The sequence below is a fragment of the Mycobacterium sherrisii genome, from assembly GCF_002102355.1.
GTDB lineage: Bacteria > Actinomycetota > Actinomycetes > Mycobacteriales > Mycobacteriaceae > Mycobacterium > Mycobacterium sherrisii.
In genome coordinates, this window is sequence record NZ_LQPT01000101.1 from 115,343 (window position 1) to 173,013 (window position 57,671).

The 57,671-nt window shown below is 66.7% G+C and carries 47 protein-coding genes and 3 pseudogenes (2 of these 50 running past the window's edge); 19 read left to right on the plus strand and 31 right to left on the minus strand.

Going from position 1 to position 57,671, the window contains the following annotated elements:
- The 7 genes from AWC25_RS21195 to AWC25_RS21225 all read left to right on the plus strand — a co-directional run.
- A protein-coding gene (locus AWC25_RS21195; protein WP_084229149.1) for a condensation domain-containing protein crosses the window boundary here: on the plus strand, window positions 1-366 show its final stretch. 1,056 nt of this gene lie to the left of the window's left edge; the window shows 366 of its 1,422 coding nt (coding positions 1,057-1,422); its start codon lies beyond the left edge, outside the window; the stop codon is at window positions 364-366.
- A gap of 142 nt (window positions 367-508) precedes the next feature.
- Window positions 509-3,532, plus strand: a complete 3,024-nt coding sequence (locus AWC25_RS21200) for an MMPL/RND family transporter (RefSeq protein ID WP_069398967.1) — start codon at window positions 509-511, stop codon at window positions 3,530-3,532.
- A gap of 57 nt (window positions 3,533-3,589) precedes the next feature.
- Window positions 3,590-4,708, plus strand: a complete 1,119-nt coding sequence (pe, locus tag AWC25_RS21205; protein ID WP_069398968.1) for an acyltransferase PE — start codon at window positions 3,590-3,592, stop codon at window positions 4,706-4,708.
- 9 nt (window positions 4,709-4,717) lie between these two features.
- The gene (locus tag AWC25_RS21210; protein ID WP_084229150.1) at window positions 4,718-6,457 is read left to right on the plus strand and encodes an AMP-binding protein; all 1,740 of its coding nucleotides are present in this window, start codon (window positions 4,718-4,720) and stop codon (window positions 6,455-6,457) included.
- Between the two features lie 77 nt (window positions 6,458-6,534).
- The gene (locus AWC25_RS21215) at window positions 6,535-7,593 is read left to right on the plus strand and encodes an NAD(P)H-dependent amine dehydrogenase family protein (RefSeq protein WP_085167521.1); all 1,059 of its coding nucleotides are present in this window, start codon (window positions 6,535-6,537) and stop codon (window positions 7,591-7,593) included.
- Between the two features lie 200 nt (window positions 7,594-7,793).
- Window positions 7,794-8,222, plus strand: coding sequence for an MmpS family transport accessory protein (locus tag AWC25_RS21220; protein WP_084229156.1), 429 nt, complete (start codon window positions 7,794-7,796; stop codon window positions 8,220-8,222).
- A complete protein-coding gene (locus AWC25_RS21225) occupies window positions 8,219-11,128 on the plus strand; it encodes an MMPL/RND family transporter (RefSeq protein ID WP_069398971.1) in 2,910 nt (969 codons plus the stop codon). Before AWC25_RS21220 ends, AWC25_RS21225 begins: the two co-directional genes overlap by 4 nt.
- Here AWC25_RS21225 and AWC25_RS21230 read toward each other — a convergent pair.
- The 10 genes and pseudogenes from AWC25_RS21230 to AWC25_RS21275 all read right to left on the minus strand — a co-directional run bounded on the left by AWC25_RS21230 (window position 11,125) and on the right by AWC25_RS21275 (window position 22,062).
- The gene (locus tag AWC25_RS21230) at window positions 11,125-11,958 is read right to left on the minus strand and encodes a DegV family protein (protein ID WP_069398972.1); all 834 of its coding nucleotides are present in this window, start codon (window positions 11,956-11,958) and stop codon (window positions 11,125-11,127) included. The two genes, AWC25_RS21225 and AWC25_RS21230, sit on opposite strands and share 4 nt — an antisense overlap.
- A gap of 229 nt (window positions 11,959-12,187) precedes the next feature.
- Window positions 12,188-12,916 (minus strand): annotated as a pseudogene (gene octT / locus AWC25_RS21235) (diglucosylglycerate octanoyltransferase); the annotation flags it as partial.
- A 5-nt stretch (window positions 12,917-12,921) separates the two neighbouring features.
- Window positions 12,922-13,581, minus strand: coding sequence for a glucosyl-3-phosphoglycerate phosphatase (gene gpgP / locus AWC25_RS21240; protein ID WP_069398973.1), 660 nt, complete (start codon window positions 13,579-13,581; stop codon window positions 12,922-12,924).
- On the minus strand, window positions 13,578-13,961 hold the full coding sequence (gene rsfS, locus AWC25_RS21245; protein ID WP_069398974.1) for a ribosome silencing factor: 384 nt from the start codon (window positions 13,959-13,961) through the stop codon (window positions 13,578-13,580). The genes gpgP and rsfS overlap by 4 nt, the downstream gene beginning before the upstream one ends.
- Window positions 13,958-14,626, minus strand: a complete 669-nt coding sequence (gene nadD, locus AWC25_RS21250) for a nicotinate-nucleotide adenylyltransferase (RefSeq protein ID WP_084229151.1) — start codon at window positions 14,624-14,626, stop codon at window positions 13,958-13,960. The genes rsfS and nadD overlap by 4 nt, the downstream gene beginning before the upstream one ends.
- 144 nt (window positions 14,627-14,770) lie before the next feature.
- Window positions 14,771-16,225 carry a vWA domain-containing protein gene (locus tag AWC25_RS21255; protein ID WP_069398976.1) on the minus strand — a complete coding sequence of 485 codons (1,455 nt, stop codon included), beginning with the start codon at window positions 16,223-16,225 and terminating at the stop codon, window positions 14,771-14,773.
- On the minus strand, window positions 16,225-17,100 hold the full coding sequence (locus tag AWC25_RS21260) for an AAA family ATPase (RefSeq protein ID WP_069398977.1): 876 nt from the start codon (window positions 17,098-17,100) through the stop codon (window positions 16,225-16,227). The genes AWC25_RS21255 and AWC25_RS21260 overlap by 1 nt, the downstream gene beginning before the upstream one ends.
- 30 nt (window positions 17,101-17,130) lie before the next feature.
- Window positions 17,131-18,390, minus strand: coding sequence for a glutamate-5-semialdehyde dehydrogenase (locus tag AWC25_RS21265; RefSeq protein WP_085167555.1), 1,260 nt, complete (start codon window positions 18,388-18,390; stop codon window positions 17,131-17,133).
- 58 nt (window positions 18,391-18,448) lie between these two features.
- Complete coding sequence (locus tag AWC25_RS21270) at window positions 18,449-19,852, minus strand: mechanosensitive ion channel family protein (protein WP_085167523.1); 1,404 nt, start codon at window positions 19,850-19,852, stop codon at window positions 18,449-18,451.
- Window positions 19,852-22,062 carry an adenylate/guanylate cyclase domain-containing protein gene (locus tag AWC25_RS21275; protein ID WP_372513446.1) on the minus strand — a complete coding sequence of 737 codons (2,211 nt, stop codon included), beginning with the start codon at window positions 22,060-22,062 and terminating at the stop codon, window positions 19,852-19,854. Before AWC25_RS21275 ends, AWC25_RS21270 begins: the two co-directional genes overlap by 1 nt.
- A gap of 125 nt (window positions 22,063-22,187) precedes the next feature.
- On the opposite strand from AWC25_RS21275, the gene AWC25_RS21280 reads away from it, so the two are divergent.
- Both AWC25_RS21280 and AWC25_RS21285 read left to right on the plus strand, forming a co-directional pair.
- Window positions 22,188-23,066 (plus strand): ribokinase, encoded by an 879-nt coding sequence (locus tag AWC25_RS21280; RefSeq protein WP_085167525.1) that lies wholly within the window; start codon window positions 22,188-22,190, stop codon window positions 23,064-23,066.
- The gene (locus AWC25_RS21285) at window positions 23,066-23,674 is read left to right on the plus strand and encodes a methyltransferase family protein (RefSeq protein WP_069398981.1); all 609 of its coding nucleotides are present in this window, start codon (window positions 23,066-23,068) and stop codon (window positions 23,672-23,674) included. Before AWC25_RS21280 ends, AWC25_RS21285 begins: the two co-directional genes overlap by 1 nt.
- On the opposite strand, the gene AWC25_RS21290 is transcribed toward AWC25_RS21285, so the two are convergent.
- Window positions 23,671-24,480: a GntR family transcriptional regulator gene (locus tag AWC25_RS21290; RefSeq protein WP_142278987.1), complete on the minus strand. Its 810-nt coding sequence runs from the start codon at window positions 24,478-24,480 to the stop codon at window positions 23,671-23,673. The two genes, AWC25_RS21285 and AWC25_RS21290, sit on opposite strands and share 4 nt — an antisense overlap.
- Window positions 24,481-24,609: 129 nt before the next feature.
- Here AWC25_RS21290 and AWC25_RS21295 point away from each other — a divergent pair, with 129 nt between their 5' ends.
- The 4 genes and pseudogenes from AWC25_RS21295 to AWC25_RS21310 all read left to right on the plus strand — a co-directional run bounded on the left by AWC25_RS21295 (window position 24,610) and on the right by AWC25_RS21310 (window position 27,882).
- Window positions 24,610-25,512 (plus strand): isocitrate lyase/PEP mutase family protein, encoded by a 903-nt coding sequence (locus AWC25_RS21295; protein WP_085167529.1) that lies wholly within the window; start codon window positions 24,610-24,612, stop codon window positions 25,510-25,512.
- Window positions 25,503-26,750, plus strand: coding sequence for a 3-isopropylmalate dehydratase large subunit (locus AWC25_RS21300; RefSeq protein WP_085167531.1), 1,248 nt, complete (start codon window positions 25,503-25,505; stop codon window positions 26,748-26,750). Before AWC25_RS21295 ends, AWC25_RS21300 begins: the two co-directional genes overlap by 10 nt.
- Window positions 26,747-27,308, plus strand: a pseudogene (locus AWC25_RS21305) (LeuD/DmdB family oxidoreductase small subunit). Before AWC25_RS21300 ends, AWC25_RS21305 begins: the two are co-directional and overlap by 4 nt.
- Window positions 27,309-27,468: 160 nt before the next feature.
- On the plus strand, window positions 27,469-27,882 hold the full coding sequence (locus tag AWC25_RS21310; protein ID WP_084229152.1) for a hypothetical protein: 414 nt from the start codon (window positions 27,469-27,471) through the stop codon (window positions 27,880-27,882).
- A gap of 26 nt (window positions 27,883-27,908) precedes the next feature.
- Here AWC25_RS21310 and AWC25_RS21315 read toward each other — a convergent pair whose 3' ends face one another.
- Window positions 27,909-29,951 (minus strand): NAD(+) synthase, encoded by a 2,043-nt coding sequence (locus tag AWC25_RS21315; RefSeq protein ID WP_085167533.1) that lies wholly within the window; start codon window positions 29,949-29,951, stop codon window positions 27,909-27,911.
- Between the two features lie 58 nt (window positions 29,952-30,009).
- Here AWC25_RS21315 and AWC25_RS21320 point away from each other — a divergent pair, with 58 nt between their 5' ends.
- Window positions 30,010-30,549: a cysteine hydrolase family protein gene (locus AWC25_RS21320; RefSeq protein WP_085167535.1), complete on the plus strand. Its 540-nt coding sequence runs from the start codon at window positions 30,010-30,012 to the stop codon at window positions 30,547-30,549.
- Window positions 30,550-30,906: 357 nt separating this feature from the next.
- Here AWC25_RS21320 and AWC25_RS21325 read toward each other — a convergent pair whose 3' ends face one another.
- Complete coding sequence (locus tag AWC25_RS21325) at window positions 30,907-31,275, minus strand: hypothetical protein (protein ID WP_069398987.1); 369 nt, start codon at window positions 31,273-31,275, stop codon at window positions 30,907-30,909.
- A gap of 33 nt (window positions 31,276-31,308) precedes the next feature.
- Entirely contained in the window at window positions 31,309-31,785 is a 477-nt protein-coding gene (locus tag AWC25_RS21330) for a DUF1772 domain-containing protein (protein WP_085167536.1), read from the minus strand.
- Between the two features lie 107 nt (window positions 31,786-31,892).
- Between AWC25_RS21330 and AWC25_RS21335 the strand changes: the two genes are divergently transcribed.
- The 3 genes from AWC25_RS21335 (at window position 31,893) to AWC25_RS21350 (ending at window position 34,358) form a co-directional block, all read left to right on the plus strand.
- A complete protein-coding gene (locus tag AWC25_RS21335; RefSeq protein WP_085167538.1) occupies window positions 31,893-32,483 on the plus strand; it encodes a TetR/AcrR family transcriptional regulator in 591 nt (196 codons plus the stop codon).
- 72 nt (window positions 32,484-32,555) lie between these two features.
- A complete protein-coding gene (locus AWC25_RS21340) occupies window positions 32,556-33,053 on the plus strand; it encodes a CHAP domain-containing protein (protein ID WP_085167540.1) in 498 nt (165 codons plus the stop codon).
- A 447-nt stretch (window positions 33,054-33,500) separates the two neighbouring features.
- Entirely contained in the window at window positions 33,501-34,358 is an 858-nt protein-coding gene (locus AWC25_RS21350) for an SIR2 family NAD-dependent protein deacylase (RefSeq protein ID WP_069398992.1), read from the plus strand.
- On the opposite strand, the gene AWC25_RS21355 is transcribed toward AWC25_RS21350, so the two are convergent.
- Window positions 34,355-35,623 (minus strand): cytochrome P450, encoded by a 1,269-nt coding sequence (locus tag AWC25_RS21355; protein ID WP_069398993.1) that lies wholly within the window; start codon window positions 35,621-35,623, stop codon window positions 34,355-34,357. The two genes, AWC25_RS21350 and AWC25_RS21355, sit on opposite strands and share 4 nt — an antisense overlap.
- Window positions 35,624-35,715: 92 nt before the next feature.
- Here AWC25_RS21355 and AWC25_RS21360 point away from each other — a divergent pair, with 92 nt between their 5' ends.
- Window positions 35,716-36,360 carry a TetR/AcrR family transcriptional regulator gene (locus AWC25_RS21360; RefSeq protein ID WP_069398994.1) on the plus strand — a complete coding sequence of 215 codons (645 nt, stop codon included), beginning with the start codon at window positions 35,716-35,718 and terminating at the stop codon, window positions 36,358-36,360.
- Between the two features lie 3 nt (window positions 36,361-36,363).
- Here AWC25_RS21360 and proB read toward each other — a convergent pair whose 3' ends face one another.
- From proB to clpX, 16 genes and pseudogenes are all read right to left on the minus strand, one after another.
- Window positions 36,364-37,467 carry a glutamate 5-kinase gene (gene proB, locus AWC25_RS21365; protein ID WP_085167541.1) on the minus strand — a complete coding sequence of 368 codons (1,104 nt, stop codon included), beginning with the start codon at window positions 37,465-37,467 and terminating at the stop codon, window positions 36,364-36,366.
- A gap of 47 nt (window positions 37,468-37,514) precedes the next feature.
- Window positions 37,515-38,969, minus strand: a complete 1,455-nt coding sequence (gene obgE / locus AWC25_RS21370; protein WP_085167543.1) for a GTPase ObgE — start codon at window positions 38,967-38,969, stop codon at window positions 37,515-37,517.
- A 42-nt stretch (window positions 38,970-39,011) separates the two neighbouring features.
- Complete coding sequence (gene rpmA / locus AWC25_RS21375; protein ID WP_069398997.1) at window positions 39,012-39,278, minus strand: 50S ribosomal protein L27; 267 nt, start codon at window positions 39,276-39,278, stop codon at window positions 39,012-39,014.
- A gap of 15 nt (window positions 39,279-39,293) precedes the next feature.
- Window positions 39,294-39,605, minus strand: coding sequence for a 50S ribosomal protein L21 (rplU, locus tag AWC25_RS21380; protein WP_069398998.1), 312 nt, complete (start codon window positions 39,603-39,605; stop codon window positions 39,294-39,296).
- Window positions 39,606-39,871: 266 nt separating this feature from the next.
- Window positions 39,872-42,676 carry a ribonuclease E gene (gene rne, locus AWC25_RS21385; protein WP_069398999.1) on the minus strand — a complete coding sequence of 935 codons (2,805 nt, stop codon included), beginning with the start codon at window positions 42,674-42,676 and terminating at the stop codon, window positions 39,872-39,874.
- A 319-nt stretch (window positions 42,677-42,995) separates the two neighbouring features.
- Window positions 42,996-43,406, minus strand: a complete 411-nt coding sequence (gene ndk, locus AWC25_RS21390) for a nucleoside-diphosphate kinase (RefSeq protein WP_069399000.1) — start codon at window positions 43,404-43,406, stop codon at window positions 42,996-42,998.
- Window positions 43,407-43,435: 29 nt separating this feature from the next.
- Complete coding sequence (locus AWC25_RS21395; RefSeq protein ID WP_084229158.1) at window positions 43,436-43,759, minus strand: DUF4233 domain-containing protein; 324 nt, start codon at window positions 43,757-43,759, stop codon at window positions 43,436-43,438.
- A gap of 56 nt (window positions 43,760-43,815) precedes the next feature.
- Window positions 43,816-45,264: a bifunctional tetrahydrofolate synthase/dihydrofolate synthase gene (gene folC / locus AWC25_RS21400; protein WP_085167545.1), complete on the minus strand. Its 1,449-nt coding sequence runs from the start codon at window positions 45,262-45,264 to the stop codon at window positions 43,816-43,818.
- The gene (locus AWC25_RS21405; protein WP_069399003.1) at window positions 45,261-47,918 is read right to left on the minus strand and encodes a valine--tRNA ligase; all 2,658 of its coding nucleotides are present in this window, start codon (window positions 47,916-47,918) and stop codon (window positions 45,261-45,263) included. Before AWC25_RS21405 ends, folC begins: the two co-directional genes overlap by 4 nt.
- 85 nt (window positions 47,919-48,003) lie before the next feature.
- On the minus strand, window positions 48,004-48,609 hold the full coding sequence (locus AWC25_RS21410; protein ID WP_069399004.1) for a LysM peptidoglycan-binding domain-containing protein: 606 nt from the start codon (window positions 48,607-48,609) through the stop codon (window positions 48,004-48,006).
- Window positions 48,610-48,714: 105 nt separating this feature from the next.
- Window positions 48,715-49,971, minus strand: coding sequence for a saccharopine dehydrogenase family protein (locus tag AWC25_RS21415; protein WP_085167547.1), 1,257 nt, complete (start codon window positions 49,969-49,971; stop codon window positions 48,715-48,717).
- Window positions 49,972-50,122: 151 nt separating this feature from the next.
- Window positions 50,123-50,371 (minus strand): annotated as a pseudogene (locus AWC25_RS21420) (transglycosylase family protein); the annotation flags it as partial.
- A gap of 1,174 nt (window positions 50,372-51,545) precedes the next feature.
- The gene (gene mobA, locus AWC25_RS21425; RefSeq protein WP_069399007.1) at window positions 51,546-52,139 is read right to left on the minus strand and encodes a molybdenum cofactor guanylyltransferase; all 594 of its coding nucleotides are present in this window, start codon (window positions 52,137-52,139) and stop codon (window positions 51,546-51,548) included.
- 12 nt (window positions 52,140-52,151) lie between these two features.
- Window positions 52,152-53,255 carry a 2-oxoacid:ferredoxin oxidoreductase subunit beta gene (locus AWC25_RS21430; RefSeq protein ID WP_069399008.1) on the minus strand — a complete coding sequence of 368 codons (1,104 nt, stop codon included), beginning with the start codon at window positions 53,253-53,255 and terminating at the stop codon, window positions 52,152-52,154.
- Entirely contained in the window at window positions 53,252-55,204 is a 1,953-nt protein-coding gene (locus AWC25_RS21435) for a 2-oxoacid:acceptor oxidoreductase subunit alpha (RefSeq protein WP_142278977.1), read from the minus strand. The genes AWC25_RS21430 and AWC25_RS21435 overlap by 4 nt, the downstream gene beginning before the upstream one ends.
- 368 nt (window positions 55,205-55,572) lie before the next feature.
- Window positions 55,573-56,853 (minus strand): ATP-dependent Clp protease ATP-binding subunit ClpX, encoded by a 1,281-nt coding sequence (gene clpX / locus AWC25_RS21440; protein ID WP_044507095.1) that lies wholly within the window; start codon window positions 56,851-56,853, stop codon window positions 55,573-55,575.
- A 274-nt stretch (window positions 56,854-57,127) separates the two neighbouring features.
- Here clpX and mmuM point away from each other — a divergent pair, with 274 nt between their 5' ends.
- Window positions 57,128-57,671: the 5' portion of a homocysteine S-methyltransferase gene (gene mmuM, locus AWC25_RS21445; protein WP_142278978.1), read on the plus strand. Its footprint extends 362 nt past the window's final position; 544 of the gene's 906 nt are visible here — the first part of the coding sequence; it begins with the start codon at window positions 57,128-57,130; its stop codon lies beyond the right edge, outside the window.

Sequence of the window (57,671 nt, forward strand, 5' to 3'; positions counted from 1 at the left end):
TCCTTCGATTCCGGTCTGGACATGGCGAAGGTGCCGTACTACCGCGTCCTGGAGTTGGCGCCGTGGTTGAACTGGCCGCGGCCGAACTTTCCGGTGTCGAACTTCCTGCACGGCGGCGCCGCTCCGCTCAACGCCATCCTCGCCGCGGCGGACCTGGGGCTGGCGAACAACATCGGCATCTATCCCGACGGCCGGTATTCCTATCAGCTGACCATTTACGTCTTCCGCTACGAGGAGGGCACGGTCATGGCGATCATGCATCCCGACAATCCGGTCGCCCGCAAGTCTGTGAATCGCTACATGTCCGCTATGAAGTCCGTGTGTGGCCGGGTCGCCGGTAGCGGGCATTGGGGCCGCGTTGCGTAGCGTGGAGCCACCCGATGGCTAGAGATTTTTCGAGGCGCGCGCATTCTCGTCGGGCACACGACGGTTCTGCGCGCCGTGACTTTGCGCCGGCGAGCGTCGCCGGCGGGCGCAGCCGACTGCGCCGACCGGGGGCGAGGACGGTATGCAACGGCTAGCCGATGTTGTGGTGCGGTGGCCCTGGCTGGTGATCGGGATCTGGGTCGCGATCGCGATCGCGCTGCCCCTGACGCTGCCGTCGCTGGGTGAAATGTCCCAAAAGCATCCGCTCGCAATCCTGCCCAGCGATGCGCCGTCCAGCGTCACCGCGCGCAAGATGACCGAGGCGTTCCACGAGGCGGGCTCGGAAGACCTGCTGCTGGTGGTCCTCACCGACGACAAGGGCCTCGGCCCGGCCGACGAGGCCGCATACCGCAAGCTGGTGGACGCGCTGCGACACGACACTCGCGACGTGATGATGGTCCAGGACTTCGTCACCACGCCGCCGCTGCGCTCGGTGGTGACCAGCAAGGATCACAAGGCCTGGGTGCTGCCGGTCGGGGTCGCGGGCGAACTGGGCACGCCCCAGTCCTACGCCGCGTTCAACCGGGTCGCCGAGCTCGTCAAGCACACCCTGGCGCAGGCACCACCCGGCAGCCACCTGACCGCCAACATCACCGGTCCGGCGGCGACCGTGGCCGACCTGACGGTCGCGGGTGATCAGGACCGGCTTCCGATCGAGCTGGCGATCGCCGTGCTGGTGCTCCTCGTCCTGCTGGTGATCTACCGCAGCGCGGTCACGATGCTGCTGCCGTTGGTGACGATTGGGATATCGCTGGTGATCGCGCAGGCGGTGGTCGCGGGCTATTCGGCAGTGACGGACTCGGGTGTCTCGAATCAGTCGATCGTGTTTCTCAGCGCCATCATGGCCGGCGCCGGAACCGACTATGCGGTGTTTCTGATCAGTCGCTATCACGACTACCTGCGATCGGGCGCGAGTTCGGACCAGGCGATCAAGAAGGCGATGCTGTCGATCGGCAAGGTGATCGGCGCGTCCGCCGCCACCGTTGGAATCACCTTCCTGCTCATCAGTTTCGCCCAGATGGGCGTGTTCAAGACGGTCGGCGCGTCGTCGGCGATCGGGGTGGGCGTGGCGTTCTTCGCCGCGGTGACATTGTTGCCGGCCATCGTGGTGCTGGCCGGGCCGCGCGGCTGGGTCAAGCCGCGGCGGGAACTGACCGCTCGGTTCTGGCGGCGGTCGGGCATCCGCATCGTGCGCCGCCCCAAGGCCAACCTGCTGGCCAGCGTGCTGGTGTTGATCGTCCTGGCCAGCTGCGCCGGGTTGGTGCGCTACAACTACGACGACCGCAAGGCGCTGCGGGCGTCCGCGCCCAGCTCCGTCGGATATGCAGCGCTGGATCAACACTTTCCGGTCAACCAGTCCATCCCGGAGTACATCCTGATCCAGTCGCCGCATGACCTGCGGACGCCGAAGGCCCTCGCCGATTTGGAACAGCTGGCCGACCGGGTCAGCCAGTTGCCGAATGTTGCTGCGGTCAGCGGTATTACGCGTCCCACCGGGAGTGTGCCCGAACAGTTCCGGGCCACCTATCAGGCGGGCGCCATCGGCACCCTGCTGGCCGGCGGCTCCACCATGATCAACGATCACACCGGCGACCTGAACCGGCTGGTGGCGGGGGCCGGCACGCTGGCCAACAGCCTCGGCGATGTCCGTGGCCAGGTCAGCCAGCTCGCCGCCAGCGTGCAGGAACTCGAGAACGCCTTCTCCTCGGCGAAAAACCAGTACAGCGGCGACGCGTTGGTGCGGGAGGTCGACATCGCCGCCCAGCTCGTCGACCACGTCAACTCGTTGAGCAACGCGATGGGCTGGAACTTCACGGCGGCCAAGAACATGTTCGGCTGGATCGGACCGGTATTGTCGGCCTTGCAAAATAACCCGGTGTGCGATGCCGACCCGTCGTGCAGCAGCACCCGCGGGACGTTCGAGCAGCTGGTGGGCAGTCGCGATCAAGCCGACCTGGACGCGATCAACGAGTTGGCTCACCAACTGCAGGACTATCCGGACAAGCATGCACTCAGGGCGTCCACGGACCGGCTGCGTGCCGCGCTGCGCAAGCTCACCGGCGTGCTGCACACGATGGGGATGGACAAACCCGGTGGTGTGCAAGCGAATCTGAACAGCCTGCAGGACGGCGCCAACCGGTTCGCCGGTGGCAGTCGTCAACTGGCCGACGCGGTGGCCCAACTCGTCGACCAAGTCAAACAGCTCGGCGCCGGGCTCAGCGAGTCAGCGGCGTTCCTGTTGTCCCTGAAACGTGATGCGGCGCAACCGGCAATGGCCGGGTTCAACATCCCGCCCCAGCTGTTGCAGCTCGAGGAGTTCCAAAAGGCGGCGAAGGTGTTCATTTCGCCGGACGGGCATTCGGTGCGGTATTTGGTTCAGACCAAACTGAACCCGTTCAGCACCGAGGCCATGGACCAGGTCAACGCGATCACCGCGGCCGCTCGGGGAGCCCAACCGAACACCGCCTTGGCCGACGCCACGGTGTCGATGTCCGGGTATACCGTGGCCCTGAAGGACACCCGCGACTACTACCAGCACGACATCCGGTTCATCATCGCGGTGACCCTACTGGTCGTCCTGCTGACCTTGATCGCGTTGCTGCGTGCCCTGGTGGCGCCACTGTATCTGGTTGCTTCCGTGGTGGTTTCGTACCTGTCGGCGGTCGGGGTCGGCGTGTTGTTCTTTCAGTACCTGCTGGGCCAACAATTACATTGGAGCGTGCCCCCGCTCGCGTTCGTGGTGCTCGTCGCGGTGGGCGCCGACTACAACATGCTGCTCGTGTCGCGAATGCGGGAGGAGTCGCCACACAGCATGCGGTACAGCATTATTCGCACGCTGAGTTCGACCGGGGGTGTGATCACTGCCGCAGGACTGATCTTCGCTGCCTCGATGTGCGGTCTGTTGTTCTCCAGCATCGGTACCGTTGTGCAGGGGGGGTTCGTGATCGGCGTGGGCATCTTGCTGGACACCTTCTTGGTCCGCACCATCACCGTTCCCGCGATCGCCGCGCTGGTCGGAAAGGCGAACTGGTGGCCATCGACCAGGTTTACCCGCCCGCACGTGCGGCGCTCATCGACCGGACGCGCCGAACCACAACTCAATTAGCACTTAGTGATGACCTGTGTGAGACTACGAGACGAATCCGAGCGGTCAGGATTAGAAATGCAGAAGCTACTCGCAACAGCCACGGCGCTGGTAATTGTCGGCGCTGCAGGGTGTTTCGGCGTTGGCGCCGCGACCGCTGACGACACGCCCATCGGCGGGCCACCGACTCCCGGCGCGCCGGGCGACCAGACCGCATTCGCCCTGGGCGGAGCCCACGTTCTGGGTATCCCCTACGACGAGTACATCCGCCGCGAGGGCGCCGACTGGTTCCCGGGCCAAAAGCGCCAGATCGTCCCGTATCCCGCTGGCCAGGTCCAGGGCCACGTGCTGGAGAGGCTCTTCCCGGGGATCGGCAAGATCGGCGAGGAGTTGCTACCCGGGTTAGGTCTGGACGGCCCCAGCGTCGGCGAGTCGGTCGACATCGGCATCAATAACCTCGACGCCGCAATCCGCGCCGGTGGCCCCGGCACCGGGATCGGCCTGTCGGAGGGCGGATTCGTGGTCGACGGCGAGCAGGCCAGGTTGGCCAACGATCCCACCGCTCCCCCGCCGAACACGCTGAACTTCGCCACTTTTGGCGATCCGATCGGTCGGCACGCCTTCGGGCAGAGTTTTCTGTCCGCCATGTTCCCGCCCGGCAGCGTCGTGCCCGCGCTCGACTACACGATGCCGGCGCCGTACGAGAGCCAGTACGACACAAACAGATTCGTGGCCGCTTATGACTCGATTGCCGATTTCCCCGACCGGCCGGACAACTTGTTCGCGCTCGCGAACACGCTGTTAGGTCTCGCCACCGGCCACACCGCGGTGGCCTTCACCAATCCGAGCATGGTCCCGCCGCAGAACATCAGGACGACCATCAACTCCCGGGGCGCGAAGGACACCACCATCATGGTCCCGGAGAAGCATCTTCCGCTGGTAATGCCGCTGGCCTACATCGGGATCCCGGAGGACACGCTGAACAAGCTGGACGCCATCCTGATACCGCGGGTGAACGCGGGTTACTCGCGCAACGACGACCCGGCGACCGCCCCCGTTCAGGTCGACCCGGTGCATGGATTCGATCCGGCGGAAGTCACCGCGCCGGCCAACCAGGCGACGTTCGGCGGTGGCGCCGACCCCCTGTCCCAGATCCTCAGCGGCGCCACCTCGGTGCTGTCCCACGGCACGGGTTAACGGGCGCTGATGTCGGGATCATCGATTCTGTCCATGCTGCACGGGCGTGCCAGCCTGCGCCCGCACGACGTGGCGTACACATTCACCAGTTACGAAGATGACTGGGCGGGGGTGCGGGAAAGCCTCACCTGGGCGCAAGTGGCCCGCCGAACCCTGAACGTCGCACGCGATCTCGATCCGCACGGGTCGGTCGGCGACCGCGCCGTAATCCTGGCCCCGCAGGGTCTGGACTACATCGCGGCCTTCCTGGGATCCATGCAGGCCGGCCTGATCGCCGTGCCGCTGCCGCTGCCGCATCGCGGTTCGAGTGACGAGCGGGTGGGCTCGGTCCTGGCCGACGCGTCGCCGACGGTCATCCTCACCACTTCGGCGGTCGCCGACGATGTCGCCGAATACGTCGACCGGTCGCGGATGGAGGACGTGCCCAAGATCGTCGAGATCGATTCGATGAATCTGGACGCCGACTGCGGCACCACCATGCCGACCGACGACCTGCCCGGCCTGGCCTATCTGCAGTACAGCTCGGGGTCCACCCGCACTCCGACCGGTGTGATGGTCTCGCACCGAAACCTGGAAGTGAACTTTCAGCAGTTGATGCGCAGCTTCTTCGTCGATGGGCGAACCGCCGTCCCCGCGGAGGCGGTGATCGTGTCGTGGCTGCCCTTCTACCACGACATGGGCCTGGTGCTGGGCGTGTGCGCACCGATCCTCAGCGGCCATCGCGCGGAGCTGATGAGTCCGGTCGGCTTCCTGGAGCGGCCGGCGCGCTGGGTGCGGGCGCTGGCCGAGGCCCCGCACACCTGGTCGTCGGCGCCGAATTTCGCTTTCGACTTGGCCGCCCGCAAGACCAGCGACAAGGACCTGGCCGGACTCGATCTCGGCGAGGTGCTGGGCATCATCAGCGGCGCCGAGCGGGTCGAACCGGCTACCTTGCACCGCTTCGTCGACCGGTTCGCGCACTTCAATTTCCGCGACCACATGATGCGTCCCTCCTATGGCCTGGCGGAGGCGACGGTCTTCGTGGCCACCGGGACATGGAGCGAAGCCTCGCCGGCCGGATACTTCGATGCCGCAGCACTTGGGGCCGGCCGCGTCCAGCCCTGCGCCGCCGGCAACGGCACGGCGCTGGTCAAATACCGGGTGCCACACTCCCCGACGGTGCGCATCGTCGACAGCGAAACGTGTCGCGAATGCCCGCCCGACGCGGTCGGCGAGATCTGGGTGCACGGTGACAACGTCGCCGACGGATATTGGCGTAAGCCCGCGGCCGAACAGCAATGTTTCGCCGCCACGCTGGTCGATCCGGCACCGGGAACGCCGGCCGGTCCGTGGCTGAAGACCGGGGATCTGGGTTTCGTCTACCGCGACGAGCTGTTCGTGGTCGGGCGCATCAAGGATCTGCTGATCATCCGCGGGCGCAATTTCTATCCCGAGGACATCGAGGCGACCGTGCAGGCGGTCACCGGCGGCCGCGTCGCGGCGATCTCGGTCCCGGTGCACGGCACCGAGGCGCTGGTCACCGTGATTGAGCTCAAGGAGCGCGGCGAGTCCGCCGCCGAGGCGATGCAGCGGTACGCCTCGATCAAAACCGATGTGACCGCCGCGGTTTCCAACGTGCACGGGGTGACCATGGGCGATGTGGTGCTGGTTGCGGCCGGCTCGATTCCGACCACCACGAGCGGCAAGATCCGGCGTGCCGCCTGCGTCGAGCAGTACGGCCGGGACGAGTTCGCGCGGCTCGACGCCTGAGCCGGCCGGGGGCGTGGCTGCCGCGGTCGGCGACGTTCGCATAATGGTTCCACCCCTTCGGCGGCAAAGGAGCCACGATGAGCAAAACCAGCACCGACCGTCCGTTACGCGTCATCCAGTGGACTACGGGAAACATCGGACGGCGGTCGCTGCACGCGATCATCGGCCGGGCCGATATGGAGCTGGTCGGGGTGTACGCGCACGGCCCGGAGAAGGTCGGGGTCGACGCCGCGGACCTGGCCGGGTGGCCGGAGCCGACCGGGGTGCGGGCCACCAGCGACATTGACGCGCTGCTCGCCCTGGACGCCGATGCGTGTTGCTACAACCCGTTGTGGCCGAACATCGACGAACTGGTGCGGCTGCTGGAAGCGGGAGTCAACGTGTGCACCAGCGCGGCCTGGATCACCGGCGGCAAGCAGACGCCCCAAGACCGCAAGCGCGTGCAAGAAGCCTGCCAACGCGGCAATTCGACGATCTTCGGCAGCGGCGCGCACCCGGGGATGACCAACATGGTCGGTATGGTGCTGTCGGCCTCCTGCGAGCGCGTCGACGAAATCCGGATCACCGAGTCGGTGGACTGCTCGACCTATGAATCTGCGGAAACCCAGACGGCGATGGGCTTTTCGCAAGACCCGCAGACGCCGGGGCTGGCGGAGTCCGTGCGACGGGAAAGCGAGGTATTCGCCGAATCGGCGGCGATGATGGCCGACGCGATCGGCGCCGAGCTGGACAGGATGACCTTCGACGTCACGTTCACCCCCGCCACCGGCGACTCCGATCTGGGCTTCATGAAGATCCCGGCCGGGACGGTCGGGGGTGTGTACGGCTTCCATCGCGGTTGGGTGGGCGACCGCAACGTCGTCAGCGTCGGATTCAACTGGACCATGGGCAACCACGTGGTCCCGCCCAAGCCGCTCGAGCACGGCCATGTCATCCAGGTGTTCGGCATGCCCAACATGCGAACCGTCCTGCACTGTTTGCCGCCGCAGGATTGGACCGAGCCCGGATTCATGGGGCTGGGAATGATCTACACCGCCATGCCGGTTACCAATGCCGTCCCGGCGGTGGTGGCCGCCGAACCCGGCATCGTCACGCTGGCCGACTTACCGCCCGTGACGGGCCGGCTGGGCCGGTAACGGTATGGGCTCGACCACATTGGCCGCCCCCCCGAGGAACGGTTGCGTGCTCTAAGGTTTAGAGTACTTAGCCGAGCAAAGGTTCCGTCGACAACTAGGGTTGTCGACGGCGGTGGTGAGCTTTCCCTGGCAGGACGGCGGGCCCCGGAAGCGGTCATCGGAAGGCGGTCAAGGTGCGGGCTTCCACGAACTCGGACGCCATAACCCGGGCGCTCAAGCGGGCGTGGATCCCGATCCTGTTGATCGGGGTTCTGGCCATCTCGACACTGGTCGTGTCGCGGCTGCACAAGATCTTCGGGTCGCAAGACCTCAACGCGAATGCCGGCAAGGGCATCGAGATCGTGCAGTTCAACCCCAAAGTGGTGGTCTACGAGATCTCCGGCCCGCCCGGCTCGGTCGCGGATATCAACTACTGGGATGAGAACGCCAACACCCACCAGGTCGACAACGCGGCGCTGCCATGGTCGGCCACCATCTCCACCACGCTGCCATCGGTGAGCGCCAACATCATGGCGCAAAGTGACGGCAGCCAAATCACCTGCAAGATCACCGTGGACGGCGTCGTCCGCGAACAGCACACCTCCGATGGCCACAACGCCCAGACCTTCTGCTTGGTGAAGTCCGCATGAGTGATGCACACGGCAACAGCCCATTAAGCGTCGACGACGCCGCCGACACCGGGCCGATCGAGACCCGGAACGCGGGGAAGCCGGACCGGGGTCACCGACCCTATCTGCCGCACGCCATTCGCATCTTCGCGGTGCCGATCATCCTGGTGTGGGTTTTCGTCACGATCGTGGTCAACGTCATCGTCCCCACCCTGGAAGTCGTCGGCGAGGCGCACTCCGCCCCGATGACGCCGCTGGACGCGCCGTCGATGCAGGCGATGATGCGGATGGGCCACAACTTTCACGAGTTCGATTCCAACAGCACCGTGATGATCGTGCTGGAGGGTCAGCAGCCCCTCGGCGCCGACGCGCATCAGTACTACGACAAGCTCATTCGTCAACTGCGCCAAGACCCGGCGCACATCCAGCACATCCAGGACTTCTGGGGTGACCGGCTGACCGCGGCGGGCGCCCAAAGTGCCGACGCCAAAGGCGCTTACGTACAGATCAACCTCGCCGGTAACCAGGGCACCACGCTGGCCAACGAGTCGGTGGACGCCGTTCGCAAGGTGATCGACGAGAACAAGGCACCGCCGGGCGTCAAGGCCTACGTCACCGGTCCCGCGGCGCTGTCCGACGACATGCATCTAATCGGTAACGCGAGCCTGGCCAAGATCACGCTGTTCACGCTGGGCGCCATCGCGATCATGCTGCTGCTGGTGTACCGGTCCGTCGTGACCACGTTGGTGCAGCTGTTCATGACGTTCGTGGCGTTGGCCTGTTCCCGGGGTGTCGTTGCGGTCTTGGCGTATCACAACGCGTTTGGGCTCACCACGTTCGCAGCCAACATCCTGACCATGTTGGCCATCGCGGCCGGAACGGACTACGGGATCTTTTTGGTCGGGCGCTACCAAGAGGCGCTGCGCGCGGGTGAAGACCGAGAATCGGCGTATTACACCACGTTCAAGGGTGTGGCTCCGGTGGTCTTGGGCTCGGGGCTGACGATCGCCGGTGCCACCTACTGTCTGAGCTTCGCCCGGCTGCCGTGGTTCAACACCATGGGCGCACCGGTGGCGATCGGCATGCTGGTGGTGGTGCTGGCCGGGCTCACGCTGGGGCCGGCCGTGGTGTTCGTCGGCAGTCGCTTCCACCTGTTCGAATCCAAGCGGGTGGCCAAACGAGGGCGGCTGTGGCGGCGGGTGGGCACGGCGGTAGTGCGTTGGCCCGCACCGGTTCTGGCGGTCAGCGGCGCCGTGGTGCTGGTCGGCATGGTCGCCCTGCCGACCTACACGACGAGCTACAACGATCGCTTCTATCTACCCACCTCGGCGCCGTCCAACCAAGGTCAGGAGGCGGCGAACCGGCACTTTTCCGAGGCGCGGATGAACCCCGATCTGCTGATGATCGAATCCGACCACGACATGCGCAACACCGCCGACATGCTGGTGTTGGACCGGGTCGCCAAAAACGAGATGCGCACGCTGGGCATCGCCATGGTCCAGGACATCACCAGGCCGCTGGGCATTCCCATCCAGCACAGCTCGATACCGTTCCAGAACAGCATCCAAAGCCAGACGACCATGCAGAACATGGGCTTCCTCAAGGAGCGGATGAACGACATCCTCAGGATGGCCGACGATTTGCAGACCCAAATCGACACCACGCAGCGCCAATACGAGGTGTCGCTGGATCTGGCCAACGCAGCCGAGGACAGCGCCAACACCACGGCGGTGACCTCGGAGATCACCGACAACCTACGCAACCACATCGCGGATTTCGACGACACCTTCCGGCCGGTGCGCACCTACTTCTATTGGGAGAAGCACTGTTTCGACATCCCGTTGTGCTTCGGGCTGCGGTCCCTGTTCGACACGCTGGACGGCTTCGACCAACTCGCCGAGCAGTTCCACTATCTCACCACCGACATCAAGCACACCGCCAAGGCATCACGCGACCTGACGGCGCTATTCCCCACGCTGATCACCACGCTGAAGACCACCCGGGGCATCACGCTGACGCTCTACCAGACGTTCAAGGCGATGATCAACCAGATGGAGGCGATGAGCAACACCGCAATCGTGATGGGGCAGAGCTTCGATCAGTCCAAGAACGACGACTTCTTCTACCTGCCGCCCGAGGCGTTCGACAACCCCGACTTCCAGACCGGTCTGCGCATGTTCTTGTCGCCGGACGGGAAGTCGGCGCGGTTCTTCATCACCCATCAGGGCGATCCGATGACACCGGAAGGCATTTCGCGGGTCGACGCCGAACGCACGGCGGCGCAGGAGGCGTTGAAGCAGTCCTCGCTGTCGGATGCCCGGGTGTATCTCGGCGGAACGGCGGCGACCTTCCGGGACATGGCCGACGGCGAGAAGTATGACTTGATGATCGCGGTGGTATCGGCGCTGACGCTGATCTTCATGATCATGCTGCTGCTGACCCGCAGCGTGGTGGCCGCGCTGGTCATCGTCGGCACCGCGGCCAGCTCCATCGCCGCGTCATTCGGTCTGGCCGTACTCATTTGGCAGGATCTGTTCGGCATCAAGATCCACTGGATCGTCGCCGCGCTCTCGGTGATCATCCTGTTGGCCGTCGGATCCGACTACAACCTGCTATTGGTCTCCCGGTTCCGGGAGGAGATCCATCACGGCCTCAAGACCGGCATCATCCGCTCGATGGCGGGCACCGGTGGGGTGGTGACCGCCGCGGGCCTGGTGTTCGCGTTCACGATGGCGGCGATGCTGGGCAGCGACCTGCGGGTGCTGGGCCAGTTCGGCTCGACCGTGTGCATTGGTCTGCTGCTCGACACGCTGATCGTGCGCACGCTGTTGATGCCGTCGATCGCCACGCTGCTCGGCCGGTGGTTCTGGTGGCCGCAGGTCGTGCACCCACGCGGTGACCACGCCCGAAAGCCGGTGCCGGCCTAGCGTTCTGGAGTTTCCAGGCAGACTGCGACGGCTCCGGGCCCGACGTGGATGCCCAGCACCGGCCCCAGCGAGGTGATGATGGCCGGCTCGCAGGCCGGCAACCGCTGGGCCAGTGCGACGGCGACTTCGCTGGCACCGTTGGGGTTCGCGACGTGGTGCACCGCCAGCGCGGCCGAACCCTCGCCGACAATCTCGCACACCTCGTCCAGCAAAGCCGCGGTCGCCTTGCTGATGGTCCGTACCCGTTGGGCCAGCACGAGTTTGCCGTCGTCGATGCGCAACAGCGGTTTCAGGGACAGCGCGGTGCCCAGCCATGCCTTGGCCCCCCCGATGCGGCCGCTGCGCCGCAGGCTCTCCAGGCCGTGCACCACGATGAACGCATGACCGCGGCGTACCGACGAGTCCGCGGCGGCCACAACGGCGGTCAAGTCACCCCCATCCGCGGCGACCCGTGCGGCGGCCAGCGCCACGAAGCCGGTGCCCATGGCCGTCGACTTGGAGTCGATCACTCGCACTGCGGGACCCAGTTGAGCGGCGGCGCGTTCGGCCGCCCGGTAGGTGCCCGACAGCGCCGACGAGATGTGCACCGCCACCACCCCGTCGCCGCCGGAGTCGGCCAGCGCCTGACCGTATGCGGCGGCCAGTTCGGATGGGGTGGCCGCCGCGGTGGTGGCGTGGCGCAGGTAGACGTCGTCGGGGATTTCGTCGACACCGTCGCGCAGGTCATCGCCATCGAGCAGGATGTGCAGCGGGACAACGCGTATCGCCCACTTGTCGAGCAATTCGTCCGGAAGACGCGACGATGCGTCGGTCACCACCACGACGGTCACGCCCGCCCCCCATCGCTTCGTCTTGCATCGTCGGCGGCGCGAATCACGGTCAACCGCGCGGCTTCTCGCCGGCGAGGCCGGCTTGATTGCGCGGCTTCTCCCCCTCGCGCTGCGCGCTCTGCATCGTGGCGGCGGCGGCCTGATTGCGCGGCTCCTCCCCCTCGCGCTGCGCGCTCTGCATCGTCGCCGCGCCGGCCTGATCGCGCGGCTCCTCCCCCTCGCGCTGCGCGCTCTGCATCGTCGCCGCGCCGGCCTCGGCGAGCGCCTTGAGCATCAGCTCGGCTACCGCCTGGTGCGCCTCGAAATTCCAGTGGATCCCGTCCGGGTTACCACAACCACTCATAACCTGCTCGGCCACAGCGGCTTTCAGATCCACCAGGGGAACATCGTGATGCTGCGCCCATTCGGTGATCGCCGCCGCGGTGGCGGCGCGGCCGTGATGGGCCTTGCCGTACGTCTCGGCGATATGGACCGAGGGCAGCGACGCCACAATCGGAATGCCCGGCCTGTTGAAATCGATTGCGCCACGGGTCTGTTCGAGATACTCGGCACTCAGGTGCGGCGGCAGCGCGGCCCTGGCCACCGGCGACAGCCTGGGTTGCAGCCAGCCGTAGCCGTCGCGCACCCAGCGCCGCAGCCGGGGTGGGCGGACGTAGCGGATCAGCTCGCGCAGCGCCGTCGGCAGCACCGACGGCAGCGAATCCATTCCGCCGGTCGCGAATATCACCGCGCCGGCTTTGGGCAGCGCGGCCCAGGCTCGCGGATCCTGCGTCGCGGCCCACCACACGTCTCGACACGTCCAGCCGATCCGACCGATCAGTTCGACATCCCAATCCAATTGGGCACCAACGATATTGGGCCATATTCGCGGATCGTCGGCGGGCAGGCCGCCAGTCGGGCCGTAGTAGGCCAGCGAGTCGGCGAAGACCAGCAGGGTCGGTCGTACGTCAACAGACATCGTTTTCAGCCCTGCGCCGAAGCATTCCACACGTCCAGGCGCCACCGAATGCTGTTGAACTCGGCGTCGCCATCGGGAGAGTGGCCGGAGAGCTGCACCCAGCTGGCATTGCCCATGCCGCCCAGGATCGGCCAGTTGGCGATCGGAAGCCGCAGCAGCGCAGCCGATAACGCGGCGATGAGACCGCCGTGGGCGACCAGCACCACCGGTCGGTCCGGTTCGGCGGCGTCCCCCCAGTCCGATTCGCCGGCCACCAGCTCGGCGACCAGCGGCACGCTGCGCGCGGCGACGTCGACCCTGCTCTCGCCGCCGTGCGGCGCCCAGGTGGCGTCCTCCCGCCAAGTGATCCGCGCGCCCGGTGCCTGCGCATCAACCTCGCTGTGGGTCAGGCCTTGCCAGTCGCCCAGGTGCGTCTCGCGCAGCCGCTCGTCCACCCGCACCTGCAGCCCGGTCCGCTCCCCCAGCGTGGTCGCGGTGTCGTAGGCGCGATGCAAATCGGACGACACGATCAGCATCGGTTGCAACTTTCCCAGCACCTCGGCGGCCGCGACCGCCTGAGCCCTGCCGAGTTCGGTGAGCGCGGAGTCCAGCTGACCCTGCATCCGGCTGCCGGCGTTGAAGTCGGTTTGCCCATGCCGCAACATAATTAGCCGCCGGATACTCATTTTGCGCTGTCCTGATCGCTGTCGTCGATCTCGACCGGCAGGACCGGGCAGTCACCCCACAAGCGATCCAAGGCGTAGAAGTTGCGATCGTCCTGGTGCTGGATGTGCACGACGATGTCGCGGTAGTCCAGCAGCGTCCAGCGACCCTCTCGGGCGCCCTCCCGGCGCGCCGGCTTGTAGCCGGACTTCAGCATCTTTTCTTCGACCTCGTCGACGATCGCGTTGACCTGCCGCTCATTGGACGCCGACGCGATGACGAAACAGTCCGTGATGACCAGCTGCCCGGAGACGTCGATGACGACGACATCGTTGGCGAGCTTGGCGGCCGCGGCGTTGGCCGCGATGGTGGCCATCTCGATGGCTTCCGGCGTGGCGCTCATGTGCCATTGCCCGCCGCGAGGCTGGACTGGGTGGCGTCGAGATCGTCGCCCACGGGTTCGCGATAGAGCCGGCGCTTGGAGACGTATTGCACGACGCCGTCGGGCATCAGGTACCACAGCGGCCGGCGCTGGGCGGCACGCTTGCGGCAATCGGTCGACGAGATGGCCAGCGCCGGAATTTCGACCAGGGCGAGGGCATCCTGGGCCAGCTCCCCGAGTGCGTCGGTGATGTGCTCGCGGCGCAAGTCGTAGCCGGGCCGGCTGACGCCGATGAACCGCGCCAGGTCGAACAGCATCTCCCAGCCCTGCCAGGACAGGATGGAGGACAGCGCGTCGGCGCCGGTGATGAAGAACAGCTCGGCGTCCGGGTTGAGCGCGTGTAGATCCTGCAGGGTGTCCTTGGTGTAGGTGGGTCCGCCGCGGTCGATGTCGACGCGGCTGACCGAGAACCGCGGATTGGACGCCGTCGCGATCACCGTCATCAGGTACCGGTCCTCGGCCGCGGAAACGTTGCGGGACTTCTGCCACGGCTGTCCGCTGGGCACGAATACCACTTCGTCGAGGTCGAACAGGTCGGCCACCTCGCTGGCGGCAACCAGATGCCCGTAATGGATGGGATCGAATGTCCCACCCATCACTCCGAGCCGGCGACGGGGTTTTTGCACGATGTGCCAGCTTACCGGGCCGCTCGCGGCGCCCGCCCGGCCGGCAGTTGCCGCGCCGTGCTCACCGCGCCCCCTCAGTCCCGTCCCGGACGCCCACGGACGAATTGCGGGCGATTTTGCTGCGCAGCACCCACACTCGGCGGCTCACACCGGCAGCAGTTGGTCGATCACCGTCGCGAGCTGCTTGGCGGATCGGCATTCGTGCATGGTGATCACCTCTTCGTAGCGCGGCACCGCCGAGTCGCCGCTGCCCCACAGGTGACGGGGCTCGGGATTGAGCCAGTGGGCGTGCCGGGCGGCGGTGACCATATCGGAGAGGACGTCGAGGGCCGGGTCGCGGTAGTTGGTGCGCCCGTCGCCGAGCACCAACAACGAGCTGCGCGGCGACAGCACATTCGGATTGGCCTGCACGAACGAGACGAACGCATTGCCGTAGTCGGAGTGCCCGTCGCGGCTGTATACCCCGGCTTCGCGGGTGATCCGCTGAATCGCCACGGCCAGATCGCATTCCGGGCCGAACATGTGCGTCACCTCGTCGGTGGTGTCGATGAAGGCGAACACCCGTACTCGGGAGAACTGTTGGCGCAGCGCGTGCACCAGCAGCAGGGTGAAATGACTGAAACCAGCCACCGAGCCGGACACGTCGCACAGCACCACCAGTTCCGGCCGCGCCGGGCGCGGTTTGGCCAAAACCACGTCGATCGGTACCCCGCCGGTGGACATCGACTTGCGCAATGTCTTTCGCAGATCGATGGTCCCGGCGCGGCTACGACGCCGGCGCGCCGCCAGCCGGGTGGCCAGGGTGCGTGCCAGCGGCGCCACCACCCGCTGCATCTGGCGCAGCTGGTCGCCGGAGGCCCGCAGAAACTCGACGTTCTCGGAAAGCTGTGGGATGCCGTACATCTGGACGTGGTCGCGCCCTAGCTGCTCGGCGGTGCGCCGCTTGGTCTCGGCGTCGACCAGCTTGCGCAACTGGGTAATCCGCTGCGCTGCAAGTGCTTTGGCGATCTGTTCCTGGGTAGGGGTCGGTTCGTCGTAAGGGGCCAGCAGGCCCGCGAGCAACTTGCCCTCCAGCTCGTCGAGCGCCATCGCCTTGAGGGCCTGATACGACGAGAACGACGGACCGCGACTGGAGCTGTACTTGCCGTAGGCCTCGACGATCCGCGCGATCATCGCGACGAGTCGCTGGTCCAGGTCGGCCAGGTCCTCGTTCTGGGTGAGTAGGTCGAGCAGCATCTGCCGCATCGCCTCGACATCGTCGGGCGGCAGGGCGTCGCCGTCGGAGCCCGAATCGCCCGCCTCGTCCGCCTCGTCCATGACGACGGCGCGCGCACCCATCGCCGCGGGGAACCACAGGTCGAACATCGCGTCGTAGGTCTCGCGGTGGTCGGGCTGGCGCAGCACCGCGCAGGCGATGCCTTCGCGCAGCACGTTGCGGTTACTCAGGCCGAGCGTGGCCATCACCCGTCCGGCGTCCACCGTCTCCGATGGGCCTACCGAAATCCCCACCCCGCGAAGCGCTTCCACGAAGCCGACCAGGTGACCGGGCAACCCGTGTGGGGCCAGGGGCCGGGAAGGGCGGACGCGGCGCGGGGGCATCAGTTCAGCCTTAACTCTCCAGCGGCGCGTTGCTGATCCGATTGGTGTTTGAGGACCACGCCCAGCGTCTGGGCGACGACGGCATCGTCGATGGTGTCCATCCCCAGTGCCAGCAGGGTGCGGCCCCAGTCGATGGTCTCGGCGATCGACGGCACCTTCTTGAGCTGCATGCCCCGCATGACACCGATGATGCGCACCAGCTCCTCGGCCAGATGGGCGGGCAACTCGGGCACCCGGGACAACAGGATGCGGCGTTCCAGGTCGGGTGTCGGGAAGTCGATGTGCAGGAACAGGCAACGACGCTTGAGCGCCTCCGACAGTTCGCGGGTGGCGTTGGAGGTCAACACCACCAGCGGCGTCCGTTCGGCGGTGATGGTGCCCAGCTCGGGAACGGTCACCGCGAAATCGGACAACACCTCCAACAGCAAGCCCTCGATTTCGATATCGGCCTTGTCGGTCTCGTCGATCAGCAGCACGGTCGGCTCGGTGCGCCGGATGGCGGTCAGCAACGGACGCTGCAGCAGGAACTCCTCGCTGAACACGTCGTCCTTGGTCTGATCCCAGTCACCCGAGCCGGCCTGGATCCGCAGGATCTGCTTGGCGTGGTTCCACTCGTAGAGGGCGCGGGCCTCGTCGACACCCTCGTAGCACTGCAGCCGCACCAGACCCGAGTCGGTGGCCTGCGCGATGGCGCGCGCCAGCTCCGTCTTGCCCACCCCCGCGGGCCCCTCCACCAGCAGCGGCTTGCCCAGCCGATCCGCCAGAAACACCGCGGTCGCGGTGGCGGTGTCGGGCAGGTAGCCGGTCTCGGCCAACCGCCGCGAGACGTCGGCGATGTCGGCGAACAGCGGAGTCGACCTGGCGGGCACGCTCACAATCTCAGTTCTCCTAAAACTAGATCGGGGTCAGGCCGGGCGAACCTGGCCGTCTCCCCACGCGATCCATTTGGTCGAGGTCAGTTCCGGCAGACCCATCGGACCGCGGGCATGCAGTTTCTGGGTCGAGATACCGATCTCGGCGCCGAAACCGAATTGCTCGCCGTCGGTAAAACCGGTCGACGCGTTGACCATCACCGCGGCCGCATCGACCCCGTCGGTAAACCGTTGCGCCGCAGCCATATTGTCGGTCACGATGGCCTCGGTGTGTCCGGTCCCGTATTCGTTGATGTGGGCGATCGCGGCGTCCACGCCGTCGACCACCGTCACCGCGATGTCCATCGACAGGTATTCGCGGCGCAGGTCGTCCTCGCTCGGCGCCTCGAGCAATCCGCCGTGCACGGTCACGCCGGCGTCCTGCAGCGCCGCCACCAGTCGGGGCACCGCATGCGCGGCGATCGCCCGGTCCACCAACAACGTCTCGGCGGCGTTGCACACGCTGGGCCGCCGGGTCTTGGAGTTGAGCAGGATCCGCTCGGCCACATCCAAATCCGCACCGCCGTCGACGTAGACGTGGCAGTTGCCGACACCGGTCTCGATGGTGGGCACCTGCGCGTCGCGCACCACCGCCTCGATCAGGCTGGCGCCGCCGCGGGGGATCACCACATCGACCAAGCCGCGCGCCTGGATCAGGTGCGTGACCGTGGACCGGTCGTCGGCGCAGAGCAGTTGGACGGCGTCGGCGGGCAGGTCTTCGCTGGCCAGCGACGAACGCAGCACCTCGACCAGCGCCTGGTTGGATCGCGCCGCGGACGAACTGCCGCGCAGCAGCACGGCATTGCCCGACTTCAGCGCCAGACCGAAGGCGTCGACGGTGACATTGGGCCGGCCCTCGTAGATCATTCCGACCACGCCGAGCGGAACTCGCTGCTGGCGCAGCTGCAGCCCGTTGGGCAGGGTGTAGCCGCGCAGCACCTCGCCGATCGGGTCGGGCAGCCCCGCCACCTGGCGCAAACCGGCCGCGATGCCGTCCACCCGCGTGGCGTCCAGCGCCAGCCGGTCCAGCATCGCGTCGGACGTCCCCGCGGCCCGGGCCGCATTGAGGTCGTCGACGTTGGCGGCCAGGATCTGCCGGGTGTTTGCGGTGATCGCATTGGCGGCGGAGTGCAGCGCCTGGTCCTTGGCCACCGTCGGCAACAACGCCAGCGCACGGGACGCGATGCGGGCGCGGCGGGCGGCGGCGTGAACCTCCTGACGTAGGTCAGGGCGCGACGGTGCTTGCAGACTCATCGATCCAGGGTATCGGGCTTGAGGCGGCCAGGTAACACGGCCCGGGTCCCGGTCGCCGTCAGCCGACGCGCTCGCCGCGCGCGGCGGCACGCACTTTGCTCTGCCGCTCGTCGATGATGTGCCCGAAATCCTGTAGCAACACCGGCTCGCGCATCACCAGGCGCTCGAGGTGTTCGCGGTCGATTTCCAGCGCGGTGACCTCGTCCAGGGCGTACGCGCCGGCCATGTTCGGCTGCCGGGTCAGCGCGGTCAGCCCGAGAAACGAGCCCTCCTCCAGGATGGTGATCGGCACCACCGACCCGTCCCCCGCGGTGGCCGTCAGCCGTACCCGCCCGGCCACCAGAAACGTCATCCCCGCGGGTACCTGACCCACGTACTCGACGATCTCGCCGGCGCCGTACAGCACGATCCGCGCGCAGGACTGCAGCGCCTGCTGATCGGCGACGGTCAGCCGCAGTGCCGGCGCCACCACGGTCCGCAAGGCATCCGCGACCCGTTCCCGCGTCGAGTAGTCGTCGTCGGCGCCGTCCAGATGCAGCTCGGCCCGGCGGGCGGCGTACCAGATCCAGCGCAGGAACATCGACCGAGCGTCGCCATCGTCGGCCGGCGAGTAGAGCGCGATCGTCGTGGCATATTCGCCGGCCCCGACCGGAACCGAGCGGGGGACGCTGCCGGCTCTCAGTTGCGGTAGCTGAGCGGCGACGCGGGTCAGCAACTCGCATACTCGATCGGGCGGGTCGGCCAGCGAAAACGTCGTCTTGACCGTCAGCCGGTGGGTGCCCGCCGGGCGACTGAGATTGGTGAACGAGGTGCTGGCCAGCGTCGAGTTCGGCATCACCCGAATGCCGCTGCTGGTCTGGATGTGCACCGCCCGCCAGTTCACCTCGACGACGCGACCGCGCTCGTCGGAGGCGTCGAGCCAATCGTCGATGCGGAAGGGCTGCTCGAACAGCATGAACAGGCCGGACACGATCTGGCCCACGGAGTTCTGCAGCATCAGGCCGAGGACGACGGACGTCACGCCCAGCGCGGTGAACACACCGCCCACCCGGACGCCCCAGATCACCGACAAGATGATGGCCAGGCCGACGCCGATCAGCGCGAACCGGGCCACGTCGAGGAAAATCGTCGGCAACCGTTTGCGCCAGCTGTCCTGCGGCGCGCTTTCGAACACCGTGGCATTGAGGCCGGACAGCAGTAGCACCAGCACCAGGAAGCCGAACACCGTGGACAGGATGCGCACCGTGGCATCCCCGGACGGCACCTGCGCGGCCTTGACCACCAGCAGCAGTAGTGCGACCAGCGGCAGCACCGCGTTGCGCAGCAAGCTGACCTGCCTGGCCAGTCGGTTGTGGCGGCGAAGCAGCGCGTGGTGCAGCTCGGTGAGCAGGATCAGCGCGACGGGAAATCCGAGCGCGACACCGATGGCCCAGTAGAACCAAGACGAATGGAACGCGTTCATCAACGCTCCGACAACCGGTAGATCGGCTGATCCTTGCCACCGACCGAAATCGTGCCGGCTGAGCTGAATTGCCGGGTATCCCGCATCGCCTCGTACACGCTCGAGGTGACGTAGATGCCGGGTTGCGGTGCGCCACTGTGCATTTGGTAGGCCAGGCTCACCGCGCCGCCCCACATGTCGTAGACCAGGCTGGATCTGCCCACCAGGCCGCTGACCACGTTGCCGGTGTTGATGCCGACCCGCAGCCGCAGTTGATGCGAGCTTTGGCTATTGAACCGGTCGATGATCTGGCGCATCTCCAACGCGAATTCGATGCTGCGGTAGATGCTGTCCAACCGCGGGGTAAGGACACCGCAGCTGGCCAGGTATCCGTTGTGGAAGGTTCGAATGCGTTCGACGCCAAGGGATTCGGCCGCCGCGTCGAACTGCCGGAACAGATCGTCGACTATCCCGATCAGTTGGTCTGCGCTGAGATCGTTCGAAATCTCGTCCAGACCGACGATGTCGGCGAAAATGATGGCGACGTCCTGGTGGGTTTGCGAGATGGTTTCCTGCCCCTCGCGATAGCGTTGCGCCACCGATTCGGGCATGAGCGCCAACAGCAGCCGGTCGTTTTCCTTGCGTTGTTCGTTGAGCAGCTCGTCCTTGATGGCCAGATTCCGGCTCATCTCGTTGAAAGCCTGTGTGAGATCGCCGATTTCGTCGCGAGAGCGCACCGGGATGCTGAATTCGTAGTCACCGGCGCTGATCTTCTGGGTACCGGCCTGCAGCCTGCGGACCGGCCGCAGCATCACCTGGGCGAGCAGCATCGACGCTACGCATACGACGAAGATCATGGTTGCGACGCTGATCACCAGGGTTTGGCTGAACCTGCCCAGCCGCGCGAACGCGTCGGCGTCATCGCGTGTCACCAGAATCGACCAGTGCAGATCCGAATCCGGCACGTTCAGCGGCGCAAAAGCCTCCATTTCGTTGTTGCCGGTGTAGTCGGTCGCGGTGACGGTCCCGGTCTGACCGCGTTGCGCGGCGCGGAAACCCGCGGTGATCGCCGGCTGCACCAGCGTCGTGGTCCCCAGCCGGATCGCCCGCTGCACGACGTCGGGCGAGGTGCCGGCGGCCACCGCTTCGCGCTGGTACTTCTGCGGGTCCTGCAGGAAAAGCCGGGAATCTGAACGCATCAACCCGTCGGATCCCACCAGATAGGACTCGGTCGACGGGCCCATTCCGGCCGCCTCCCACTGCTTCTCGGCGGTCATGATGCTGTTGATCTTCGAGATTGGTAGGGGCAGCGCCATGACACCCTCGACCTTGCCGTTCATCCCGATCGGTGAGACCACCCACGCCGTGGGGGCGGCCAGGGCGGGCTGATACTGCTGGAAGTCGGTGATCCAGACGAAGTCCACATCGTTGGAGCGCATCGCCTTTTGGTAGGCGTCGCGCAGGTTGGTTTCGCGATAGGGGCCGGTGAGGATATTGGTGCCGAGGTCGGGGCCTTTTTGCACCGAGTAGACGACGGTCCCCTGGTCATCGAGCAGCAGTGCATCGCGGTAATCGAACCGGGTGACGATGTCGCGCAAGTAGAAATCGAAGCGGGCGTTGGCCGCCGACCAGGCGCTGCCGTCGCCGGCGTCGGCCGGCGGCAACGATTCCGAAGCGGTCCGCGGTGCTGCGGTGTAGTAAGCCTGCAGGTACTTCTGCGCATTGGAGGTCGGCAGAATGGCGTTGAGGTCGACGGTCTCTCCGGTGACCCGGCTGATCGGTTTGATCATGTCGTTGTTGTAGTAGTTGATCAGCCCCTGCTGTTGAGCCGGCGTAATTTGCGCGTTGGCCAGTTGTCCGTAGGCGGCCGCAAAGGCCCGTTCGGCGTCGACGACGCTGAACCCGCCGCTGTAGACGATCACCGAGTTGGTGACTTCCTTGAAGAGCGTCAGCAGTTGGCGCTTCTGGGACTCCCGCAATTCGGTCAGCCGCTCGGACTCCACTTGCCGCAAGGCGGTGCGACCGGACAGAGCGCCGATCAGGCCGACGACGGCGACCGACAAGATGCTGCACACCAATAACGTCATCAACAGCTTGGACTGGATGCCCACCCGGAACAGCCGGCGGCGGCGCGGCTTCGGTGCGAGATCAGCGGGCTGAGGTGCGACTGCCTCGTGCGTCGGGCCGGATGCGGTGACCGACGTGGCGTCGGCCAGTTCATGCGATGTCAATCGCCTGCCCCTTCCTCGGAAGCCGCCGTTCACGCAGCACCCTAGCGCGCGGACGTCACAAAATTGGCGTTTGCGAGCCGCAATTGGCTTCAAAAGGCCAGTCAAGGGCGACTAACGTTGGCCGCATGGCACGGCTCTGCGTCGTCGGCAGCGTGAACATGGACATGACGTGCGCTGTCGATGCTCTGCCCCGCCCGGGACAGACGGTGCTCGCGTCGTCGTTGCACTACGCGCCGGGCGGCAAGGGCGGCAACCAGGCCGTGGCCGCGGCGCGGGCGGGCGCGCAGGTGCAATTCATCGGTGCGGTCGGCGACGACGACAAGGCGGCACCGTTGTGGGCGCATTTGTCGGACAACGGCGTTGGTTTGGACGCGAGCGTCGCGGTACCCGGCCCCAGCGGGACGGCGATCATCGTCGTCGACGGTCACGCGGAGAACACCATCGTGGTGGCCCCCGGCGCCAACGGCCTGCTCACCGTGAGCTCCGCGGCGGCCCGCACGGTTGTCGAGCGTTGCGAGGTGTTGTTGACGCAGTTGGAGATTCCGGTCGGTACCGCCGTCGACGCGGCGCGCCAAGCGAAGACCGCCGGCGCGGTCGTCATGGTGAATGCGTCGCCGGTCGGGCACGACCCGGGCGCGCTGGCCGAGTTGGCCGAGCTCGCCGATGTGGTGATCGCCAATGAGTCCGAGGCCGAAGAATGGTCATGGCGGCCAACGTTTTTGGTGACGACGCTGGGCCCCCGCGGCGCCCGGTGCGTCAGTGCCGCGGACGAGTTTTGGGTGCCCGCGCCGTCGGTGAAGGCGGTGGACACCACCGGTGCGGGCGACGTCTTCGCCGGAGTATTGGCCGCGCACTGGCCACCGGGCGCGGGGTCGCGAGCCGAGCATCTGGCCGCGTTGCAGCGGGCGTGTGCCGCGGCCGCGCTGTCGACACTGGTACCCGGCGCCGGTGACTGCGCACCAGACGCCCGCGCCATCGACACCGCGGTGTCCGGGGCTTCGTGATGCACGCCGCGGCCGGCATTGCGTTGGCCCTTCTGACGGCGTTCGGCGTGCTCGGATTCGGTTGGCGCAGTTGGCTACAGTACCGGCGCACTGGTTCCGCTGGCCTTCGCCGGATCAGCGGCGGACCCATCGAATGGCTTGCAGGCGCGGGGTTTGTGCTCGCGCTGGCGGTGACGGTAAGCGCCCCGCTCGCCCAGCTGGGTGACCTCATCGCGCCACCGCGTGTGTTGAACGACGGCCGGATTCAGGCCGCAGGGATTGTGATTGCGTTGGGTGGCATCGCGGCGACGGTGTATGCGCAACTGGTGATGGGCGATTCGTGGCGGATCGGGGTGGACAAACGCGAGACCACGCCGCTGGTGACCACCGGTATCTTCGGGCGGGTGCGCAATCCGATCTACACGGCCATGTTCGTGTTTGCCCTCGGCATCACACTGGTGACGCCGAATGTCGTTGCGCTGATCGGCTTCGTCCTGCTCGTCGCGACGGTCGAGCTGCAGGTGCGCCGGGTCGAGGAGCCGCACTTGCGGCGCGTCCACGGCGATACATATGCGGCGTACACGGAAAGTGTCGGCCGCTTCGTTCCGGGCGTCGGGTTGATTCGTTAGCGCGGGTCTCGGCGCACATCGTGGGCGATCGCAAAACCGCCACCGGTCTCCAACTCCGCCGCCGACTGAGTCATCAGCACGCGACTACGGCTCGGCGACAACACAATTGATAGGTAGTGGTGTGGTTGGTCGGCGACGAAAGCGACCCGGTTGACGCGGAGCAGCGCCGCGCCGATGGCGGTGTCCAACAGGTGGGCGCTGCGCGGACCGGCGATCTCGGCGGTGATTTCGTGTTGTACCCGCTGGACGACGACGCCGAGACCGGAGAGCAGCTCGTAGAGCGGCTCGCGCTGTAGGGCCGGCACCGTCAACCGCTCCGCCAGTGCGCTGGGCAGCCAGGCTTCGGTGATGATCAATGGCTCGCCGGTCCTGCGTTGCCGCCGCAACCGGACGATCTGCAGCAGCTCCTCAGACGTCTGCAAAGCGTCGGCGACGAATCGCGGCGGGCGCCGGCGCGGGTCGAGTTCGAGCACTTCGACCTCGGTCTCGAACTGGGCCTGCCGCAGTCCGTCCAGATAAGAGCCGCTGGCGGCGGCCAGTGTGGTCGAGCCGTGCTCACACACGAACGAACCGACGCCGCGCCTGCGCTCGATGTAGCCCTGGTCGGCCAGGTCGGCCAGCGCACGACGGACCGTGATCCGCGAAACCCCGAACTGGTCGCACAGCGTTTGCTCGGTGGGTAGTGCGTCACCGGGGGACAACACGCCGCGGTCGATTTCGTCGTGCAGCACTAGAAAAAGCTGCCGGTGCAGCGGCACCCCGGCCCCGGCGGATACCGGACCGTTCGCCGCGCTGGCCTGCCGCATGGTCGCCATGCTCCCACACCGCCCGCATTGCGCCGACCCCATCGGTTGTTATATACATATAACAACCGATGGGGTCGGCGCGGAGGTCCGCCGCGCCCGACGCGGGGATCCCGGACTGAAAGGACGCCGATGGCCACCACCCGCACAATCGAGGCCCGGCGGCGCCTGCGGGAGCTGCTGGACAAACGCGAACTCATCGTCGCGCCAGGGGTTTTCGACGGAATCTCGGCGCAACTGACCAAACGCACCGGGCACGTCGCGGCCTACCTGACCGGGGCGGGCGTCGCCGCCGCCGGCTTCGGCCTGCCCGACATCGGATTGGTCAGCGCGACCGAAATGTCCGAGCGAGCCCGGGTGATCGTCGGCGCGCTCGGCGATGTCCCGCTGATCGCCGACGCCGACACCGGCTACGGCGCGCCGATGAACGTGGTGCGGACCGTGCGGGCCTATGACGACGCCGGAGTCGCGGCAATTCAGTTGGAGGATCAGGTCTTTCCCAAGCGCTGCGGTCACTTGCCGGACAAGCAGGTCGTCGACACGGCCGTGTTCGAGCAGACGCTGGCGGCCGCGCTCGACGCCAGATCCGACAACAACCTCCTCGTCGTGGCCCGCACCGACGCCCGGGCGCCGCTCGGCCTGGACGCGGCCATCGAACGGGCGAACCGTTACGCCCAGGCGGGTGCCGACATCATCTTCGTGGAGGCACCCCGAGGAGCCGAGGAAATCGAGCGCATCGGACGCGAAGTCGACGCCCCGCTGCTGATCAATTTGGTGTTGGGCGGGGTGACCCCGTTGCTGCCGGCGACGCGTCTGCAAGAGCTCGGCTACGCGATCGCGATCCATCCCGGCGATCTGCTGGTGCGCGCCACATTGGCTATGCTGCAGCGCCTTTGCGAGCTCAACGGCACCTCAAAAGAAGATGCCGCCGCGCACCTGCCCGCCAACCCGGCCGATTTCTTCAACCTTGTCGGCATGGCCGAATGGCTGCAACTGGACACCAAATACGCACAGCGGGAGCGCTCATGGGCATGACCATCATCGAGAAGATCCTTTCCTGCAAGGCAGGACTGGACTCGGTGTCGCCAGGCGAGACCGTCGTCGTCGACGTCGACATGACCGTGCTGATTGACCTGCAATTCGCGACCATGTGGATCCAGCCCACCCGGATCCATGATCCCGACAAGCTGGCCGTCGTCATGGACCACGCCGTGCCCGCACCGACCATCAAAGATGCGGCCGGCGGGCCACGCGCCCGCAAGTTCGTCGCCGACTTCGGCATCGAACGCTTTTACGACGTCGGCCGGCACGGCATCTGTCACCAGGTCATCGCCGAGAACGGCCTGGCACGCCCCGGCGAGATCCTGGCCTGTACCGATTCCCACACCTGCGCGGCCGGCGCGTACAACACCGCCGCCCGCGGCCTGGGGCCCGCCGAGGTGTACTCGATCATGTGCACCGGCACCACCTGGTTTCAGGTCGCGCCGACCATCAGGTACGAGTTGGACGGCATCAAGCCAGACACCGTCAGCGGCAAGGACATCTTTCTGCATATTGCCGACAAGTACGGCGACGCCGCGAACATGAACCTGGAATTCGGCGGCCCCGGCCTGGCCGGCGTTCCGATGCACGACCGGCGCACCATCGCAACCCAGGCCGCCGAAATCTCGGCCGACTTCAGCACCTTCGAGTCCGACGACGTGCTGGCCCGATTCCTGGCTGAGGCCGGTGTGACCGGATATGCCTCGGCCGCACCGGATTCCGACGCGTCCTACCACGCGGTGCGCCACATCGACCTGTCGGTCCTGGAACCCTACGTGGCACGGCCGGGCACGGTCAGCCGCAACGGGTTGCCCGTCTCGCAGTTGGGGAGGCAGCGGGTGGACCAGGCATTCATCGGATCGTGCGCAAACGGTCAACTCGAGGACCTCGCGATCGCCGCACACGTGTTGCGGGGCAACTCGGTGGCCCCCGGCGTGCGACTGCTGGTCACCCCGGCTTCCCAAGCGGTCTACCGACAGGCGATGCGGCTGGGCTATTTGCAAGACATCGCCGACGCGGGAGGCGTCGTCACCAACTCCACCTGTGGGGCGTGCTTCGGCTACCACATGGGCGTCGTCGGGCCCGGCGAGGTGTGCATCACGTCGAGCACGCGCAACTTCACCGGACGCATGGGCAGCACCGAGGCCGAGATCTACCTGGCCTCCCCGGCGACGGTGGCCGCGTCGGCGATCACCAGATTCATCACCGACCCAAGGAGTGTGCCGGCATGAGCGTGCGGTTCTCCGGCCGGGTGTGGGTGTTCGGCGACGACCTCAACACCGACGCCATGTACCCCGCATTCGCGATGAAGATGGAACCACCCGAAGCGGCCAGACACATCTTCTACGAGGTCCGCCCCCGGCTGGGCCGATCAGGTTTGCCCGGGCGACATCGTGCTGGCCGGGAAGAATTTCGGCGTCGGCTCCTCGCGACCGGTGGCCGCGCTGTTCACCGAGTTGGGTATCGCCGGGCTGGTCGCCGAGGAATTCAATTCGCTGTTCTTCCGCAATGCCGTGAACGCCGGCCTGCCCGCGATCACCGTGCCCAACGCCACCGCCGTGTTCAGCGAGGGAGATTGTGGAATCTTCGACCTCGACGCGGGCAGTTGGCGCAATGACAGCACCGGAGCGGAGGGGTCGGTTCCGAAGCCGCCCCGCCTGATCCTCGAGATCCTGGAAAGCGGCGGCGTCATGCCCCGGCTGGCCGCACAGGGCTATCTGCCCGCCGAACTCGGCGACCTGCTCCGCTCGAGTGCGGTCGCCATGCGCGGTTCCGGAAGCGGCGCCTGAGGCCGTGAGCCGGCTCACGGCCGCTCCCCGAACCCGCTGACCTGCGAGTGGCAGTAAGTGGCAGCATCCGGCGGCGATCCGGCAGTGCTTTGCGAGCAACCTCGGTGGCATCGGTGTCGACCCGACCAGACCCGACCAGACCCGAGCCGAGAGGAACGTCATGTCCGCCATCACTGTTGACCGCACCCGCACTCGCGACGGCTTGTTGCGCTTCGCCATGCGCGCCGACGCCGCCATCAGTGGCGTGGTCGGTATCGCCGGCCTCCCGCTGGCCGGCTGGCTGGCCCGCATATCCGGCACCACGATCGAGTTCGAATACGGCATGGCCGCGTTCCTGATCGGCTACGGCGTGCTGGTGTTCGGGCTGGCGGCGCTGCCGTCGGTGCTGCGAGCCGGTATCGCGGTCGTCCTCGGCAACCTGCTCTACACGGTGGCCGCCGTGGCGCTCGTGCTCACCGACGTCTTCCCGCTGACCGTCACCGGAGTGATCGTCACCCTGGCATCCGGCATCTACACCCTGTTCTTCGCCGAACTGCAGTACCAGGGTTGGCGGCGCGCGCGGGCGTCGCGCTAGTACGCCGTCCGCGGCCGTAATCGGGGCTAGTCCTCGGGAACCTCGCGGTCGATCTCGTCGAGCCAGATGCGCGCCGACATGTCCGACGGCGCACGCCAATCCCCGCGCGGAGATAGCGCGCCGCCGTGCGAGACCTTGGGGCCGTTGGGCAGCGCCGAACGCTTGAACTGGCTAAACGAGTAAAACCGTTGCACGAACACCTGCAGCCAGTGCCGGATCTCCTTAAGCGAATAGGACGGCCGCTTGTCCTGCGGGAACCCGGCCGGCCAGTTGCCCCGTTCGGGATCGCTCCACGCGTGCCAGGCCAGAAAGGCGATCTTCGACGGCCGGAATCCGAAACGCAGCACGTGGAACAGCGAGAAGTCCTGCAGCGCAAAGGGTCCGACCTTGGCTTCGCTGCTCTGCAACTCTTCTTCTTCCCCGCTGGGAACGAGTTCGGGGGTGATCTCGGTGTCGAGCACCGACTGCAGCACCTCGGCAACGTCCGATGAGAACTGTCCCGACGAGATGACCCAGCGAATCAGGTGCTGGATCAGGGTCTTGGGCACACCGGCGTTGACGTTGTAATGCGACATCTGGTCGCCCACACCGTATGTCGACCAGCCCAGGCCGAGCTCGGAGAGGTCGCCGGTACCCAGCACGATGCCGCCGCGCTGGTTGGCCAGCCGGAACAGGTAGTCGGTGCGCAGCCCCGCTTGGACGTTTTCGAAGGTGACGTCGTACACCTTCTCGCCGCGCGCGAACGGGTGATCCATTTCCTTGAGCATCAGCTGCGCGGTGTCGCGGATGTCGATCTCGGCGAAGGTCACCCCAAGCGCGCGGCACAACTCGATCGCGTTGCGCTTGGTGCGGTCGCCGGTCGCGAAGCCCGGCAACGTGAACGCGAGAATGTCGCTGCGGGGTCGGCTTTCGCGGTCCATCGCCCGAGCGGCGACGATCAGCGCGTGCGTCGAGTCCAGTCCACCGGAGATCCCGATCACGATTTTCGGAAAGTCCAGCGCCCGCATCCGTTGCTCGAGGCCGGACACCTGGATGTTGTAGGCCTCGTAGCAATCGTGTTCCAGCCGTTCAGCATTGGCGGGCACGAAGGGGAACCGTTCGATCTCGCGGCGCAGTCCGATGTCGCCGGCGGGCGGGTCGAGCCGGAACTCGATGCGGCGGAACGACTGCGTCAGGGGCCGGTGGTGGCGGCGGTTGTCGTCGAAGGTCCCCATCCGCAACCGCTCCGAGCGCAGCAACTCGGTGTCGACGTCGGCGACCGAACGGCGCTCTCCCTTGGGGAACCGCTCGGATTCGGCGAGCAGCACGCCGTTTTCGAAGATCATGGTTTGGCCGTCCCACGCCAGGTCGGTGGTCGACTCACCCTCACCGGCGGCGGCATAGACGTAAGCCGCCAGGCAGCGCGACGACGCGGAGCGGGCCAGCAGGCGGCGGTCGTCGGCCCGCCCGATGGTGATCGGGCTGCCCGACAGGTTCGCCAGCACCGTCGCACCGGCCAAGGCCGCCTCGGCGCTCGGTGGGATCGGGACGAACATGTCCTCGCAGATTTCGACGTGCAACACGAAGTCGGGCAGATCGGACGCGGCGAACAGCAGGTCGGGCCCGAAGGGCGCTTCGATGTCGCCGATGCGGATGACGCCGCGCTCGTCGTCACCGGGGGTGATTTGGCGGCGCTCGTAGAACTCCCGATAGGTCGGCAGGTACGACTTGGGGGCCACGCCGAGCACCGCGCCGCGATGGATGACCACCGCGGTGTTGTAAATGCGCTGGCGGTACCGCAGCGGCGCGCCCACCACCAGGACGGGTAGCAGATCCGCCGAGTGCGTGACGATGTCGGCCAGGGCGGCCTCGACGTCGTCGAGCAACAGGTCCTGCAGCACGATGTCTTCGATGGAGTAGCCGGACAGCGTCAATTCGGGAAAGACCGCCAGGCCCACACCGTCGTCGTGGCATGCACCGGCCAACCGCAACACCGACGCGGCGTTGGCCGCCGGGTCGCCGATCGTGGTGTGGTGCGTGCATGCCGCCACGCGGACGAAACCCTGGCTATAGCTGTTGTAGAAGTCCATCGCCCTTCCATTGTCGCGCGAACAGTGTCAACAGTATTTGGCCGGGTATCACCCCTGCATGAGTGATACCGCTGTGCTGGTGGTCGACATGATGAACAGCTATCAGCATCCCGACGCCGAGGTACTGATACCCAATGTTGCCAAGATCATCGACCCGCTGGCCGATCTCGTCCGCCGGGCCCGCGATTCCGACGACGTCGATCTGATCTACGTCAACGACAACTACGGTGACTTCACCGCCGCGTTTGCCGATCTCGTCGAATCGGCCTGCAACGGCGAGCGGCCCGATCTGGTGGAGCCGATCGTGCCGACGGACGGCACCCGGGTGATGACCAAGGTGCGCCACAGCGCGTTTTATGCCACGCCGCTCTCGTACCTACTCAATCGCCTCGAGACCGAGCGGCTGATCCTGACCGGTCAGGTCACCGAGCAGTGCATCCTCTACAGCGCGCTGGACGCGTACGTGCGTCACCTGCAGGTCGTCATTCCCAGGGATGCCGTCGCACACATCGACGAGGAACTCGGCGCGGCGGCGTTGAAGATGATGGGGAGCAACATGTCGGCCGAGCTGACGACGGCGGCCGACTGCATCGGGTAAAGATGTCTCGCCACCAAATTCCTTGGGCGACACAGGATTTCGCCTGATCGCAGGAGTGACTAACGTCTTGGGGCCCGAGCTCTACAGTTATCGAGGTGGTGGATGCGCGCCGGGACGCAGGGCTGCGGGTTCTCGCACCGAATTGCGCGTGGTTTCGGAGAGTTTGCTAGCAGCAACTGCGGTTCCCAAGGTCAGGCTACCTGTCCAAGCCTTGGCGGGACGTACCCGAGCTGGCGCGGTGAAAGCGCGGCACCGGGTGCGGTGTTTGGTGCCACCGACGCCGCCGGTGCACAAGGGCCTGACCATGTCGGATCCGTCACGTTGAACCGTCGCCGCCGTCGCCGTGGGACACCTCGCTCACCGGTCGGTCAACCGCACCATGACGGTGACCCTGCCCTTTTCGTCGCGCGTGGCCACGGCCTGCCCGGCGCGCTGGGCCCCGTCGAGTTCCAATGTCACCGGTCCGCCGTCTCCGAGGAAGTTGCGCCACCACGTCTTGGCCTCCGGCAGGTTGACATTGATGGTGATCTCGTCGCCGGCGCGGCGGTATGCCACCGGGAGGCTGAAGCTGCGTCCCGACCGTCGCCCGGTGTAGCCGACGATAACGATGTTGCGGTTCACCAGCCCGCCAAAGCGTCGCGATTTCGCCAACGCCGCAACGGGTGCATTGAACACCGGCGCGGCGCGCATCACTAGTCGTCCGAGTCTTTTCGGGGTACTTGCCATGGCAATGTCCTTCGAATTAGTGGTGATAATCGTTCATGCGATCAGCGTGACACACAGCGCGACGAGCGCAAGTCCTTGCAGGACGGCGCGGGCGTTGCTGATCCGGTCCCAATGTGCTTGCAATACACGAACATTCGGCAGCACCTGGTCAATTTCGGCCGCGGCGGTGAGCTGTCGATTGATCGGCGCACTTACCCGGGTATAGAGCAGCAGCCAAACCAGCAACAGCACGACGGCGGCCCCGGCTGCCATGGCCTGGGTCCAACGCGCAGCCAATGCGGCCAGGGCTGCGCTGACGATGGCCGCGACGACTCCGATGGCACCCGGCACGGGCATTCGTCGGTCCCCATAACGGTGCACAAACCCCGTCACGGCCCCGAGAGTGCGATCGTCGAGGCGGGCCAATGCCGGTCGCAATACCACCGCGCAGAACACGTCGGTGCCGTAAACCACGGCAACGCCCAGGACTGCGATCAGTGCCGCGATCTGCGCGGAATGAGAAGCGAACACGTCGAGCCCCTATTTTTATTGATGCCAGATACCCTAGCGATGCTAGGTGGCACCGCCGCTCGAGTCAATAGCAACGCTAGATCGTCTAGCGCTGCTATCATCCCGGCATGCCCATCGAGGACCGTCGCGCGCGGGAGCGAGCCGCGCGCCACCGCCTGATCATCGCGACGGCTCGCCGGCTGGCCGAAACCGAAGGCTGGGATGCCGTCACCACGCGCCGGCTGTCTGCCGAGATCGAATACAGCCAGCCCGTGCTCTACACCCACTTCGCCAACATGGAACAGCTCGCCCAGGCCGTCGCGCTGGACGGCTTCGGCGAACTCGCCGAGACGCTGCAAACCGCGCGCACCGCCGCCGCCACGCCCGCCGACGCGCTGCGGCGGGTCGCGCAGACCTACCTCGATTTCGGCCGCCACAACCCGGCGCTCTACGACGTAATGTTCACCCGCGCAACAACGTTGCACTTCGCCGCCGACGACACGCCGCCGGAATTGGTATCGGCGTTCACGGAGTTGCGCGACGCGATCGCTGCTGCTGCCGAGCAACGCGATCCGGACACGCTTGCCGAGGTGCTCTGGTCGGCACTGCACGGACTGGTCACACTCTCCCGCACCAGCCGACTGCGTCCCGATTTCGACGCCGATCGCCTCGACCTGCTACTCACCCAACTGTCCGCCCACGGCGCCGTGGCCGGCTGAAACGAATCCCGGTCTCACCGCGATAACGAGAAGGTAACGGGCCGGTGCGGAGACTTCAGCGGGGTCACACGGATGAAGACGAATGGGATCGTCGCCGTCCTCGCCGTGGGCGCCGCGCTCTCCCTGGGACCGCCGCTGGCGACCGCACCGGCCAACGGAGATCCGGCCACGGCCGTCGGCCGCACCACCGACCACAACCCGCTCGACGGCGACTACGAGGGCTACTGCACGTGGGGGGCCCAAGAGCAGATACACGCCCACGCCGGCTACTACATCAAGGCGCTCACGGGCGATGCCGAAACCTGGGCGAACCAAGTTCGAGCGGCGGGCTGGACAGTGGTGGACAACCCGCAACCACATTCGATCGCCGTCTTCAGCAGCTCGCTCGTCGGCGGCGTCGGACACGTCGCCTGGGTCGACGCCGTCAATGGCAACAACATCACGATCACCGAAATGAACACCGGCTACGGGGCAACGGCGTCAAATGGCTACCGCACCACCGGGTTCCACGAATTCGACACGCGCACCCTCAGAGCTGTCCCCGGAATCAGCTACATCCTGATCCCCTGATGCGTCGTAGTCACCTGGGCCGCAAGCGGGGCAGCCAGACCGGCACGTTGAGCTTGTACTCCTCATACTCGTCCCCGTTTTGTCTTGTCAGGGTTGGCTGTTCGTACAAACGGACAAAGGTCGCGAAGGCAATCCACACGATCGCGGCGTACACCACTAGTCCCGGACTGCGATACACCACCGCCTGCCCCAGGATTATCAGCACGAGTCCGCATTAATCGGGTTGCGGACATAGCGATTGAACCCGGTGCACATCGCCGCGGCACTTCCGTAACCCGACGCCCAGCTGGGAATCGATCTCGCATGGCACAGCTGCTGGGCATCGCGTATTTGCGGTACATCAACCCGCCTTTTGTGCCGAGGCGTCAAGCAGGTGTCCGCACCGCGCTGCCGGGATGAGTGATCGACTACCCCATGCGGCGCGGGTTAGCCCGTACTCTCGACTAGGTGAGCACCCAAGCCGAATCGCCGGAACTGGTCGCGCTGCTGGCGGGTCGGCGGATCGCCGTGCTGACGGGCGCAGGGATGTCCACCGATTCCGGCATCCCCGATTACCGCGGTCCGGGTTCGCCGCCGAGCAACCCGATGACGATCCGCCAGTTCACCTCGGATGCCGCATTCCGGCAACGGTATTGGGCGCGCAATCACGTCGGCTGGCGGCACATGGACCAGACGCAGCCGAACGCGGGGCATCGGGCACTGGCCGCGCTCGAACGCGCCGGGGTGGTCACCGGTGTAATCACCCAAAACGTCGACCTGTTGCACACCAAGGCCGGCAGCACGAACGTGATCAACCTGCACGGCACCTACGCCCGGGTGATTTGCCTGAACTGCGCTCACACCGTGAGCCGGGCCGCACTGGCGACGCGGCTCGAGGCGCTCAATCCGGGGTTCGTCGAACGCGCCGAGTCCGTCGGTGGGCTTGCGGTGGCACCCGACGCCGACGCCGTCGTCGCCGACACCGCGTCATTCCGCTACCTGGACTGCCCGTCCTGTTCCGGAATGCTCAAACCCGACATCATCTACTTCGGCGAAAGTGTGCCTAAAGACACCGTGGCGCAAGCACTTTCACTGGTTGATCACGCCGACGCGCTGCTGGTCGCCGGTTCGTCGCTGACGGTGTTCTCCGGCTATCGCTTCGTGCGGCACGCGGCGGCCGCGGGCATCCCGGTCGCCATCATCAATCGCGGCCCTACCCGCGGTGACTCGTTGGCCACCGTCAAAGTCGACGGCGGATGCTCCGAGCTGCTGGTGCTGCTCGCCGGCGAACTGGGGGCTGCGCCGGTGCCGCTGGCGTTGCGCTAGAACTCACACGGCAGGCTGCGCACCGCGTGCACGAAGTTGCCCGCCACATAAGTGGCCTCACTGGCTTGGATGTCGGGCAGCTGACGCAGCAGTTCGCCGAAAAATGCCCGCAGCTGCGCGCGCGCCACGTGGGCGCCGAGGCAGAAGTGCAGTCCGCCGCCGCCGAAGCCGACATGCGGGTTGGGGCTGCGGCTGAGGTCAAAGCGCTCCGGATGCTCGAACGCCTCGGTGTCCCAGTTCCCGGACGGATAGAACATCACCACCTTTTCCCCCGCGGCGATCCTCTGGCCACCGAGCTCGAAATCGGTTGCTGCCGTTCGGCGAAACGTCATCACCGGTGATGCCCAGCGCACGAACTCCTCGACCGCGGCGCCGATGCGGTTCTCGTAATCGGCGAGCAGCCAAGCCCGTTGGTCGCCGAAATCGGTGAGGGCTTTCATGGTGTGGCTCATGGTTTGTCGGGTGGTGTCGTTGCCGGCCACGGAAAGCAGCACGAAGAACGCGGCCACCTCGGCGTCGGTGAGCCGGTCACCGTCGACCTCCGCATGGACCAGGCTGCTGATCAAGTCGTCACCGGGGTGCTCGCGGCGCTCGGCGGCCAGCGCGCCGATGACCTGGTGCAGGTACATCTGTTGTTCGAAGATGACTTCCAACGCCGGGCGCCCATTGAGGAAGTTGGGGTCGGCCCATGACACCAGCGCGTCGGTGGCGTGTGCCATGCGCTCCCGCTCGGCATCCGGAATGCCCACCATGTCCGACAGCGTGCGGATGGGCAGTTCCTTGGCACACAGGTCGACGAAATCCGCACCGGTCCCGGCGTCGCGAAGCTCCTCGACGATCGCCTTGGCGTTCGCCCGGATCGACTCCTCGATGCGGCGCACCTGCCGCGGTGTGAACGCGGCGTGGGCCAGCTTGCGCAGCTTGGTGTGCCGCGGCGGATCCATCGCCAGAAAGGACTGCGACGCCTCCAGCAGCTCGGTCGGAATGCTCTCGAACATCACCCCCTTGCCGGACAGGAACACGTCGCTGTTGCGGCTGACGGTGACGATGTCGGCTCGCCGGGTGACCGCCCAATAGCCGGGGTCGTCGGGATCGGGCATCAGGGAGTCCTCGACCGGCGGATGCCAGCTCACCGGCCGTTCGGCCCGCAGCACGGCAAACGAGCGTTCGCGGTCGGCGGCCGTCGTCGACCAGAACTCGCGCGAGGACAGATCAATCGGGTCGTAGGTGCGGGGACGGTCGGACCGCCCGGTCAGCACTGCCATCGTTGGCCTCCGTCCACTCGGGAATCCTGTCGAACACTATGCCTAGACAACGTGTCTAGTCAATATGTTGACAGTGCGGTTATGCTCGGCAAATGCCGTCGGTCACCCGCAAGCCGCAGCCCAGGCGCGAGCACACGCGCCAGCAGCGGCGCGAGGGGATGGAGCGCCGACTCCTCGACGCGACCGAGCGGCTGATGCGCGGCGGGGCCAGTTACACCGAGCTGAGCGTGGACCGGCTGGCGACCGAGGCCGGCATCTCGCGGGCCAGCTTCTACATCTATTTCGAGGACAAGGGCCATCTGCTGCGCCGGCTTGCCGGTCAGGTGTTCGCCGATCTGGCCGCAAGCGCGGACCGGTGGTGGCGGGTGGCCGAACGTCGTGACCCCGAGGACCTGCGCGCGGCGATGACGTCCCTGGTGGCCAGCTACCGCCGGCATCAGCCGGTGCTGGTCGCGTTGAACGAGATGGCCGCCTACGATCCGGTGGTCGGCGCGACATACGGCAATCTGTTGACCGCAGTCGCCGGGCGGATGACCCGGGTCATCGAAGAAGGGCAGACCGATGGCTCGATTCGACCCGAACTGCGCGCCGGGACCACGGCCAGCACGCTCACCTGGATGGTCGAGCGGGCCTGTCAGCAGAACCTGCCGACCGCGCCCGAGTCCTACGACACCGAACTGGCCGCCACGCTAGCCGAAATCATCTGGGCCACTTTATATCTCGAGACCCCGCACTGACTTTCAGATGGCAACCAAGTCGTCGGCGTGCACCGCGGGCCGGCGCAACTCCCCGGCCAGTTCCGAGGTCGACCGGCCGATCATCGTCTCGAGTTCGGCGGCGTCGTAGGCAACGACGCCGCGGGCCACCGCTGCCGCGTCCGGGCCGCACAATTCGACGACGTCGCCGGCGTAGAACCGGCCCGACACCGCGGTGATGCCCGCGGCCAGCAGGGACCGCCGCTGCTGCACCACCGCACGCACCGCGCCCGCATCCAAGACCAACGAGCCGGTGGCCTCGGCGGCGTAGCGAACCCAGAACCGGCGGGCCGACATTCGGACCGGACGGGCCGCGAACACGGTGCCCGACGACGCATCGGTGAGCGCGGTCGCGGCATCGGAGGCCGCGGCCAGCAGCACCGGCACACCGGCGTCGGCGGCCAGCAACGCCGAGGACATCTTGGACGTCATGCCCCCGGTGCCGAGCGCGCTGCCCGGCCCGGCCACCACGCCCTCGAGATCCGATTCCGCCGCCACCTCCGGGATGAATCGGGCGCCCTTGGACTTTCGCGGGTCGGTGTCATAGAGCCCGTCGATGTCGGACAAAAGCACCAGCGCGTCGGCACCGACCAGATGGGCCACCAGCGCCGAGAGCCGGTCATTGTCGCCGAAGCGGATCTCGTTGGTGGCCACCGTGTCGTTCTCGTTGACGATCGCCACCGCGTGCAACGCGCGCAACCGGTCCAGGGTGCGTTGGGCGTTGATGTGCTGGGCCCGCATCGAGATGTCGTGGGCGGTGAGCAGCACCTGTCCGACCGTGCGCCCATACCGGGAAAACGCGGCGCTCCAGGCATTCACCAGCGCCACCTGACCCACGCTGGCCGCGGCCTGTTTGGTCGCCAGATCCCTTGGGCGGCGCGACAAACCGAGCGGCTCGATGCCGGCGGCGATGGCACCGGAGGAGACGATGACGACGTCGGTGCCGGCCTTCATTCGCGCCTCGATCGCGTCGGCCAGTTCGGCCAGCCGGCCCGCGTCGAACACTCCCGACCGGGTGGTCAGGGCGTTGGTCCCGATTTTGACGACGATTCGCCGCGCGGTGCGGATGGCCTCGCGGTGGGCGGTCATGCTGCGCCGCTCCTCCTCATCGCTACGCTCTGCATCGTCGCGGGCGCTCACGAATCCTCGCCGTGTTCGCGGCGTCGGCGCCGGGCCGCCTTGCGTTCGGCGGCGCCGGTGCGTTCGGTGCGTTCCAGGCGCGCGTCGGTGCCTCTTCCGGACATCGGACCCGACAGCGCGACCTGATGACCCGCCGGTGTTTGCGGCTCCCAGTCGAAGGTCATCTCGCCGATGGTCACCGCGCAGCCCGGCCGCGCGCCCAGCCGCAGCAGTTCCTCCTCGACCCCGAGTCGGGCCAGCCGGTCGGCCAGATAGCCCACCGCTTCGTCGTTGTCGAAATTGGTTTGGCCGATCCAGCGTTCGGGTCGCGCCCCGGTGACGACGAACCCGCCCTCGCCGTCGGGTGCCACGGTGAAACCGCTGTCGTCGACGGGTACCGGGCGGATCACCGGGCGACGTGCGATCGGCGCGGGCCGTGCGGCGTGGTAGTCCAAGATCATCTTCCACAGCCCAAAGATCAACGGCGGCAAGCCTTCTCGGGTTACGGTCGACACCAGGAAGACCGGCCAGCCCCGCGCGGCGATGTCGTCGCGGACAAACTCGGCGAGCTCGCGCGCTTCCGGCACGTCAATCTTGTTGAGCACGACCGCGCGTGGGCGTTCGGCCAGGTCGGTCAGCACCGCATCGCCTTGCAGCGTCGGTGTGTTGGCGGCGAGTTCGACTTCCAGCGCGTCGATGTCCGAGATCGGGTCGCGACCCGGCTCGGTGGTGGCACAGTCGACCACATGCACCAGCACCGCGCACCGCTCGATGTGCCGCAGGAAATCCAGGCCCAGGCCGCGACCTTCGGAGGCGCCCGGAATCAGTCCGGGCACATCGGCCACGGTGAACGAATGCTCGCCCGCCGAGACGACGCCCAGGTTGGGCACCAGGGTGGTGAACGGATAGTCGGCGACCTTGGGTTTGGCCGCCGAAATCACCGAGACCAACGACGACTTTCCGGCGGAGGGAAACCCGACCAGCCCGGCATCGGCGACGGTCTTGAGCTCGAGGGTGAGGTCGCGCTCCTGGCCGGGCTCGCCCAGCAGCGCGAAGCCGGGTGCCTTGCGGGCACGCGACGCCAGCGCCGCGTTGCCCAGGCCGCCGCGACCGCCGGCGGCGGCTTCGAACCGGGTGCCGGCGCCCACCAGATCGGCCACCAGCCGGCCGTTTTCATCCAGGACGACGGTGCCGTCGGGCACCTTGACTTCCAGATCCGCACCGGCCGCGCCGTCACGGTTGTTGCCCATCCCCTGCTTGCCGGCCGGCGCGGTGACGTGCGGACGGAAGTGGAAATCGAGCAGGGTGTGCACCGCGGGGTCGACGACGAAGATGATGCTGCCGCCGCGGCCGCCGTTGCCGCCGTCGGGCCCGCCTAGCGGCTTGAACTTCTCGCGATGGACCGAGGCGCAGCCGTTACCGCCGGAACCCGCGCGGGCGTGGATGACGACTCGATCGACGAACCGCGGCATCGGGGGTCCTCCCAGCTACCCGCATGCACGGGCGCAGCGACCTCAGTCGGTGGTCGGCCCGGCCGCGACGATGTTGACGGTCTTGCGGCCGCGCCGGACACCGAACTCGACCGCACCGGCGGCCGTCGCGAACAGGGTGTCGTCACCGCCACGGCCGACGTTGGCGCCGGGGTGGAACTTGGTGCCGCGCTGCCGGACGATGATCTCGCCGGCCTTGACGACCTGGCCGCCGAACCGCTTGACGCCGAGCCGCTGGGCGGCAGAGTCGCGACCGTTGCGCGAGCTGGAAGCGCCCTTCTTGTGTGCCATGTCTTCTCGCTCTCGCTACTTGATTCCGGTGACCTTCAGGACCGTCAGCTGCTGACGGTGGCCCTGCCGCTTGTGGTAGCCGGTCTTGTTCTTGAACTTGTGGATGCGGATCTTCGGGCCCTTGGTGTGCTCGAGCACCTCGCCAGTCACCGCGACCTTGGCCAGCGACTGCGCGTCGGAGGTGACGGTGGAACCGTCGACGACCAGCGCGACCGGCAGCGACACCCTGGCCCCGGGCTCGGAGTCGAGCTTTTCGACCTTGACCACGTCGCCGACGGCAACCTTGTATTGCTTGCCACCGGTCTTGACGATTGCGTAGGTCGCCATGGTTGCTCCTGCCTCTTCCTCACGTCTTCCGCGCGCGTGCTCACCGCGATGCGCGTGGTGGGTCTTGGGTGCGGGTCTGCGCCGATTGCTTGGCAGCCCCGCTGCCGACAGCCGAAGGGCTTGACGACAACTGTCCAAGGGTACGTGACCAGCACCTACAGGGTCAAACCGGCCTACCGGCCCCATATTGCCGCGAAACTGTATTCCGCGACGGCTCTTACTCGCGAAACGCGTCGCTAGTTGGAGTCTCGCGGCAACCCCGGGGGTCAGTCGGCGTGGACGGGGGGTCCCGCCGGTCGACCGGCCGCGCGCCGGCGACGATGCCGGCCCAATCCCGACCCACCACCGGAACCGTTGGTAAAGCCGTTCTCGTCGTCGGAGTCCTCGGTGTCGTCGAGATCCTCGTCGTCGTCGAGATCTTCATCGTCGTCATCGAGATCCTCGTCGTCGAGATCCTCGTCATCGTCGTCGAGATCCTCGTCGTCGAGGTCCTCGTCATCGTCGGTCGAGTCCTCCTCGTCGACGTCGTCGGTGTCCTGATCGATGTCCTCGTACTCGTCCTGATCGGTGTCGTCGAGGTCGGCGGGACCCTCAACCGTGGCTTTCTCGTCGACCTCGCCGGCGACCACCGCATCGGTCTCATCGCCGTCGTCGTTGTCACGGGCGCCCGACGCTCCAGCGGCCATCGCCTTGAACATCGGGTGCTCACCGGGGGCATGCACCGGCACCTTGGCCACCGGCTGTTCCTCGGAGCGGTTCTTCTTCGACCGCTTGCCTCGCCGGCCGCCGGAGTCGGACTTGCGTCCGGCCGCCGGGGCCGAGTCGACCGGGTCGCCATGCAGCAGGATCCCGCGGCCGCCGCAGTTCGGGCAGGTCGTCGAAAACGCCTCGATCAGGCCGGTGCCCAACCGTTTGCGGGTCAACTGGACCAGGCCCAGCGAGGTCACCTCGGAAACCTGGTGACGGGTGCGGTCCCGGGCCAGCGCCTCGGTGAGCCGACGCAGCACGAGGTCGCGGTTGGACTCGAGAACCATGTCGATGAAGTCGATGACGACGATGCCGCCGATGTCGCGCAGCCGCAGCTGGCGCACGATCTCCTCGGCCGCCTCGAGGTTGTTCTTGGTGACCGTCTGCTCGAGGTTGCCGCCGGAGCCGGTGAACTTGCCGGTGTTGACGTCGACCACCGTCATCGCCTCGGTCCGATCGATGACCAGCGTGCCGCCCGAGGGCAGCCACACCTTGCGTTCCATCGCCTTGGCCAATTGCTCGTCGATGCGATGCACGGCGAACACGTCCGGGCCCGGCTGGCCATCCGCGCCGGTGGCCGGCTCGTACTTGGTCAGCTTCGAAACCAGGTCCGGGGCAACGGAATTCACGTACTCGTTGATGGTGCCCCACGCCTCGTCACCGGACACGATCAGCCCGGCGAAGTCCTCGTTGAACAAGTCGCGGATGACCTTGACCAGCACGTCGGGCTCTTCGTAAAGCGCCACCGCCGCGCCGGCGGCCTTCTGCTTGGTCTCGGTCGCCTTGGCCTCGATCTGTTCCCAGCGCTGCTGCAGGCGGGTGACGTCGGAGCGGATGTCCTCTTCCTTGACGCCTTCGGACGCGGTCCGGATGATCACCCCGGCGTCCGCGGGAACCACCTCGCGCAGAATCTCCTTGAGCCGCTGGCGTTCGGTGTCGGGCAGCTTGCGGCTGATCCCGGTGGACGACGCGCCCGGCACGTAGACCAGATAGCGCCCGGCCAGCGACACCTGGGTGGTCAGCCGGGCACCCTTGTGGCCGACGGGGTCCTTGCTGACCTGGACGACGACGTAGTCGCCGGGCTTGAGGGCCTGTTCGATCTTGCGGTCCGCTCCGCCCAGTCCGGCGGCTTCCCAGTTGACCTCACCGGCGTACAGCACGCCGTTGCGTCCGCGGCCGATGTCGACGAAGGCCGCCTCCATCGAGGGCAACACGTTCTGCACGATGCCCAGGTAGATGTTGCCGACCAACGACGCCGAAGCCGCCGAGGTGACGAAGTGCTCGACGACGATGCCGTCCTCCAGCACCGCGATTTGGGTGTAACGCGCGCCGGGGTGCGGCGGCTCGGTGCGGACCCGGTCGCGCACCACCATCACCCGCTCGACGGCCTCGCGGCGGGCCAAAAACTCGGCCTCGGTCAGTACCGGCGGGCGGCGCCGTCCGGCGTCACGCCCGTCGCGGCGCCGCTGCCGCTTGGCCTCCAGCCGGGTCGACCCGTCGATGCCCTTGATCTCGGCATTGCTCGAGCCGTTGCCATTGTCGGCGGAGCCCTTGCCCCGCGGCGCCCGCTCGTGCACGACGGTGTTTGGTGGATCGTCGGGCGACGGCCCGTCTTCGTTGTCGTCGCCGGAACCCGACTTGCGGCGGCGGCGCCGCCGCCGCCGTCGGCTGCCGTTGTCGGCCGAGCCTTCGTCGCCGTCGTCGGAGTCGTCCGCATCCTGGCCGTCATCGTCGGAATCATCCGAGTCGTCCGAGTCGTCCGAGACGCCGGATTTCGGTCCGCGCTGCTCGGAATCGGCGTCGTCATCCGGGCCGTCGGGGCCGCCCTGTTCACCGCGACCGCGGCCGCGTCCTCGCCGGCCCCGCCGACGCCGCCGGTTGGAGGGCCGGTCGCCCTGGTCTTCGTCGTCATCACCGTCGGCGTCGTCGGTGTCGACACCGTCGTCGACGGCGCTGTCGTCCGCCGCCGCGACCGGCTGCGGCGCGACGAACAACGGCATGTAGGCCGCGTGCTCTGCCGGGGTCTCCGGTACCGGCCGCGACTGTGCTGCGCCGAACGTGGTCGTGGTGACCGCAGCGCTGCTGAACGCGACGAAATTTTCCGGCGGCCGAGGCGACAGCAGGTCACGCACCCGGATCGCGTCTTCGTAGTCGACGCCGGAATGCGCGCTGCGGATGCGTCCATCCAGCGCGGCCAGCGCGTCCAGCACTCGCTTGCTGGTGGTTCCCAGTGCTCGAGCCAGCGAGTGGACTCTCAGGCGGTCCGGCAGGTCCTCCTGGGCCGGCTCAGTTGTTTGGTCCGAAGTCTGGTCACCGTCTATCACGTATTCTCCTCAAGCCCCCGGGCGCGTCGTATCGACGCGGCCACGCGAGGGCTTCGCTATGTGCTCGGGCCACTTTCTCCCGAACTTGTGATGGTCTCGCCCCGAGCGACTCGGTAAGAACCAACTCGGCGCCGTGCTGAATGTCGGCCCGACATGCGGCGCATCATCGCGAGCTGGCAATGGTCGCGCTTGTCTAAGTCTTCATTCGGGTGTCCGACGCCGGTCCGGCGACGTTCACCCTTTGTCAGTATCCCACATCACGCGGGCGGTCCCTACGACCGTGACTCGGAACGCCGACTTTGCGCTTGCGGCCGGGGGCCTAGGCGCCGGGAAACCATAGCGCGATTTCGCGCTTTGCTGAGTCGATCGAGTCGGATCCGTGCACCAGATTGAATTGCGTTTCCAAACCGAAATCGCCCCGAATAGTGCCGGGTACGGCCTTCTCGACCGGGTCGGTACCACCCGCGAGCTGCCGAAATGCCGCGATCGCCCGCGGCCCCTCCACGATTGCCGCAACGACCGGGCCCGACGTGATGAAATCGAGCAGCGACCCGAAGAATGGTTTGCCGTCATGCTCGGCGTAGTGCTCGCTGGCCAACTCCGTGCTGACGTGGCGCAGCTCGAGCGCCGCGATCGTGAGTCCCTTGCGCTCGATTCGGTTGATGATCTCCCCGACCAGGCGGCGTTCGACGCCATCGGGCTTGATCAGTACCAAGGTCCGTTCGGTCACGGCGGACAGCGTACAGAATGAATCGAAACTCAGGCTGACGGCGACTCGTCGTGCCGCTGGCGGCGCTGGACCTCGGCGCGGAAGTACGCGATCAGCAGCCACAATCCCCCGAACAGCACCCCGATGAAGCCGACCGCGGGATAGACCGCAAATCCGGCGAGGACGACGACCTGGACACCGAGGTTGACCCAGATGGCCCAGGGCCTGCCCTGCAACCCGCACAGCAAAATCAACAGCGCGGCCAGGCCGATCAGGTAGCCCAGCGAGGCCCCGTCGAGACCGCCACCGACCTCGCCGACCACCGGTATCGCCAGCAACACCACGACGGCCTCCAGGATCAGCGTCGCGGCCATCACCCCGCGGAAACTCTTCCAGGGGTCGGCGGCGGGCGTGGGCTGGCCGCTATCGGTCACTGCGGATCACGACCAAACAACGTACGCGCCGCCCCGGCGGTGACGACCGAGCCGGTGATCACCATGCCGGTACCGGAGAACTCACCGCCCGCGCCGTCGGCAGTGGCCTCGTCGACCAGCGCCGTCGCCACATCGATGGCGTCGCGCAGCGTCGCCGCGGTCAGCACGCGGTCGGGTCCGAAACGTTGTTCGGCGGCCAACGCCAGCGACTCGACGTCCAGTGCCCGCGGTGACCCGTTGTGCGTCACCACCACCGAATGAAAGGCCGGCTCCAGGGCCGCGAGGATGCCGTCGACGTCCTTGTCGGCCATCACCGACAGGACCCCGACCAGATAGCGGAAGTCGAATTCACTTTCCAGGGTCTGCGCGAGTGCCGCCGCGCCGGCCAGATTGTGCGCAGCGTCGATGAAAACCGTTGGGGCGCTGCGCATTCTCTCGAGACGGCCGGGGCTGGTGACGGCCGCGAAGCCGGCGCGCACCGCCTCGACGTCGAGCTGGCGCTGCGCGCCGGCGCCGAAGAACGCCTCCACCGCCGCCAACGCGACCGCGGCGTTGTGCGCCTGGTGTTCGCCGTGCAGCGGCAGGTAGATGTCGGAATACACCCCGCCGAGGCCCTGCAGCTGCAGCACCTGCCCGCCGATCGCGACTTGACGGCCCAGCACCGCGAACTCGGAGTCCTCCCGCGCAACCGCCGCATCGGACCGAACGGTCTGCGCCAGAAGCACTTCCATGACCTCGGGGGGCTGTCGGGCGATCACCGCGACCGTGTCGGGGGCGCCGTCGGGGGCCGTGGTGATGATGCCGGCCTTCTCGCCGGCGATCCCGGCGACGTCCGCGCCGAGATAGTCGACATGGTCGACACCGATCGGGGTGACGACCGCGACCGGCGCGTTGATCACGTTGGTGGCGTCCCAACGACCGCCCATGCCCACCTCGACCACGGCGACCTCGACTGGCGCGTCGGCGAACGCCGCAAACGCCATCGCGACCAGGACCTCGAACTTGCTCATCGCCGGACCACCGGCGGCCTGGGACTGCGCGTCGATCATCTGCACGAACGGTTCGATCTCGCGGTAGGTGGCCACGTATTGCGCTGGGCTGATCGGCATTCCGTCGATTGCGATGCGCTCCACCGCCGACTGCAGATGGGGGCTGGTGGTGCGTCCGGTCCGCCGCTGCAGCGCGGTCAGCAGCGCGTCGATCATGCGCACCACCGAGGTTTTGCCGTTGGTCCCCGCGACGTGAATCGACGGGTAGCCCAGCTGCGGTGAGCCCAGCAGATCCATCAGGGCGCTGATGCGGGTCAGGCTCGGCTCGATTTTCGTTTCGGGCCAACGCTGATCGAGCACATGCTCGACCTGCAGCAGGGACGCGATCTCGTCCGGCGTCGGGGCCGCACTGGCGGCTCCCCCAGGATGGTCGAGCCAGTCCGGCGACTCGGTCATTGCAGCCCGGCCAGCCTGGCGTTGATGCGCTCGGTCTCCTCCTGCGCCAGCCGCTGTCGGTCGCGGATCTTGGCGACGACGTTCTGCGGCGCCTTGGCCAAGAAGTCCTCATTGGCCAACTTTGCTGCGGTAGAAGCCAATTCCTTCTGTGCCGCCGCCAAGTCCTTCTCCAGCCGGCGCCGCTCGGCGGCCACGTCGATAGTGCCCGAGGTGTCGAGTTCGACGACGACGGTGCCACCGCTGAGCCGGACTTCCAGGGACACCGAAGCGCCGAACTGCGGTCCCGGCGCGGTAAGCCAGGCCAGCGAGGTCACCGCCGCGACCTGAGTGCTCAGGTCGCACTCTTCGACACCGGCCAGCCGGGCCGGCACCTTTTGCCGGTCGGCCAGGCCCTGGTCGCTACGGAATCTGCGGATCTCGGTCACCAACCGCCGCATGTCGGTGATTCGTTGCGTGGCAACGGGGTCCAATTCAATTCCGGACGGCTTCGGCCAGTCGGCAATGACCAGTGATTCTTCGTCGGTCAATCCCTGCCATAGCGCTTCGGTGACGAACGGGATCACCGGGTGCAGCAACCGCAGCAGCGTGTCCAACGTCGCGGCCAACACCGCGGTGGTTCCGGTGAGCCCTTCGGCCAGTTGCGTTTTGGCCAGTTCGACGTACCAGTCGCAAAATTCGTCCCAGGCGAAGTGGTAAAGCGCCTCACAGGCACGGCTGAACTCGTAGCCGTCAAACGCCGAATCTGCTTCGGCGCGAACTTCTTCCAACCTTCCCAGGATCCATCGATCCGCGTCGGTCAGCTCGGAGGCCGGCGGCAAGGTCGTTTCTGGGCGCCATTGCGCGCCGTTGAGCAACGCGAATCGGGTGGCGTTGAACAGCTTGGTGCAAAAGTTGCGCGAGGCCCGGACGTGGTCCTCGCCGACGGACAGGTCGCCGCCGGGACTGGCGCCGCGGGCCAGGGTGAACCGCAGCGCGTCGGCCCCGAACAGCTCCACCCAGTCCAGCGGATCGATGACGTTGCCCTTGGACTTGCTCATCTTGCGACCGAACTCGTCGCGGATCAGTCCGTGCAGGAAAACGTCGGTGAACGGGACCTGCGGCTTGCGGGCGCCGTCGAGGGTGATCGCGTCATCACCGCCGACGAAGGTGCCGAACATCATCATGCGCGCCACCCAGAAAAACAGGATGTCGTACCCGGTGACCAAAACGCTTGTCGGATAGAACTTTTCGAGTTCGGGCGTCCGTTCCGGCCAGCCCAGTGTGGAGAATGGCCACAACCCCGAGGAGAACCAGGTGTCCAGCACGTCGGGGTCCTGCTCCCAGCCCTCGGGTGGCGTCTCGTCGGGCCCGACGCAGCGCTGTTCGCCGTCGGGGCCGTACCAGATGGGGATGCGGTGGCCCCACCACAGCTGCCGCGAGATGCACCAGTCGTGCATGTTGTCCACCCACGCAAACCAGCGGGGCTCAAGGCTGGCCGGGTGAATCACGGTGTCGCCGTTGCGCACCGCGTCGCCGGCGGCCTTGGCCAGCGATTCCACCCGCACCCACCACTGCAGTGACAGTCGCGGCTCGATCGCTTCACCACTGCGCTCGGAGTGCCCGACGCTGTGCAGATAGGGCCGCTTCTCGGCGACGACGCGGCCCTGCGCGGCCAGCTCCTCGCGCACGGCGACCCGTGCCTCGAATCGGTCCATGCCGTCGAATCGCGTTCCGGTGTCCACGATTCGGCCCTTGGTGTCCATGATCGAGATCATCGGAAGCTGGTGGCGCAGCCCGATCTCGAAGTCGTTCGGGTCGTGCGCGGGCGTGACTTTCACTGCACCGGTGCCGAATTCGGGGTCGACGTGCTCGTCGGCGACGATGATGAGCTGCCGGTCGAGGAAGGGGTGCGGCAGGGCGGCGCCAACCAGGTGCCGATAGCGTTCGTCGTCGGGGTGCACTGCGATGGCGGTGTCTCCCAACATCGTTTCCACGCGGGTGGTGGCGACGACGATGTGCGGTTGGGAGTCGTCCAGCGAGCCGTACCGGAACGACACCAGTTCGCCCTCGACCTCGTCGTAGGTGACCTCGATGTCCGACAGCGCGGTCTCGAGCACGGGCGACCAGTTCACCAGCCGTTCGGCCCGGTAGATCAGACCCGCGTCGTACAGGCGCTTGAAGATCGTCCGCACCGCCCGTGACAGACCCTCGTCCATGGTGAACCGGTCCCGGTCCCAGTCGACCCCATCGCCGAGCCGGCGCATCTGCCCGCTGATCGCGCCGCCGGATTCGCGTTTCCAATCCCAGACCTTTTCGATGAACAGCTCGCGGCCGAACTCCTCTTTGGTCTTGCCGTCGACGGCGAGCTGCCGTTCCACCACACTCTGGGTCGCGATGCCGGCGTGATCCATGCCGGGCTGCCACAACACCTCATAACCCTGCATGCGTTTGCGCCGGGTCAGGGCATCCATCATGGTGTGTTCCAGTGCGTGGCCCATGTGCAGGCTGCCGGTGACGTTCGGCGGCGGCAGCACGATCGAGTAGCCCGGTTTGGAGCTGGTCGGGTCCGCCTTGAAGTAGCCCGCGTCCACCCAGCGTTGATAGATCGTGGTCTCCATCGCACCGGGATCCCACGACTTGGGCAGCTCGGCGGCGGAGTTGGGGCTGGCGGTCACCGGTCAATTCTAGGAAGCCGCACCTGGCCGTCTGTAAGCGCCCGAACCGGCGTGGGCTCGGTCACTCGCGGTTCGGCCGCCGCGCTCAGGGAATCGTCAGCACCTGACCGGGATGAATCAGGTCGGGATCGGCGACGCCGCTGGCGTCGGCGATCACCTGATACCTGCTGCCATCACCGTAGAAGCGTTCGGCGATCGCCCACATGGTGTCGCCGGACGCGACGGTGTAGGTACGCGGCGTGGGCGCAGCGGGGGCCTCCCCGGCCGGTTCCGGCGGGGGTTCGTCGACGGGTTGGCCAGGGCCGGCAGTCATGCCGCCGGCACCCGGTTCCGGAGCGGGCGCCGGCGGGGGCGGGCCGTCGGTCTGCGTATTGGTCGCCCACGCCGGGCCGTCGGCTGCGTAGAGCACCAGATTGCCGTCGTCCTGAAGCACCAGCCGGACGTCCTTCTTGCCCTGCGTGTCGGTGTGCCAGACCGGCTTGTCCGGGAGGTACAGCACGAAGTTGCCGTCGGACTGCAGTTCGGCGCGCGTCACATCCTGACCATTGGTCGCACTCGCCCACAACGCTTCGCCTCGCGCGGCCAGCACCAGGTTCCCGTCGTCTTGAAGGGTGAGGGTGTAGGCGCCATTGTTCGAGGCGAGCGATTGTCCACGCTCCAGCTTTTGTCCTTGGGTCAGCGTGTCTGACATGGCTTCCTCTCGTCATCGCACCGATGTCGGTCCGAGATGGCATACCCCCTCGAGGCCGCCGGAATCATCGGAACCAGATCGAACGAAAACTGTTGCGGCAGCGGCTTAGTCCAGCCGATCCGTCCGCAGCGACACACCCGCGGCCGGCAACCTGGTCAGCAATACGTCACCCATTGCGGCCGCGGGCGTCAGCACCCCGTGCAAGTCCGGGAGTTTGTCGCGGTCCAGCGCCAGGGCCAAGCCGCACTCCCCCAGCAGCACCGAGGTCGCTTGGTAGCCCGGGTCGCCCCGCTGCTCCATCCTGGCCACGTAGCGCGCCCCGGTGGTCGTGGTGGTGTAGGTCTCCAACCGGTAGTAGCCGCGCTCTCGCACCCGCGGACTCGGGCCGGTGCCGGATTTGGGCAGGATGCGCTCTATCAGCGGCCGCGGCAGCAGCCGGGCGTAACGGCTGCCCAGCTCGAACGACGCGTTACCGACCCCGGCCACCAGGATCGATGCCGCCGCGGCCAACGGCGAGGAGCCGACGCTCATGTGTTCGCTGTACCGGAACCGCCGGCCATAGGACCAGTCGAGTAATGCGTTGCTGCGCCGCACAATTCGGGTGTTGATCGGGGCCATCAAAAAACCGGCGGTCCAGGCGCCGTCGAGCTCGGGCGCGATGTAGCGGCCACGCCGCCAGGGCAGGTCGGGCTGGCGGCCCAGCTCGGGTTCGGCGCCGCGATCGGGGCTCAGCGTGTAGGGATCGGCCAGGCACCGGCGAAGTTCCGAATCGCTGGACGCCGCGCGCAGCACCCCCACCAATGAGGCCACCGTCCCGCCGGAGACCCCACCGAACAGCGAGCGCAGCACGAAATGGGTGTCGCCGAGTTCGCCCGTACCATCGTCGCGCGCCGCGCGATAGAGGGCATACACCGACATGTCGGAGGGGACCGAATCGAATCCGCAGCAGTGTACGATCCGGGCGCCGGTGTCGTTGGCTTGTTTGTGATACCGGTCGATCGCCGCGCGGATGAAATTCGCCTCACCGGTCAGGTCCGCGTAGTCGGTACCCGCCGCGGCGCACGCGGCCACCAGCGGCAGCCCGTACCGGGCGTAGGGCCCCACCGTCGTGACGACGACCTGGGCACGGGCGGCCATCTCATTCAACGTGGACGGCGACGACGCGTCGGCGATCAGCACGGGCCAGGACTGCGCGGCCGGAGCTAGCCTGTCGCGCACGGCCCGCAGCCGCTGCGCAGAGCGTCCGGCCAGGGCGATGCGCGCGCCGGTGCCGGCGCGGGCCAAGTATTTAGCGGTGAGCTGGCCGACGAAACCGGTCGCCCCATAAACCACGATGTCGAATTCACGCCCCGTCGCGGTCATCGTCGCGACGGTACCGGATGGTCAGCCGCGTCCGGCGGGCCCGCGCGCCGAGCGACGCCCTGCGCCTTGGCGCTGTGCGATGAACAGGAAATGCCGGGCACCAGGCCCGGCATTTCCCTGCGACGGCAGCGCTGCCGTCGATGGCGGTCGGTCAGCCGCGGCGACCGCAGACCGGCCAGGCGCCGATGCCCTGCGAGTGCAGCACGTTCTCGGCCACGCGGATCTGCTCCTCGCGGCTGGCGCCGGCGGGCGAACCCGATCCGCCGTTGGCACGCCAGGTGCTCGGGGTGAACTGCAGGCCGCCCGAGAACCCGTTACCGGTGCTGATCGACCAGTTACCGCCCGACTCACACTGCGCGATGGCGTCCCAGTTGACGCTGTACGCCCGGGCCGGCGGCGGGGGCACATCCGCGCTAGCGGTGGCGGAGGGCACCGTCACCAGCGATCCGGTCAGGGCAGCGAGGACGAGCGTTCGGCGGACGTTGTTCAAGGTGTTCCTTTCGCGGTGCGCGCGCGCCAAAGCAGACCCACCCGGGGGTGGGTTTAGGTACTGCGTGAAGTGGAAACAGTGCTTCGGAACGTGCCGTCTCGGTTCGGCACGACAGCGGGGGCGTGATCTGCCCGGCGGGATAAAGCCGCCTGCTGCCGAACGGCAATTGCCGCCCGCAGCCCGCTCACACACGGGTCCGTGGATTAAATTTTCGATCAACCCCTTTCGGGCTAAAACGCACCGTAGGTGACCCAATGCCGTTCGTCATCTTCGACACGCGGCTATCTCGAGACGATAACGAACAGATCACGGCACGCATTACCGAATATTTCTGCAGGTCACGCCTCACTTTTCCGTAGGCAATCGCAAGTCAAGATCCGCACCCGATCGTGACCCGAATCACGCAGTTTTTGTGACGCGGGCCACCGATTTTGCACGTTTAGAAACCTGCCTTGACGATCTGTACGCCGCCACGTGGCGCCGAGCCGGGGGTCGGCTGTCGAGCTGTTGCCGTCACCGGTCCGCGCGCTGCGAGATTCTTCCTACCAACCCGAAGACGTTCTGCTGCAAAATGATTCGTGACAACACCGCGCTGATTCCGAGATCCCCTTATGCACAACTAGTTAACACGTCGCACAAAGACCTGGACAAATGTGTCCACGAGTTACCAAGCGCTGCAACGCGTTTGCAAACACGGTGCCGCGAAGTCCACACCTCGCTACCGAAACGGCACCCAAGGGTCTGGGGCCCACCGGCACCCGCCTCGGTCCCAGTTTGCGCCGGAAAATTTGCCGAGAGAATGCGTATTGGGCGTTATACGCAAGCGCCGCCGGCCGTTCCGGAGGAAAACGTACTAGCACAGCCATCGCGGGAAGCCGAAATTCCGTCTGCTCCAATGTCATACGCTCTCGGATTCCAGCCGATGCAAAATACCGGGCGCGGCCCGACCCACATTGTCCGGTTAAAGTAGCGAAAAAAATACAATTACCATTTACTTAGCCAGGCCGCACAATTACGTCGCCAACCATGAATAGTTCGCGATCCGCCACGCAATTACCCTAACGACGGTCGAAGCGCGGGGCTCTCAGGCGCCCGGACGCACCAGCGCACGAAACTCGGCGTCGGTGTTGACATTGGTCAATGGGCGCGTATCCGGCAGGACGATCTGCTGCGCATCGGACGCGTCGATCAGCGCGCTCATCTTGCGCTCGCCGGCGGCGACCAGCGCGTCAATCCGATCGGCCAGCTCGGTCCGGTACACCGCGGCAAGGTAGTGGCTGCGACCGTCCCACGGCAGCACCACTTCGGCATCGGTCTTGGTCGCGAGCTGCATCAGTTGATCGACGAGTTCGGCTGTCAGCAGTGGCATATCGACCGCGCAGACGAAGGCGTACCGTGCGCCGGCCTCCACCGCGGCGCGCAATCCCCGTCCGGTGGCGGGCAGCGGTCCCAGCCCCTGAATCTCGTCACGGATCACCCGCGCGGTCAGATGAGGCAGCGGTTGGCCCGGTGCGGCCACGACGAAGACCGGATCGCAGCGCTGCGCGAGAACCCCGGCGACGAACTCGACCATTGTGGCCGCCCCATCCGGACCCGGCAAAGTGGCCTTGTCGCGGCCCATGCGTCGCGATTCGCCCCCGGCAAGTACTACCCCGGCCAACGACACCGCATCGGTCACGGCCTCAGCCCCCTAGTCGACGGTCCAGGTGTCGCGCCCGCGCAACAACGATTGGAGGGCGGCGGCGTCGAATGGGGTCGACGACCGGGCCGCGGCGACCTGGGCGCGGGCAGCGTCGTCATAGGTGGGCCGGGTGATATCCCGGAAGATCCCTAGCACGGTGTGATCCAGGTTCTGCTCCGAAAGCCGCGACAGGGCGAACGCGTACGCGGAGTTGTCGGCGTGCGCGTCGTGCTTGACGATCTCGTCGACCGCCACGTCGGCAGTCTTGGCCACCTCGAGGCTGAAGCCGGACTTCACCACGCAGTATTCGCCGTTGGCGCCGAACACAATTGGCTCGCCGTGCCGGACGTTGATCACCCGGTCCTCGGCGCCCTCCTTGCGCAGCGCGTCGAACGAACCGTCGTTGAAGATCGGGCAATCCTGCAGGATCTCGACCACTGCGGCGCCACGGTGCTCGGCCGCGCCGCGCAGCACCTCGGTCAGCCCGGCCCGGTCGGAGTCAAGTGCCCGGCCGACAAAGGTCGCCTCGGCGCCCAGCGCCAGCGAGACCGGGTTGAACGGATGGTCCAGCGACCCCATCGGCGTCGACTTGGTGATCTTGCCAACCTCGGACGTCGGCGAATACTGGCCCTTGGTCAACCCGTAGATCCTGTTGTTGAACAACAGGATCGTGATGTTGACGTTGCGGCGCAGCGCGTGGATCAGGTGATTACCGCCGATCGACAGCGCGTCGCCGTCGCCGGTGACCACCCACACCGACAGGTCCTCGCGGGCCAGCGCCAAACCGGTGGCGATCGCCGGGGCGCGACCGTGGATCGAGTGAAACCCGTAGGTCTCCAGGTAGTACGGGAACCGGCTGGAGCAGCCGATCCCGCTGACGAAGACGATGTTCTCCCGGCGCAGCCCCAGCTCCGGCAGGAAGTTGCGGATGGTGTTGAGGATGACGTAGTCGCCACAGCCCGGGCACCAGCGCACCTCTTGGTCGCTGGTGAAGTCCTTACTCTTCTGCGGCTGATCCTCTGGGGTCAACGCGGGCACGCCGTCGTTCTTTTTCAGCCTCGGCGTCAACCCGAGGTCCGTGCCCGCCAGGTCGCCAGCAATCCCACTCGTCATGCGTTAGCTCCCGCTCCAACCGTTGCTGCCGCCATTCTGGCGACCATCGTCTTGTCTTGCTCGATCTCGGCCAGCGTTCCCGCCAACGCCGCCCGAATCACCCGCCCGATTTCGTCGGCGAGGAACGCGATGCCCTGCACCTTGGAGACCGACTGCACGTCGACCAGATATTTGCTGCGCAGCAGCATCGCGAGCTGACCCAGGTTCATCTCCGGCGCCACCACCCGCGGGTACCGGCGCAGCACATCGCCGAGGTTGGCCGGGAATGGGTTCAGGTAGCGCAGCTGGGCGTGCGCGACCTTGATGCCCTTGCGCCGCGCGCGCCGGCAGGCCTCGCCGATCGGACCGTAGGAGCTACCCCAGCCGATCAGCAGCAATTCGGCGTCGCCCGTCGGGTCGTCGACCTCGAGATCGGGAACCTTGATTCCGTCGATCTTGGCCTGACGCAACCGCACCATGAGGTCGTGGTTGACCGGCTCGTAGGAAATGTTGCCGGAGCCGTTCGCAGCCTCGAGGCCGCCGATACGGTGTTCCAGACCCGGCGTGCCCGGCACGGCGAACTGGCGAGCCAGCGTCTCCGGGTCGCGCGCATACGGCTGAAACGGTTCGTCCGGCTTGGCGAAGGCGTGCGTAATCGGCTGCAGCGACGAGACATCCGGGATCTGCCACGGCTCCGAGCCGTTGGCGATCGCGCCGTCGGACAGCACGATCACCGGGGTGTGGTAGGACACCGCGATGCGCGCCGCCTCGATGGCGGTTTCGAAGCAGTCGGACGGCGACTTGGGCGCCACCACCGCCACCGGCGACTCGCCGTTGCGGCCGAACAGCGCCTGCAGCAGGTCGGCCTGCTCGGTCTTGGTCGGTAGCCCGGTCGACGGGCCGCCGCGTTGCACATCGATGACCAGCAGCGGCAGCTCGGTCATCACCGCCAGTCCGAGGGCCTCGGACTTCAATGAGATGCCCGGGCCGGAGGTGCTGGTGACTCCCAGTGCGCCGCCGTAGGAAGCGCCGATCGCGGCGCAGACGCCACCGATCTCGTCCTCGGCCTGGAAGGTGATGACGTTGAAGTTCTTGTGCCGGGACAGCTCGTGCAGGATGTCCGAGGCCGGCGTGATCGGGTAGCTGCCGAGCACGACCGGGATGTTGGCGAGCTGACCGGCCGCGACGATGCCGTAGGCCAGCGCGGTGTTGCCGGAGATCTGCCGGTACTCGCCCGGCGGCAGGGTCGCCCGCGACACCTCGTAGGTGGTGCCGAAAGCCTCGGTGGTTTCGCCGTAGTTCCAGCCCGCCTTCAGGGCGAGCACGTTGGCTTCGGCGACGTCGGGCTTGCGGACGAACTTCTCCCGGATGAAGTTTTCGCTGGTCTGGATCGGTCGTCCGTACATCCACGACAACAGACCGAGGGCGAACATGTTCTTGGCCCGCTGGCCGTCTTTCTTGGACGCGCCGATCGCCTCGACGGCCCCCAGCGTGAGCGTGGTCATCGCGACGGAATGCACGACGTAGTCGGACAGCTCCCCGGTTTCCAGCGGGTTGGCTACATAGCCGACCTTCGTCAGGTTGCGTTTGGTGAATTCGTCGGAGTTCGCGATCACCATTCCGCCGCGGGGCAGATCGCCGATGTTGGCCTTCAACGCGGCCGGATTCATGGCAACCAGTACGTCCGGCCGGTCACCGGCCGTCAGGATGTCGTAGTCGGCGATTTGAATCTGGAAGGACGAGACACCGGGCAAAGTGCCTGCAGGGGCCCGAATTTCGGCGGGGTAGTTCGGCTGCGTGGCGAGGTCGTTACCGAAAAGCGCTGCCTCCGAGGTGAACCGGTCACCGGTCAGCTGCATACCGTCGCCGGAGTCGCCGGCAAACCGGATGACTACTTGCTCCAGGCGCTGACGGTCCGACGCGCCGTTGTGATGAGATTCAGATCCGGCTCCGCTGCCGTTCGGATCCACGTCTCCGCCTCTCATTGATCGACCGGGCAGGCACACTGCCAAAGTTTCAGGTTACGCGCCGTTTTGTTGCTCCCCAGCCCCATGCGATTTGCATGAGACTGGCAGTACCAATTATGGCACTGGTCATCAGGTCAAATGAACGTCCGACGCCGCGCGTCCTTAGGGTTATCTTAGGCAAAATGCGTGTTCAGCACGTGCTACTGACGAGTACGGCACGAAACTGTGGTGTTGGTCACGTAGTGTGGCAAATTCGCCCAGCCCGGCCAGCCCGATTGCCTGACTCCTCAACGCGGCACCCGCCGCTTGATCGTCGTCAGGCCAGCCCGATTGCCTGACTCCTCAACGCGGCACCCGCCGCTTGATCGTCGTCAGGCGCTCTTGTCGCGGCGCTCGGAGCGTGAGGGCTTGCGCGGCACGATCGTCGGCAACACGTTGTCCTGCACCGTCTCCTTGGTGACCACGACCTTGGCGACGTCGTCGCGGCTGGGGATGTCGTACATCACCGGCAGCAGGACTTCCTCCATGATCGCCCGCAGACCCCGGGCGCCGGTGCCGCGGTGGATCGCCTGGTCGGCGATCGCCTCGAGCGCATCGTCGGTGAACTCCAGCTCCACGCCGTCCATCTCGAACAGCCGGGTGTACTGCTTGACCAGCGCGTTCTTGGGCTCGGACAAGATCTTGACCAACGACTCCATGTCCAGGTTGGTAACCGAGGCGACCACCGGCAACCGGCCGATGAACTCGGGAATCAGGCCGAACTTGATCAGGTCTTCGGGCATCACTTCGGCGAAGTGGTCGGTGGTGTCGATCTCGGCCTTCGAGCGCACCTCGGCGCCGAAGCCCAGGCCCCGCTTGCCGACCCGCTCGTAGATGATCTTCTCCAGTCCGGCGAACGCACCCGCGACGATGAATAACACGTTGGTGGTGTCGATCTGGATGAATTCCTGGTGCGGGTGCTTGCGGCCGCCCTGCGGGGGCACCGACGCCTGCGTGCCCTCCAAAATCTTGAGCAGCGCTTGCTGCACTCCCTCGCCGGAAACGTCGCGGGTGATCGAGGGGTTCTCGCTCTTGCGGGCGATCTTGTCGACCTCGTCGATGTAGATGATGCCGGTCTCGGCGCGCTTGACGTCGTAGTCGGCCGCCTGGATCAGCTTGAGCAGAATGTTCTCGACGTCTTCACCGACGTAACCGGCCTCGGTCAGGGCGGTGGCGTCGGCGATGGCGAACGGGACGTTGAGCATCTTGGCCAGCGTCTGGGCCAGATACGTTTTCCCGCAGCCGGTGGGGCCGAGCATCAAGATGTTGGACTTGGTCAGCTCGACCGGCTCGCACCGGGAGTCACGACCCTTTTCGCCGGCCTGAATTCGCTTGTAGTGGTTGTAAACCGCGACCGCGAGTGTCCGCTTGGCGGTGTCCTGCCCAATGACGTAGCCCTCCAGGAACTCCCGGATTTCGGCCGGCTTGGGCAGTTCGTCGAGCTTGACGTCGTCGGCGTCAGCAAGCTCCTCTTCGATGATCTCGTTGCACAGGTCGATGCACTCATCGCAGATGTAAACCCCGGGGCCCGCAATGAGTTTTTTAACCTGCTTTTGGCTCTTCCCGCAGAATGAGCACTTCAGCAGATCACCGCCGTCTCCGATGCGCGCCATGGTGCCTCAGTGCCTACTTCCTGTTCGCCGTACGCCTCAACGTGCCGCATGTATTCCCCCGACGCTACCCGCTAGATCGGGCCCGCCGCGACCATTAGCGCCGAATCGCGTCGGTGGTATTCATGCCTGTCCGAAAACATATAGCCCGACAACCGCCCGCACCGGCCGAGACGCGCTTTCCGTGTCTTTGGCGTGTCGCGGTCGTTACCCCACCGAGGCTGGCTACGCCGCGGGCTGGTTGCCAGGCCCCCACCCTACAGTGGCATGGGTGGGGATGGCTGCGGATTCTTTGTGGCCCACCAATTCCGTGCTGATCAGCGATGGCGGCCTGGCCACCGAGTTGGAGGCGCGCGGCCACGACCTGTCCGACGCGTTGTGGTCGGCGAGGTTGCTGGCGGATGCCCCGCACGAGATCGCCGCGGTGCACACCGCATTTTTTCGCGCTGGTGCCCAAATCGCTACAACCGCCAGTTATCAAGCGTCGTTCGACGGCTTTTCCGCACGCGGTATCGGCCGCGATGAAGCGGTCGAATTATTGCGGCGCAGCGTCGAACTCGCGGCACAATCCCGTGCTGCAACCGGCGGCCTGCTGGTCGCCGCTTCGATAGGTCCCTATGGTGCGGCGCTGGCCGACGGCTCCGAATATCGCGGACGCTACGGGTTATCCGTCGCCCAACTGCGACGGTGGCACCGGCCGCGGCTCGAGGTGTTGGCCGACGCGGGGGCCGACGTGCTTGCCCTGGAAACCGTGCCCGACGCCGACGAGGCCGAAGCGCTGGTCGACCTGGTGCGTGCGGTTGGCAGGCCGGCGTGGTTGA

Bases quoted from the DNA above. Each gene is read 5' to 3' on its own strand.
- AWC25_RS21415 (WP_085167547.1), bottom strand. From the start codon at position 49,971: ATGACCGCGACGGGGCGTGAATTCGACATCGTGGTTTATGGGGCGACC.
- AWC25_RS21325 (WP_069398987.1), bottom strand. From the start codon at position 31,275: ATGGCAAGTACCCCGAAAAGACTCGGACGACTAGTGATGCGCGCCGCG.
- AWC25_RS21300 (WP_085167531.1), top strand. From the start codon at position 25,503: ATGGGCATGACCATCATCGAGAAGATCCTTTCCTGCAAGGCAGGACTG.
- obgE (WP_085167543.1), bottom strand. From the start codon at position 38,969: ATGCCGCGGTTCGTCGATCGAGTCGTCATCCACGCCCGCGCGGGTTCC.
- AWC25_RS21310 (WP_084229152.1), top strand. From the start codon at position 27,469: ATGTCCGCCATCACTGTTGACCGCACCCGCACTCGCGACGGCTTGTTG.
- AWC25_RS21270 (WP_085167523.1), bottom strand. From the start codon at position 19,852: ATGAACGCGTTCCATTCGTCTTGGTTCTACTGGGCCATCGGTGTCGCG.
- AWC25_RS21225 (WP_069398971.1), top strand. From the start codon at position 8,219: ATGAGTGATGCACACGGCAACAGCCCATTAAGCGTCGACGACGCCGCC.
- AWC25_RS21395 (WP_084229158.1), bottom strand. From the start codon at position 43,759: ATGGCCGCGACGCTGATCCTGGAGGCCGTCGTGGTGTTGCTGGCGATA.
- AWC25_RS21215 (WP_085167521.1), top strand. From the start codon at position 6,535: ATGAGCAAAACCAGCACCGACCGTCCGTTACGCGTCATCCAGTGGACT.
- AWC25_RS21255 (WP_069398976.1), bottom strand. From the start codon at position 16,225: ATGCCCCCGCGCCGCGTCCGCCCTTCCCGGCCCCTGGCCCCACACGGG.
- AWC25_RS21295 (WP_085167529.1), top strand. From the start codon at position 24,610: ATGGCCACCACCCGCACAATCGAGGCCCGGCGGCGCCTGCGGGAGCTG.
- AWC25_RS21210 (WP_084229150.1), top strand. From the start codon at position 4,718: ATGTCGGGATCATCGATTCTGTCCATGCTGCACGGGCGTGCCAGCCTG.
- AWC25_RS21355 (WP_069398993.1), bottom strand. From the start codon at position 35,623: ATGGCAGTGCTGACCGGGCGGTCCGACCGTCCCCGCACCTACGACCCG.
- AWC25_RS21280 (WP_085167525.1), top strand. From the start codon at position 22,188: ATGGCACGGCTCTGCGTCGTCGGCAGCGTGAACATGGACATGACGTGC.
- gpgP (WP_069398973.1), bottom strand. From the start codon at position 13,581: ATGAGTATCCGGCGGCTAATTATGTTGCGGCATGGGCAAACCGACTTC.
- AWC25_RS21340 (WP_085167540.1), top strand. From the start codon at position 32,556: ATGAAGACGAATGGGATCGTCGCCGTCCTCGCCGTGGGCGCCGCGCTC.
- AWC25_RS21430 (WP_069399008.1), bottom strand. From the start codon at position 53,255: ATGACGAGTGGGATTGCTGGCGACCTGGCGGGCACGGACCTCGGGTTG.
- AWC25_RS21410 (WP_069399004.1), bottom strand. From the start codon at position 48,609: ATGTCAGACACGCTGACCCAAGGACAAAAGCTGGAGCGTGGACAATCG.
- AWC25_RS21315 (WP_085167533.1), bottom strand. From the start codon at position 29,951: ATGGACTTCTACAACAGCTATAGCCAGGGTTTCGTCCGCGTGGCGGCA.
- folC (WP_085167545.1), bottom strand. From the start codon at position 45,264: ATGACCGAGTCGCCGGACTGGCTCGACCATCCTGGGGGAGCCGCCAGT.
- AWC25_RS21320 (WP_085167535.1), top strand. From the start codon at position 30,010: ATGAGTGATACCGCTGTGCTGGTGGTCGACATGATGAACAGCTATCAG.
- rsfS (WP_069398974.1), bottom strand. From the start codon at position 13,961: ATGAGCGCCACGCCGGAAGCCATCGAGATGGCCACCATCGCGGCCAAC.
- pe (WP_069398968.1), top strand. From the start codon at position 3,590: ATGCAGAAGCTACTCGCAACAGCCACGGCGCTGGTAATTGTCGGCGCT.
- rplU (WP_069398998.1), bottom strand. From the start codon at position 39,605: ATGGCGACCTACGCAATCGTCAAGACCGGTGGCAAGCAATACAAGGTT.
- AWC25_RS21290 (WP_142278987.1), bottom strand. From the start codon at position 24,480: ATGCGGCAGGCCAGCGCGGCGAACGGTCCGGTATCCGCCGGGGCCGGG.
- AWC25_RS21265 (WP_085167555.1), bottom strand. From the start codon at position 18,390: ATGAGTCTGCAAGCACCGTCGCGCCCTGACCTACGTCAGGAGGTTCAC.
- rpmA (WP_069398997.1), bottom strand. From the start codon at position 39,278: ATGGCACACAAGAAGGGCGCTTCCAGCTCGCGCAACGGTCGCGACTCT.
- AWC25_RS21200 (WP_069398967.1), top strand. From the start codon at position 509: ATGCAACGGCTAGCCGATGTTGTGGTGCGGTGGCCCTGGCTGGTGATC.
- AWC25_RS21285 (WP_069398981.1), top strand. From the start codon at position 23,066: ATGCACGCCGCGGCCGGCATTGCGTTGGCCCTTCTGACGGCGTTCGGC.
- AWC25_RS21335 (WP_085167538.1), top strand. From the start codon at position 31,893: ATGCCCATCGAGGACCGTCGCGCGCGGGAGCGAGCCGCGCGCCACCGC.
- proB (WP_085167541.1), bottom strand. From the start codon at position 37,467: ATGACCGCCCACCGCGAGGCCATCCGCACCGCGCGGCGAATCGTCGTC.
- clpX (WP_044507095.1), bottom strand. From the start codon at position 56,853: ATGGCGCGCATCGGAGACGGCGGTGATCTGCTGAAGTGCTCATTCTGC.
- AWC25_RS21360 (WP_069398994.1), top strand. From the start codon at position 35,716: ATGCCGTCGGTCACCCGCAAGCCGCAGCCCAGGCGCGAGCACACGCGC.